Genomic DNA, 57671 nt, shown 5'->3' on the forward strand with positions numbered 1-57671 from the left:
AATGTGAAGTGGATTGCCGGCCCAGGTAATGCAACTTTAACTTATGCAGTACCCAACAATAATAATCTACTGTACGTAAAAGCTGTTTACACCCTGGCCTCAGGGCGCGTAATGGAAGTAAAGGCTTCTTATTACGGAAATACTTTAAAAGTGGAAGGTTTTGGAGATACAGAAGAACATGAAGTAAAACTTTATGCAGTTACAAGAAGTGAAATAGAGTCTGCTCCGGTAAGTGTAAAGGTAAAACCCCTCGAAAACCCGATTTGGGGAGTATTTAGAAGTATTAAAGCGCAGGCCGATTTTGGAGGATTAAGATTTACAGCAAAAAACATTGCTAAAGCAGATTTAGCGATAGAAATCTTAACAGAAGATAGTAAAGGCAAACTCGTGCCCACTTCTAAAAACATTTACACCTCAATTGTAGATATAGACCAGGCGATAAGAGGATATGATCCTATTGAACGCAAGTTTGCCATTACCATTAGAGATAGGTGGTTAAACTATAGTGACACCCTATACACTACATTAACACCACTTTATGAAGCTGTTATTCCAAAATCAGGTTATAAGGCCGTTACATTGCCAAGCGATGTGGCCTTGAACACCTCGACTTCAATTGCCGGTATGTGGGATGGAGATACAAATGGCTGGCCGAGGGTATTAATGACGAGTTCTGGAGTTTTAACCCCTCAATGGGTTACGTTTGATATTGGCAAATTATCTTCTTTAAGCCGTATTGTGATGTGGGATTATCCTGAGTATTTAAATGGTCGGACCTATTATTATGGTGGTAATTTGTTAGACTTTGAGGTATGGGGAACAGATAACCCACCATCAGATGGTAGTTTTACAAACTGGATCAAGTTAGGCACATTTAAATCTATAAAACCATCAGGTAGTGCCTATGGGGTAAATACGGCAGAAGATAATACTATCGGTGCTGCGGGTTTAAACTACACTTTCGATCCGGGTATCCCTAAAGTACGATATATCCGTATTAAGAGCTTAAAAAACTGGCAGGGAACAACATTTATGGCTATCGGAGAAATTCAGCTTTATGGTGATCCTAGATAATTGATAACGCTAAATAAAATTAAGATGAAACGAATTTCTAAAAAAATTAACATACAGCTATATCAATTAGGATTAGCACTTTTATTACTTGCTTCAATAACCGCCTGTACTAAAAAAGACGATTACAAAAAATTTATTGAAGGAGGTGAGATATCTTACACCGGAAAATTAGACTCTGTTAAAATCAATTCCGGTAAGTACCGGGTATTGGTAAACGGTTTGTTTATCGCCGATCCAAAAGTTAAAAAATGTGTTGTATATTGGAACAATAATGCGGATTCAGTGGTTATTCCGGTCACTCGAACACCGAATGTTGATACGCTTAAATTCATGATTAACAACATGAAGGAAGGGGTACAAAATTTCACCATCTATACTTATGATGGTGCTGGTAATAAATCTATTCCGGTATATAAAACGGGTAGGGTATATGGAGATCGATATCAGGTTACCCTTTCTAATAGAGCAATAAATTCTGCTTTTACAAATGAAAATGGAGTAACAACACTCGAGCTAGGAGGAATGGATAGGGTAAGTGGTGTGTTCGCTACAGAAGTGATTTATACAGATAATTCAAATGCTGACAAAACTGTGAGGATACCAATCAATACAAACAACTTTACCTTGGCAAATTTTAAAGAAAAGGGTACGATTAAATATCGCACGCTATTCTTGCCCGACACTTTAAGTGTTGATACATTTTATACCGATTATGCCAGTTTATATGTGCCAAAGTTTATTAAAGTAGACGTAACCTCAACCTATTTAAAAAATGTTGGTCCTAACGTAAGCTTCTCTTCTATTAACAGTGGCAACAGATGGGGTATCTTAAGTGATTGGATTACAAGTGCATCTGTAAAAAATGCAAGTGGTTTCGGTGGGTATGAGAAGAAAAGTAATATCGGTTACATATCACTCGAAGCAGGTTGGGGATTGCCTAATGTTACCGATGGTAAAATATATCAAACGGTTAATCTTCCGGTAGGCAATTATCGGTTTGAGATAGTAATGACTGATTTTAATGCTGGTGGATCGAGATACCTTACCGTTGCGGAGGGAACTACAATACCTAATGTGGCTAATATAACAAGCTCAAGTATTGCCTTTTCTAATTTAGAAAGTAAGACTCTTAATTTTGAATTGCTTCAGTCAAAACAGGTTTCTTTAGGTTTTGCAGCATCATTAACGGGTACAGGCAGTACAGGGCAATACGCAAAGATAACATCAGTTAAACTCTATAAAATCAATTACTTATAGTAAACGTTATAGTACATTAGCAATCTGAAGAATTAAAATTTAAAGATTGCTTCGTCGTTCCTCCTAGCAATGACAACCATTATATTGGAGCCTGTCGTTGATAGCGTAGTCGAAGCGCTGAAAAAAGTTCAGAATGATGGACTGCGCTCTAAATAAAAAGAGCCATGGAAATTAAACCATGGCTCTTTCTATTATATTTCTAAGTATTAATGTTGAACTTTTATTTCAGTTCTTCTGTTTACCATTCTACCTTCTTCACTATCGTTCGAGCTGATTGGTTCTTTTTCGCCATGACCAACAACAGTAAAATTACTGCCGTTTAAACCTGCGTTTATAAAGTACGATTTTACGGCATTTGCACGGTCGATAGAGAGTTGCATATTGTGATCGGGTGTACCCTCAGCAGATGAATGTCCGTTAAGTATAAATTTGGTGGTAGGCGATTTTTTCATTTCCGCCACTGCTTTATCCAGGATAGCGAATGATGATGTTTTAAGTACAAACGAATTAAACTCAAACTGGATATTGTCTAAGTTAAAATTGGGTTTTTCAGCTGGAGCCGGAGCTTCTTCTTTCTCTGGGGCAGGCGCTGGCTTTTTCTCTTCTACCGGTGGTGCAGGCTTTTCAACAGGTGCTGGAGCAGGTTTTGCTACCAGTTTTTTTGTTTTACAAGAGTACATTGTAAGGGTAAATAAAGCGAGGAGCGTAGTAAATAAAAGGTTTTTGGTAATGTTCATGTTTTAAGATTAATTTAAGTTTATTGTGTATTTGTTGCCCAAACATACTAATAAATGATTACAGCTATAACGATGTTTTTTTCAAGAAGTTATATTTAATGTGTTAATCCGTCTAATTTAACTTCAATTTTACGCAAACATATTTACGTCAATTTCCTTTATGTATTATAACATTTTACTATGGACCGTTTTGAAAACAAAATCGCTTTAATTACTGGAAGCAGTCAGGGAATTGGCGCTGCATGTGCCTTAAGGTTGGCCAAAGATGGCTGTGATATTATTTTAAATGGCCATAAATTTGATGAAAGGGGCGAAAAACTTATTGCAGAAATACAAGACATGGGTAGAAATGCAATTTTTTTGGAGGCCGATTTAAGTAAAGCCAAAGAAGCCACTAAATTGATAACCGATGCCGTAGCTGCATTTGGCCATTTAGATATTTTGGTAAATAATGCGGGCGTAGAAAAAAAGGCCAACTTTTGGGATGTTACTGAAGAAGATTACGACCTGATCATGAATACAAATTTAAAAGGTGTTTTTTTTAGCATCCAGTCGTTTGTAAACTACTGCAGAAAAAGTAAGGTAGCCGGAACTATTATCAACATGAGTTCGGTACACGAAGAAATCGCATTTCCACATTTTGCTGCATACTGTGCGAGTAAAGGAGGCTTAAAAATGTTAACCAGAAATCTCGCTTCAGAATTAGCCCAGTTTAATGTCAGGATCAACAACGTAGCGCCCGGAGCTGTTTCGACACCGATTAATCAAGATTTATTGAACAATAAGGAGCAGCTGGAAAAAGTACTTCAAAATATCCCCTTAAAACGAATGGGTAAGGTAGAAGATGTGGCAGCAGTAGTGGCTTTCCTTGCTTCTGATGATGCCGCTTATGTAACCGGATCAACTTATTTTGTTGATGGAGGATTAACCTATCATTATGAAGAACAATAGGCTAATCGTATAATGAAGTTTAATTTAAACCTTTAAATTTGGCATTAAGTTTAAGAAAGCCTGTGCATTGGCACTGTATTTTTTTTTATCTAGTTTAAAATAAAATGCACCTTTTTTTGATCCCGATTTATCTTTTTCGGCCAGCTTAATCAATAATCCGGTTGAGGTAATTTTACGGCTGAAATTTCTGGTATCGATTTTAGTATCATTCACTTCCTCAAAAAGTATATGCAGTTGCGGGATGGTGAATTTTTTAGGGAGCATTTCAAATAAAATAGGATGGAGGGCAGCCTTGTACCTTAATTTTTTTCGGGCATCGGCAACCATTTGGTTATGATCAAAAATAAGTTTGGGCCGATCGTTGATCAAAAACCATTCAGCTTCGTAATCATCATTTAACTGTGCCTCATATTTATGGATATCAATAAGGGCAAAATATCCAACAGAAAGTGTTCTTTCAATTGGGTCGCGGCCAGGTTCTCCATAAATCTGCATCTGCTCCAGGTAAACGCCTTCCAAACCCGTCATTTTTTTGAGTACCCTGTTCGCCGCATCGTCCGGACTTTCATTTGCACCCACAAAGCCACCCATTAAGCTCCACTTGTTTATTTCGGGTTCTAAACCCCGCTTAACCAATAGAATTTTAAGGTGTTCGCCGTCAAATCCAAACACGATGCAATCAACAGCAACCAGATAATGTGGCTGCCCAGAATATTCAATCATTTTTTATCCGAGATTTTAAAGGGCTTAATATGTTCAAATTTTCACGAAAATAAAAATTATTATTAAATGTCGTTTTGACAATTAATAATAATTTTATAATTTGGCGGCTTAGATAGACTGAGCTAAATGCTTTCTTTTCTCTAACCAATTGAAAATATAAAATGAACCAAACATTCGAACTCGATAGTAATCCACATACCAGGTTAAATATATTAACTGGCGAATGGGTTTTAGTTTCTCCACACCGTACTAAAAGGCCTTGGCAGGGTAAAGTTGAAGATGTAACGCCAGATAACCGCCCAGAATATGATCCTAAATGTTATTTATGTCCTGGTAACGGCAGGGCAGATGGCGATAGCAATCCAGAATATACCGAAAGCTTTGTTTTTAACAATGATTTTGCTGCGTTGCTTGTAGATACACCTGCTGGTAACATGAATGAAGATGACTTATTGGTAGCCAATAATCAGAGAGGACTTTGCAGGGTGATCAGTTTTAGTCCGAAACACAACCTCACACTTCCCGAAATGAGTGTCGAAGCCATAACTGCTGTGGTAAATGTTTGGCAAAATGAATTTAATAGCCTTGCCGAACATGATTGGATCAAATACATTCAGATTTTCGAAAATAAAGGCGAAATAATGGGCTGTAGTAATCCACATCCACATGGTCAGATCTGGTCGCAGAGCGATATTCCATTAGAAATTGCCAAAGAAACTGAACGTCAGAAAACATTCTACGCTATTCACAGAAGAAGTTTGCTTGGCGATTACTTAAAACTGGAGCAAAAGAAAAAAGAGCGTATTGTATTCGAAAACGATCATTTTGTGGTACTTGTACCCTTTTGGGCAGTTTGGCCTTACGAAACCATGATTATCAGTAAACGCCATGTAAATAGCATTAAATTGTTTACAGAAGCAGAGAAGAAATCGTTAGCTGAAGCCATTAAGGTACTAACAACCAAATATGATAACCTGTTCGAAACCTCTTTCCCATATTCTGCCGGTATGCATCAGACACCGGTAAACAACGGCTATTACCCTGAATGGCATTGGCATATGCATTTTTACCCGCCATTGTTGCGCTCGGCATCAGTTAAAAAGTTTATGGTCGGTTACGAAATGTTGGCTAACCCTCAACGCGATATTACCCCTGAATTTGCCGCTAACCGTTTAAAAGAGATGTCTGCAATCCACTATAAAATCAACAAAACTGAAGATTAAATATTAAATAATGAATGCACAGGATTTAAAAAATACATTTAAAAAACTTTTCAACGCTGAGCCTATTTTAGTGCGTTCGCCTGGAAGAATCAATATTATTGGCGAGCATACCGATTATAACGGCGGTTTTGTAATGCCTGCTGCTATTGATAAAGCCATTTATGTAGCTATCTCAAAAAGAGAAGATGATGAAATACATTTGTTTTCAGAGAGTTATCAGCAATTTGATATTTCATCGATCAAAAGCCTGAAAAAATCAGAGAACAGTTGGGCAAATTACATTTTAGGTGTTGCAGATCAGTTAAAAGAAAGAGGCCATCGATTTGGCGGATTTAATTTTTACATCGATGGCGACGTGCCTTTGGGTGCTGGTCTATCGTCGTCTGCTGCTGTAGAATGTGCTACCGGATTTGCGCTCGATCAACTTTTTTCGCTTTCTGTTCCGAAAATGGATATCGCATTGATTGCACAAAAGGCGGAACAGACTTTTGCTGGTGTTAACTGTGGTATTATGGATCAGTTTGCCTCTGTATTTGGCAAAAAAGACCAGGCCATTATGCTCGATTGCAGATCGATGAAACACATTTATATCCCATTAAAATTGGATGGATATAAACTTTTGCTTTTAAATACGAATGTAAAACACGCACTTGCAGATTCTGCCTACAACAAAAGGAGATCACAGTGCGAACAGGGTGTTGCCTGGGTAAAGGAGCATTATCCAAATGTAAATACCCTTCGTGATGTAGATTTAAGTATGTTAGAAACCCATGTTAAGCCAAAAGATCTGGAAGTTTACACCAAATGTAGTTTTGTAGTGAAAGAAATCGGCCGTTTATTAACTGCTGCCGAGCAACTGGAAAATGGTAATCTGCACGGTTTGGGTAAACTGATGTTCGAAACGCATGAAGGTTTAAGCAAAGATTACGAAGTAAGCTGTAAAGAACTAGATTTCCTTGTTGATGCGGTTAAACCTCTTGATTATGTGTTAGGCGCCAGGATGATGGGCGGTGGTTTTGGTGGTTGTACCATCAATATTGTTAAAGAAGAAAAAATTGCTGATTTAATTGAAGCGTTATCTTCAAAATATTTATTGCAGTTCGGACTCAAGCTTGGTTCCTACACTGTTCAAACTGATAACGGAACCAGCTTATACAGCTAAAATTTAAATAACCCAAGGTATACTAACCAAAATAAATCAATGAAAAATAACTTATTAGACACGAAGGATTACATTGTATTTGCAATTTACTTCGTTATTGTGGCGGCTTATGGGCTCTACATTTACAACAAGAAAAAGTCAGAATCTACAGGTTCTAAAGATTATTTTCTTGCTGAAGGCTCCTTAACCTGGTGGGCAATCGGCGCATCGTTAATTGCATCTAATATTTCTGCAGAGCAGTTTATTGGTATGAGCGGATCAGGTTTTAAAATGGGATTGGCCATTGCAACCTACGAATGGATGGGCGCATTAACCTTAGTGGTTGTTGCCGTATTCTTTATTCCGGTTTACCTGAAAAACAAAATCGCTACAATGCCACAATTTCTACATCAGCGTTATAACGGAACGGTAGCCATGATTATGGCTGTTTTCTGGTTATTACTTTATGTTGTAGTTAACTTAACCTCGATCCTCTATTTAGGTGCTTTAGCGGTAAGTAGTATTTCTGGTTTCGATTTAAGTTTCTGTATGTACGCTATTGCAGGTTTTGCCATTATTATTACGCTTGGCGGAATGAAAGTTATTGGATATACCGACGTTATCCAGGTGTTTTTCTTAATTCTGGGTGGTTTGGCCACTACTTATTTGGCTTTAAACTTAGTTTCTACCCACTATGGAACAACAGGTGTTTTTGAAGGCTATAGTTTAATGACTTCAAAAGCTTCTGAACATTTCCACATGATTTTAAAGCCAGATAACGAAAATTATATCGATTTACCTGGCTTAAGCGTGCTTGTAGGTGGTATGTGGATTGTGAACTTAAATTACTGGGGCTGTAACCAATACATTACTCAACGTGCTTTGGGTGCTAACCTGGAGACTGCCCGCGGAGGCATTCTTTTTGCTGCATTCTTAAAATTATTAATGCCAATTATTGTTGTGTTACCAGGTATTGCAGCTTATGTTTTATATAAAGATGGTGCCTTTCAAGCGGAAATGCTGCAAGATGGATCAGTAAATCCAGATCGTGCATATCCGGTATTGTTGAATTTACTACCTGCCGGATTAAAAGGGCTTTCTTTTGCTGCATTAACCGCTGCCGTGGTAGCCTCTTTGGCTGGTAAAGCAAATAGTATTGCAACTATTTTTACGCTGGATATTTACAAGAAAGTATTAAAAACCGATGCTACTGAGAAAAATTTGGTAACAACGGGTAAGATTTCGATTATTGTAGCGATGATTCTTGGTGTATTAATTGCACCACATTTAGGAATCGATAAAAAAGGTGGTTTCCAGTATATCCAGGAGTATACAGGTTTCGTTTCTCCAGGTATTTTTGCCATGTTTATTTTAGGTTTCTTTTGGAAAAGAACAACTTCAAGCGCAGCACTATTCGCTACCATAGGAGGTTTCGGCTTGTCGATTTTGCTTAAATTCTTACCTACAATTACCGATCTTTCATGGTTATCAGGAATGGGGTTCTCTGTTAAAAATGCAGCTGGAGTTTATGAAATTCCGTTCTTGGATCGTATGGGTTTTGTATTTGTATTCTGTATCCTTGGTATGGTGATCATCAGTTTAGCAAGCAACAAAGTTAAAGCAGAAGCTAAAGGACTGGCTATCGATGCTAAAATGTTCAAAACCTCTACCAGTTTTGCAGTAGGAGCTTTAATCATCATCGGATTATTGGTTGCACTTTATAGTGTATATTGGTAAAGGATAATGTATAAAACAGGAAAGGGATAAAGTCATTAGATTTTATCCCTTTTTTGTTTAATGCAGAAGTTAAGTTGGAAAGAAACCTTTGAATCATGTTAAAAGATCTCTCCGCTACGGTCGAGATGACGATGCCCCGAGGAAGCTAGTCTTCACTACTATACTTTTCTTAAGCTGAACCTTTCAGGAAGACCATTGATATTGATTTAGGTAGAAAAACTTACTGTCTTTCATTTCTTAATGTTAATGGTCACCTGAAGTGATTAGCGTCTGGCCTTTATCCTCTTCCGTAGCCAGTTTCTTTACCAACCATGGCAAGGTAAGGCCCTGTCCGATTAAAGTAAACAATACCACTACCACAGATATAAAGATTATAGCATTACGCTGCGGAAATGCGCTTCCATCGGATAAAGTAACTGGTAGCCCAATTGCAATGGCTAATGAAACAATACCCCGCATGCCCGACCAGCTGATGATCAAACTGTTCTTGAAATCAAGCAATGCGCCCTCTGTAATGCGGTGTTTCCCTTTCTGAAAGGCTTTTTGAAGATTGAATTTTTGAAGGAAAACACGTGCCATTCTTAATAACAACGCAACGATGGTAATTACCAGTGAATAACCTATGTAAGGTAAAATATCGGCACTGTTAATGTTTTTGTACACATATGGGAATTGTAGTCCAATCAGAATGAAAATCAGTCCATTCAATAAAAAGATAATGATGTCCCAAATGTTTTTTGATTGGTTTTTAAGTTGCTCAGGAAATACATTGTTGCTAAACCTAGAAATGCCCAATCCTAAAATAACAACAGCAATAACACCAGAAACATGTACTTGTTCAGCAATTAAATAGGTAACAAAAGGCATCAATAACATAAAACTAATGGTAGCCAGGCGGTTGCTGTGAATCTTTTTAATAATAAATGCCAGAATTTTAGACATCACCATACCAGTTAAGAACCCACCAGCCATTAAAAGGGCAAATTCAAGTGATGCTTTCCAAAATACAAAGGCTGTTCCTGTTACCGCGGCAACGGCAAAACGATACGCTACCAGTGCAGAAGCGTCGTTAACTAAACTTTCACCCTCCAAAATGGTATTGGTTTTGTGTGATAAACCCAATCCTTTGGTAATACTCATGGCAGCAACTGCGTCAGTAGCGGAAAGAATCGCACCTAATACAAAAGATACTGGCCAGCTCATCCCTGGGATCAGATAGTGTGCAACTACAGCAATACCAATAGCGGTGATAAAAACCAGCGTAATGGCCAATGTGAATATGGTGTTGATATTGGTTTTAAATTCCTTGAATGAGATATTAAAAGCAGCATCGTAAAGCAATGGTGGTAGGAATATCAAAAATATAATTTCAGGATTAATATCAATTGGTGGTAAAGATGGAACAAAACCCACTGCTATTCCGGCTATAATCAATAAAATAGGATAAGGGATTTTAATTCGATCGGCAATAGCAGAAAGGCCAATCATCACAGCTAAAATAAATATTACAATGGCATAATTTTCCATATCTGCAAAATGCGTTTATTAATAGAGATCGAAACTCTTACTTGCAAAATATAGGTTTAGAACTGAATTAAAAAGTTTCCGACCGAAATAATTTATCGATGGGAATGTCTAAAATTCTACTATGATAAATGAATATAAATTTGAAGAGAAAACCTTAATGTCTCCCAATTTTTAATGATACAATAAAAAAGAGAGCATGTAACATTGCTAAAACGGGATAATACCATTTTATAATACGGAAAAATACAGGGGAGGAATGAAAATATAGATTAAGAGTGAATTAGCGTTGTAGCCTGGGCCTTTTACTTTTAAAAGGCTGGTTGGTTTTTGGCTTTGCCGCTTGAACACCGCTTTCCTCTTCCGATATTTTAACTGTAATTACATTGCCTTTAAAAGTTTCTCCATTTAAGGTAGATACAATATTTTTAGCATCCGGTAAACTGTATATTTCTAAAAAAGCATAGCCTTTACACTTGCCAGTAGCTCTATCGCGAACAATTTTAATCGTTTCTACCCTACCATGAAGGCTAACCAATATTGCCAAATCCATCTCTTGGATATTGTCAGGAAGGCCACCTATAAAAATCTTAACCATTAATTCAGTAATTTGAGAGAACATCCGGTTAAATCAAACTTAATTCCAGAGTTGTTCTTTTAGACCTGCAAAATAAGCAAAATGATATTCTTACCCAAACTAATTATATGAATTTTGCCTCATTTTTATCATAAATTTGTGAAGAGCAGACATATATATTGATGTTGACAGACATAAAATGTACATTCGTTTTCTAATCATCAAAAAATAGGTTAAAATATGAGCATCTCTAAGTCAAAATCTATACTCATTATCGCATTATTCCTCTTCAGTTCGCTACTGGTTCAGTCGAAAATTTTATTGCCATCGGTATTTAGCGACAATATGGTTTTACAGCAAAAAACAAATGCGGCCATTTGGGGTAAAGCCACAGCTGGTAAAGCGGTTAAGATAACGGTTTCGTGGAATAAAATTAATTATGGGGCTATTGCCGATGCCAATGGCAATTGGAAAATTAAAGTGGCAACTCCAGGTTACGGCGGTCCATATTCCATCACCATTTCCGATGGGGAATTGTTGGTGCTAAACAATGTATTAATAGGGGATGTTTGGATTTGCTCAGGCCAGTCGAATATGGAAATGCCACTGGCAGGTTGGGGGAAAATTCTTAACAACGAAAAAGAAATTGCTGATGCAAAATATCCAAACATTCGTTTATTGCAGGCAGAACATGTTACCAGTAGTTTTCCGCTTAACGACGCCAAAGTGACTAATGGTGGTTGGCAGGAATGTAACCCAAAATATATTGCCGAATTTTCTTCTACCGCATATTTCTTCGCCCGCGAAGTGTATGAAAAAACCAAAATCCCTATAGGCCTGATCCATACCTCTTGGGGAGGAACAATTGCTGAAGCCTGGACAAGTGCCGAATCGCTTAAAAAAATGACCGATTTTTCTGCCGCAGTAGATAAGATCCAAAAATTAGCTAAAAATCCTTCGACAGTTTCTTATGAAGAAAAACTGCAGAATTGGGTTAAAATGACAACCGAGAAAGATTCGGGTTATCAGGCTGGAGAAACAAAATGGGCTTTGGCAGAAACTACAAACTGGAAAAGCATGACTTTGCCGACCTTATGGGAAGATGCAGCACTTAAAAATTTTGATGGCATTGTATGGTTTACGAAAAAGGTTAACATCCCCGAAAACTGGAAAACAAATGGTGCCAAGCTTAATTTAGGTACAATTGATGATAACGATATCACCTTCGTAAATGGAGTTAAAGTCGGTGAAACGATAGGGTATAATGTTGGTAGAACATACACAATACCTGTAAATCTGCTTAAAACAGGCGAGAATACCATTACCGTTAGGGTTTTTGATAGTGGTGGTGGCGGCGGCCTATATGGTGATGCCAAAGATTTGAGCTTAACAAATAATACGACGGAGAAAATTTCTTTAGCAGGCGACTGGAAATATAAAGTGGGCGTAGATTTTAAAAATATTGAAACTAAACCTTACGAAGAAAATGGCCCTAACAGACCAACCGTTTTGTACAATGCGATGATTCATCCTTACCTCCAATTCTCAATTAAAGGTGCCATATGGTATCAGGGAGAAAGTAATGCCGATAGGGCTTACCAATATCGCGAATTATTTCCAACGATGATTAAAGATTGGCGTCAGAAATGGGGGCAGGGAGATTTTCCATTCTATTTCGTTCAACTGGCCAATTTTATGCAGATTGATCATTCTCCTGTAGAATCTGCCTGGGCAGAGCTTAGAGAGGCCCAGCAAAAAACACTTTCACTACCAAACACAGGCATGGCTACCATTATTGATATTGGTGATGCAAAAGATATTCACCCTAAAAATAAACAAGAGGTGGGTAGAAGGTTAGCCTTAATTGCTCTGGCTAAAACGTATGGTCAGAAAATAAACTATTCTGGCCCCGTTTATCTATTCAATAAAGTAGAAGGAAAACAGATCCGTTTAACGTTTGGCAATACAGAAAATGGATTAAAAGCCTCTGATGGTGCCGCACTAACCGGTTTTGCCATCGCTGGAGCAGATAAGAAATTTTATTGGGCCAAAGCAAGCATCCAGGGGAATCAGATCATAGTAAGTAGCGATCAGGTGGCAAATCCCGTTGCGGTTCGCTATGCATGGGGAAATAATCCTTTGTGTAATCTTGTGAGTAACGATGGCTTGCCTGCATCTCCATTCAGAACAGATACCTGGCAAGGCCTTACCTTTGCCAAGAAATAACTGATAAAAATTTGTGTAATTTGTGTGGTTAAATCCGTGTAATGCAGACAATATTTAAAGTTGCGCTATTCTTTGTGGCTTACTTTATATTTTTACAGGCTAACCGGAAATTATGCCAAATACTTTATCAGACCAGGAAACCATTCTCCTGATTGCCGACCTGGAAGAAAAATTATTAGATGGGTTTAAAAGAACAGACCTGAACACACTCGATTTATTGTTTGCCGATGGCATGCTTTTTCATGATCAGTATGGTAATGTGTTGGATAAAGAAATGGATCTGGAAGCCTACCGGAGTGGTATGATCAAAATTAATAAAATCAACGTATCCAAACGGGAAATACGTGTTTTTGAATCTATTGTTATTGTTTCTGCAAGTCTTTTTATTAAGGGAAGTTATTCAAATATTTTACTTAACGGCAAATATCAATGGTTAAGGGTTTGGGGTAAAGTGAATGAAGATTGGAAAGTAATTTCTGCCAGTTGTACAAGCATTTCAGCATAAAATATTTGCTTAAAAATAAGAACGGGGAATAACCAATGGCTATCCCCCGATTCTAAATTAACGCTCTCTAGATCTAATATATAACTAATCTCAGTTTTCACCAAAAGCATGATGGGCAAACGAGGCAAATGCTTACCATAGCGAGTTAGAAATAGGTATATATCACAATTTGGTGTAAACCTCTGGCTTTGCAAACTGTATAATTTTTGATCTTTCAATTCATCATTTCGGCGTTTAGGTTTGCTTTAGCCAGCTTAACAGTGTTTTTTGAATTGTTTGAGTATATGCTTACTAAATCGTTTTAATATTCGCTCATATTTATTAGTTTTATAAAATATTATCTAACCAATAATCCCTTTATGAAAAGAATATTTACCTCAATCTATTTTCTGGTTTCCTGTCTATCTATTCATACTTCAAATGCCCAGAATTTAACTGAATTCAACAAAGCCCCCTTAAAACAGCATGTTTATGTGCAATTGCCCATAGGAAGTATTAAAGCCAAAGGATGGTTGTTAAAGCAACTGGAACAACAAAGAGATGGGGCAACGGGAATGGCAGAAGAGTTATACCCGGAGAAAGATAATCTGGGCAAAAACTCCGATTGGCTGGGAGGCGATGGAAATGGATGGGAACGGGTACCATATTATGTTAAAGGTTTAGTAGCATTGGCTTATACCTTAGATGATCCTATGCTAAAAGCGAAAGCACAAAAGTATATCGATTGGACTCTAAACAATCAACAAGCCAACGGATTATTCGGCCCGCCGAAAATGAAAGATTGGTGGCCACGTATGCCCATGATGTATGCTTTGCAAAGCTATTATGAAGCCACAAATGATAAAAGGGTAATTCCTTTTCTGTCAAAATATTTCAAATATGAACTGGCCAATCTTGATGGCGACCCATTAAAGGAGTGGGGTAAATCAAGAGCAGGCGATAATATGGAAATAGCCATTTGGCTTTACAATAAAACCGGCGATCAGTATTTATTACGACTAGTAGAAAAGTTAAAACAACAGGCATACCCTTGGATCGATATTTATAGCAACAACGGGTTTTACTTTTTTGGTGATGATTTTCAGCCAAAACATATGGTTAATGTAGCTCAAGCCTTAAAATTTCCAGTGCTTTATGCACAACTTCAAGATCGTCCTTCTAATCTTGAAGCACTTTCCAAAGGTATAGCGCATATTATGCACGACCATGGCCAGCCAGAAGGTTTAGGATCAGGAACTGAATTCCTGGCGGGTACAAGCAGTATAGAAGGAGTAGAAACCTGTACAGTGGTAGAATGGATGCAGAGTTTAGAAACTGCGGCAAAGGTTATTCATGATGCAAGAATTGGCGATCAATTGGAAAAAGTAGCTTTTAATGCTTTGCCAGCTCAGTTCAGCCGCGATTTTAAAAACCATTCATATTATACATTACCTAACCAGGTTCAAAGCATTCAGGGTGAGCATGGCTTTAATCAGGATTATGGTTCAGGCATTGTTTCTAGTCCATATTCAGGTTTTGGCTGCTGCCGCTATAATATGCACATGGGCTGGCCTTATTTTGTGAAAAGTAGTGTAGTGGCTACCCCTGATAAAGGTTTGGCAGTAATTACCTATGGCCCAATGGAAATAGAAACTGTAGTAGCCAACAATAAAAAAATAAAAATTACCGAAGAAACCAATTATCCCTTCGAAGAACAAATCAGATTAAAGGTTGGGCTTAGCACTTCTACATCCTTTCCATTGATTTTAAGAATCCCAGCATGGAGTGTAAAACCAAGCATAAAATTAAATGGAACGATATTGAAAGGAGTAAAAGCTGGTGAAATGTTTACCATTTCCCGCGAATGGAAAAATCAGGATCAATTAGAACTGAATTTCCCAATGCAAATTACTACTCAGGCTCAAGTAAACAATTCCATTAGTGTAGAACGTGGGCCTATTGTGTATGCATTAGAAATTAAGGCAGCAAATAAGGTAATCAAAACACATCCGGTTGCTGGCTTTACAGATTACGAAATTCATCCGGAATCGGCATGGAATTATGGCTTAGTATTAGATAAAGGTAATTTAAGCAACGTTAGCGTGGTGAACGCTGCTATGCCCGAAAATCCTTTTATTGCCGCGAATGCACCAGTTAAATTAAAGGTTCAGGCAAAAAAGATCCCTTTATGGACGCTGGGCTACAACAAAGTAGCTGCTTTTGATGTGCCTTTTAGTCCAATTTCCTCAACCGAAAAACAGGAAGAAGTTACCTTGGTACCTTATGGCTCTGAAAATATACGCCTAAGCTGTTTTCCTGTGATCGGTTTGCCCAAAAAAATAAATAAGGCTTTGGTCGAAAATTTTGATCATGGAATGGCCAATAATTGGGTTTTTTATGGCGGTGGCTGGTTTTGGAAAGATGGAGCGGTTAATTCTGCATCAAATGCAGGCTCTGGTGGTTATGGCATAAATGGATCCAAATATGTAGCTAATGGAACAGATTTTAAAGATTTTACCTATCAGGCAAATGTTAAAATCAATACAGCCGGCGATGCAGGTTTAATGTTCAGGGTTTCTAATCCGGCAATTGGTGCCGATGCTTACCAAGGGTATTATGTGGGTTTGGACCAGCTCAATGGAAAGGTACTGCTAGGGAAAGCTAACGGGCAAAAATGGACCGTTATAGGTTCAGGGAAATATCCTGTTGAAATGAACAAAATGTATACCTTAATGATAGTGGCGAAAGGAGATGAATTTAATGTTTTTATAAACGGGTCGGCAAAGCCCATTCTTTCTGCAACAGATAGTCAATATCAATCTGGTAGTATAGGATTAAGAGCGTATAAAGCTTTGGCTAGCTTCGATTCGGTAAAGATTAACGCTTTTTAACATCGGTTCAGGCCAGTATTGAACTTTGCGGCAAGGAATTTGTTAACCTATTATCAATAAATAAAAATAAGATTATGAAATTATACAAATCAATTCCCATAATGCTCTTTGCCATTGCGCTTGCAGCCGGTTGTGTAAGCAATAAGAAATATGCAGAACTTCAGGACACCTATTCAAAGTTGAGAGAAAGGAACCAGGAGTTAAGTAATAAATACCAGGATAGCCAACGCGAGCTTAGCGGCAGCACCAGCAGGGTTAAAAGTTTAGAAGAACAGATTGCCTCAGAAAAAGCCAATGTAACTGCATTGCAGGATGCTTTGAACAAATGTTTAAATTCTAGTAGCCAGGGCAATGTTAATATTTCGAAACTGGTTGATGAAATTAACAGTTCGAATAAATACATCAAACAACTGGTAAATGCTAAAAATAAAAGCGACTCACTTAATATGGTGTTGACTAATAATTTGACGAGATCATTAAGTAAAGAAGAATTGGGAGATGTTGATGTACAGGTGCTTAAAGGCGTAGTTTATATCTCTTTAGCCGATAATATGTTGTATAAATCAGGTAGTTACGAAGTTTCCGATAAAGCGGGGGAAACTTTAAACAAAATTGCTAAAATCATTAAAGATTACGATACCTATGATGTTTTGATTGAAGGTAATACCGATAATGTACCTATTGCGCAGACTAATATCCGCAACAATTGGGATTTGAGTGCCTTGCGTGCTTCGTCAGTGGTTCAGGTATTGCAGACTAAATATGCTGTAGATCCTAAGCGTTTAACAGCAGGCGGACGTGGTGAGTTTAATCCAATTGCTGATAATACAACAGCAGGAGGGAAAGCGAAAAACAGACGTACACAGATCATTATTACACCTAAGTTAGATCAGTTTATGGATCTGATTGGAAAAGCGCCTGAACAGTCTCAAAAATAAAATCACAAATAATAATCATTTAAAGGGTTGAAATTAATTTTTCAGCCCTTTTTTATTTGTAAAGCTTTCTCTTTTCCCTTTTATATTTTGCTAATTTTGCACGCGCTCCAGTACAGGTTATGAGAAAACGGATAAGAAAGCACCTTCGCACAGCAAAATACATCGTTTACAAAGAAACTTTAATCGATTTTAAAGAACACTTTTGGACATTTATAGGCGCTTTTGTAGGGGTTGGTATTATTGGGTTACTTAATTCTAAATACTTTACCGCGAACGATAATTTATTTCTAATCGGTTCTTTTGGGGCTTCATCTGTACTCATTTATGGTATTATCAATAGTCCGCTTGCACAACCGAGAAATTTGGTCGGCGGCCACCTGGTTTGTGCCATAGTAGGTGTTACCGTTCATAAGCTTATTCCAGGCGAAGTTTGGTTGGCCGCTGCATTATCTGTTTCACTATCTATCGTATTAATGCAGATCACGAAGACCCTGCATCCCCCAGGGGGAGCAACTGCGCTAATTGCCAATATAGGGTCTGCCAAAATTCAGTCTTTGGGTTATTTATACGTGCTAAGTCCAGTATTATCAGGTGCTTGTATCCTTTTAATGGTGGCCATTATTGTCAACAACAGAACCTCGCACCGTAGTTATCCCAATAACAAAAAATGGTATAGGGTTTGGCACAGATACCGCAGGTAAACAGTTACCTATAACTCTATTCTTATAACGCATTTAGCTATTTAAATAAATGTATATTTGATTATGTGAGTAATTAAATAATCTAATTACATTGCTTTCTTTCGCTGATGTAAATCAGGAAATGATTATTTTTTTCTTTTGCTGGTTTAAATAAGCTATAATTTGATTTAACATAATGCTTCTTGTTGCCCTCACTGCTGATTTCAAAGCTTCTGAACTTACGCCTAAACGGTTAGCCCAATAATTTCGATCTGTTTCTTCAGATAATAAGATGATTTCTTCTTTAATGCTTGGAGTTTGGATGAGATTTTTCATGTTGGGATGATTAATTCAGTTAATAACACGCACAAGCTCGATTTGGTTCAATAAAAATAGGTTTTTTTATTTGTAATAACAATTTGTAAAACAGTTGTTTAAATAAAAATAAGTGACATTTTAATCATAACTAAAATTAAGTCGAAATTGCCCACTTTTCTTCTATTAATTCGTTTTAGTAATAATAAAAGGTATATGCTATAACTAATAATTATACAAAAAATAATTTTATGTATTTTTAATTATACGTAAAATGACTATAATTGCCTATTATTTATAAAAAAATATTCTGTAATGGGTGATATGAGGAAGGGAGACGTTACTCAGATTGACTTTGAATATGGACATGGAATCATTATTGACGAAAATGGCCAGGATATTCACTTTCAATTAGATAATTTATCTGATCAAATTAATATAAATTCGAAAATAATTTTTGAAATAGAATTACGTAAACATGGTTTGGTAGCGGTTAACGTTAAATTAGAAATGGAAGAAATAAGAGGTTAGTTCACATACCCAAGCAAATTAACATTACATATTATTGTTGGTCATTTGTAGTAGGTAGGCTGAAATAAAATGTAGAACCTTTACCCAATTTGCTTTCTGCCCAAATTTTACCCTGATGCCTTTCAATTACTTCGGCACAGATATACAGGCCAACTCCAAATCCTGCAATTGTTTTAGTATCAGGGCTGTCTACGCGGTAAAAACGGTCGAAAAGTTTGGGTATATCATTTTCCCTAATGCCAATGCCTTCATCTTCCACACTTACAATTACTTGGCCCTTTTGTGTTTCGCATTTTATTGCAATTAAAGAGTTCTTTTTTGAGTATTTCGCTGCATTTCCAATCAGGTTAGTAATCACATTGCCAATTTTCTCCATATCGGCATTTATAATTATTTCTTCCGTACCAATCACCTGGATGAAATGGCTTGGTAAAACAATTCTATATTCTTCAGCTATGGTTTTAATCAAATCAATAAGGCTAAAATTTGTTTTGTTCAATAAAATTTTGCCAGCTTCTAATAAGGATACATTTAAAAAGCCATCAATCATTAACGACATTCTTTTTAATTGAACATTTACCTTATCAAGTATCTGAATGGTGAAGTCGTTATCAGTTTCTTTAAATTTATGCTGTAAAAGTTGTATATAAGCACTTAACGATGTCAATGGAGTTTTAAGCTCGTGACTTACCATACCTATAAAGTCGTTTTTTCTAATTTCGTCCTGTTTATGTTCTGTAATATCCAAAACTGCTCCAGCAATATAAACGGCTTTTCCTTGTTCATTATAATAGGCTTTTCCTGCTGTTCTTAACCATTTTCTTTTAGCGCCTATGCCATTCAAATTAATTTGATATTCGATGTTAAAAGCGTTTCGGTGATGTAATGCGCGTCTGATGCCACTGGTAAGGTGCCCGATGTCTTCCGTACTTATCAGTGATTTAGCTTCTTCTATATCCAACCTGTTATTTTCCAGTTCGTAAATTTGTTGTGCCCTTTCAGATAAAAGTATCTGTTTGCTTTCCAGATCGATATTCCATGAACCCATTTCTGATGCATCCATGGCTATTTTTAAAATGTCTTTAGCTTTAAGTAGTTCTTTTTTAAAATTTACCTGCTCCGTAATATCTTTAATAATAACTAGAATCCTGTTTACTTCATTTTTATCATTTTTTAACGGCTCGTAAAAAGCTATAAAATAACCATCTGAAATAGGAGTCGAAATTTTTAATTCATTGATTGTTAAGGGTTGGCCGTTTTTAAAAATATCTTTTACATGCGCTACAAGTGCTTGCTGTTTTTCGAGTTCTGGTCGTGCCTTTTCTTGCGCAACTCCGATTACTTCTTTCCTGGTTTTGCCCCAAAGTTTTAATATGTTATCGTTTGCATATTCTGTAATAAGCTCTGGACCTTTTAATACGCACATGCCCAGAGGGGCCTGCTCGAAAAATCCTCTAAAACGTGCTTCACTTTCTGAAAGTTCAAATAAAATATGTTCAAGGTCATTTTCATCCAGCGGAATTTCCCTTAATGAACAGATGATATATTCAACCGGGCGATCGTTTTGTAATACCGGCGAAAATTCTAATTCCCATTTTACGTTTGGTGAGTTAGAATAAATGGGATGAATAACCAATGTACTTTTTGCCTTAAGCTCGCTTACTTTCTGAACTGTTTTAATCAGATGCACTTTTTCAGCAGCAGAAAGGAGGTTTGGAACAATGTTAATATCATAGAATTTTAATTTTCCTCCCACACGCTCTGTTAAAGCTTGATAAGCATCGTTATGCTCTACCACCACCAATATCGGTTTTACTTTAAAAATGATTATAGGATTCTTAGAATGTTTTAACAGTGCTTTTAAGAAAGGAGAGGCTAAATCTATCATAAATTTAAGTTGACACTTTCCCAAATATAATCGTTAAGTAGTTAATCACCAACCGATTTGTACGGATGATATAATATTTATCATACAGAATAGTATAAATTGTAAGTGTTTTGTTTTTCTGGGTTGTTGTAAATAATTGTAGGTCAGTATTTAATGCTCTTACTTGGTGTCATGGTTAAACATTCATGATATGGGGGCTATAAATGGTAAATAATATTTCGTTTGCGCTTCGGTTACTAAGGACACTCATTCAGGGAGCATAAGTTATAAAATCGCCTTAATATTTTTATGCAATCGAATTTGTTTTATGTTATATCAAAATCAACAAATTGTAAAGTAAATGTGTAAAAATAGATAGCCTAACGGTAAAATAAGTATTTATCTAGATATTATGACTGATTTGTAAGACAATATTAAACGGTATTTTATTAAAAATGGTGTCTTTTTAAGTAGAAAAAAAGTTTTTATGTGTTTTTGTGTAAAATTATTTATTTGGTAATCAGATAGTTATATTTTGTTTTCGAATTAAATGTTTGATTTAAGCGATTTAACATTTCTCACTTACATTTTTTTAAAAATTTATATATATTTGTTCTTACCCTTTCGAGGGTATGTTTTTCATAGGTAGATGTAGGGTCAGAACAATGTTCTGGCCCTTTTTTGTTTTAATAGATTTAGAAAAACTATTTTTGTGTTATGATTAAAAAGAAAGTGATTGTTGCGGTTACAGGAGCCAGCGGTTCTATTTATTCAAAAGTTTTATTTGACCGGTTATTAACATTAAGAGATCAGATCGAGGCTGTTGGTGTAGTGATGAGCGACAATGCAAAAGCGGTTTGGCAATTCGAACTGGGAAACCAGGATTATAACCATTTTAAAGACTTTACCTTTTATAACAAAAATGATTTTAACGCCCCTTTTGCTTCAGGGTCGGCAAAGTACGATACCATGATTATCGTTCCTTGTTCTATGGGAACTTTGGGTAGGGTAGCACATGGAATATCGAACGATTTGATTTCGAGGGCAGCAGACGTTGTGTTAAAAGAACGCAGGAAATTAATAGCTGTAGTAAGAGATACCCCGTTCAGTTTAATCCATATCAACAATATGAAAACTGTAACTGAAGCAGGTGGAATCATCTGTCCCGCTAATCCATCTTTTTACAGTTTGCCTCAAACAATAGAAGAGGTTGCTGGCACGGTAATTAGCCGGGTGTTAGATCTGGCAGGTTTTGAGCAGGAAAGTTATCGGTGGCAGGAGCAGTAATTGGTATTTTGCCGAATTTTAAATATTTTTAGTCGATTTAAATCAAACTCATGAAACTATTTTTACGCTCTATCTTATGCTGCGCAGTGTTATGCCCTTTTTTTTCTCAGGTTAAGGCTCAGCAGGATTTTCTGATTAATTCAAAAAACGACACTTTAAAAGGTGAAATAAAAAAACAATTTATTGGTTTTTATCGGTTCAAGCCAGAGGGAGGTACCAGTTTTAATAAAATTCCAATCCGCGAAACCAAAGAATTTTATAAAGTAGAAAAAGAGATAAATTATCTTGTTAAAGTACGCCCGGATAAAAGGAGCCCGGACTTTTTACAAAGATTGGTTAAAGGCAAAATTGATTTGTTCGAATATTACAGACAAAGTGGTAATAATCAGGTTGATATTGTTTGGTATGCCAGTAAAGAAAATGGAAAGCTGTTTGAGGTAAAAAGCAACCATATCTTCGGTTCTCGCAATGATCGCAAGGATAGGTTATACAGTTTAATAAGCGACAAACCCGAACTGTTAGAAAAATTTAAAAAAGATGATAGTTACAGCTTTGAAGCTGTGAAGGAATGCATTAAATTATATAACTCAAACTAAATAGCCGATACTCATGCCAAAATTAAGCTTTATTGTAGTTGTTTTGTTCGTTTCAGGTATCTGTTTATCTGGCTGTGAAAAAAAAGCCTGCCCAGAAGGAATGCACGAGTTGCGTTTAAAGGATGGTACTACTATATGCGTTCCAAATAATTTATAGTCTGTAATTTGTCAGTTCTCAAAACTCAAAACCGACAAGTCCGAACAAATTTCCTATCTTTGCAGCCTCAATGAAAAAGGTCGCATTTTATACATTAGGTTGTAAACTCAATTTCTCCGAAACATCAACTATCGGTCGTTTATTTACCGATGCGGGTTATGCCGTAGTAGAATTTCAGGATCAGGCAGATGTTTATGTGATCAATACCTGCTCTGTTACTGAGCATGCCGATAAAAAATGCCGTAAAGTTGTTAAAGAAGCTTTAAAATATTCCCCGAATGCCTTTGTAACCATTGTAGGTTGCTATGCGCAGTTAAAACCACAGGAAATTGCCGAAATAGAAGGTGTTGATATGGTTTTAGGCGCTGCAGAAAAGTTCAGGATAGTAGAATATATTACCGATTTAACCAAACAACCAAAAACCCTTATTCATCAGCAAAATATTGAGAAAGTAAACCATAATTTTATTGCCTCTTATTCGATTGGTGATAGAACGCGTACTTTTTTGAAAGTACAGGATGGTTGCGATTATCCTTGTACATACTGCACCATTCCTTTAGCACGCGGTGCAAGCCGGAGCGATACCATTGAAAATGTAGTGAATCGTGCAAAAATGATTGCAGATAGCGGTGTTAAAGAAATTGTTTTAACCGGTGTAAATCTTGGCGATTTCGGAATTAGAAACGGCCAGCGTGAAGATAAATTTTTTGATCTTGTTAAAGCTTTAGATGAGGTAGAAGGAATTGAAAGAATCCGCATTTCGTCTATTGAACCGAATCTTTTGAGCAATGAGATCATTCAGTTTGTATCGACTTCTAAAAGGTTTGTTCCGCATTTTCACATTCCCCTGCAATCGGGTTCTGATAAAATTTTAGGTTTAATGCGCCGTCGTTACCGTACAGATTTGTATGTAGAGCGTGTTGCCAAAATTAAGGAAGTAATGCCTCATTGCTGTATTGGTGTTGATGTGATTGTTGGTTTTCCTGGAGAAACGAAAGAAGATTTCTTGGACACCTATCAATTCTTAAATCAGCTTGATATTTCTTATTTACACGTATTTACTTATTCTGAGCGCGAATTAACAGCTGCAGCCGAAATGAAAGGCGTTGTGGCGGGCAGTGAGCGTAATGAGCGTAGTAAAATGCTCCATATTTTATCTGATAAAAAAAGGAGAGCTTTCTACGAATCTCAAATTGGTACCGAAGCTGAAGTGCTTTTCGAGGCAGATCAGAAATCAGGTTACATGCATGGTTTTACTAAAAACTATGTAAAAGTACGTGCAAAATACGATCCGGTTATGGTAAATGAATTGAAAGCGGTTAAGCTTTTAGAAATTACTGCCGATGGAGAAGTAGAAGTAGCCGAATTGGAAACGATTCACGCGCATCATTAGTTTAGTCCGAAGTCATAAGTCTTCAGTTCAAATACCCTTTACTGTCATTCTGAACGCAGTGAAGAATCTTTTACTTATGAAAAGTTAAACCGCTGAAAGCGCTTAGCTGATAAAATATTTTGCCGTTACAAGATAGATCCTTCACTGCGTTCAGGATGACAAATGAACGGAGAAGGAAGACTTGTTTTTGGAATCAGTCTTTAATACCTAATACCCCATAAGAACTACTACAATCAGTTAACTAAACCTGATCGCAGCGAACACGAATCCCGATTTTTTTCAATCGGTTGAGTAAAGCGCAGAGCAGGGCTGTACTAACCGATGAAATACAGAACCATTCTTTTCCAAAAAAAATAGATTTTTATACGCTTTTTCGGCCTTTCAACCAAGAGCTTTGGTCTTTCTCCTTTAGTCTTTAAGCTTTCCGCTTTAATCTTTCAGCTTTGGTCTTTCTTTCCTATCTTCGCAACAAATTATTTGTATGTTTCCTACCGTTTCACATTTTTTAGAATACTTGTTCGGCATTAATTTACCGCTTCCATTTAATACTTTCGGTGTTTTTGTAGCACTGGCGTTTGTTGCTGGTTACTGGGCTTTCACCAAAGAGCTTAAGCGTAAGGAAGCATTAGGCATACTCCACCCAATTAAAAAAACAATTGTGGTTGGCAAACCTGCTACTACATCAGAGCTGATCATGAATGGTCTTTTTGGCTTTGTTATTGGTTATAAATTGGTTTATGCGTTGTTAAACTACAAACTTTTTGTAAATGATGCACAGTCGATTTTAATGTCGACCAAAGGAAATATAATTGGTGGTTTGTTTTTTGCAGGGCTGTTTGCTTATTGGGATTACACCGAAAAGAATAAACACAAGCTTGATAAACCAAAAGAAACACAGGTAACCGTCCACCCATACCAAACCATGAGTAACCTGATTGTTTGGGCGGCTATCTGGGGTTTTTTAGGTGCAAAGTTTTTCGATAACCTAGAGTATTGGGATGATTTTGTTCAACATCCCATCGAGCGCTTATTATCGTTTAGTGGTTTAACTTTTTATGGTGGTTTAATTTGCGGTGGTGCAGCGGTGTTGATTATAGCAAAAAGAAATGGCATCAAACCTTTACACATGCTTGATGTTGGCGGCCCTGGGATGATGCTGGCTTACGCTGTAGGGCGTATTGGTTGCCACTTAGCTGGCGATGGTGACTGGGGTATCCCAAATCATAATCCAAAGCCATTTTCCTGGTTGCCAGATTGGTTGTGGTCTTACAAATATCCGAATAATGTAGTAGGAGATGGCATTCCAATTCCTGGTTGTAGCGGTAAATTCTGCAACGAACTGGCACAAGGCGTATATCCAACACCGATTTATGAAGTAATTATCTGTTTAATTCTTTTTGCTTTCTTATGGAAGATTAGAGATAAAATAAAAGCACCAGGTTTAATGTTTGGTATTTATATGATCTTGAACGGTATGGAGCGTTTCTGCATCGAATTAATCCGTGTAAACTCAAAATACCATGTTTTTGGTTTGTATTTTACCCAGGCAGAAATGATTTCTACCTTTCTTGTTGTTGGTGGTATTGCACTAAGTGCTTATGCTTTAAGGAACAGAAATCAACTGGCTTAAATATCTATAAGTTTATTCATCATCCAATAAACATCTCGTTTTACTGTTAAATAGTTATGAATTACGAATTACTGTGCACAAAAGTAATATCGATTGTAAGGCTTACGGGAAATTTTATCCGCAAAGAAGCAATACAATTCGATGCCCAGAAAATTGAATACAAAGGGTTAAATGATATGGTTTCTTATGTTGATAAAACAGCAGAGCAGAAACTGGTTCAAAACCTCGAAAAGTTAATTCCCGGCGCCGGTTTTATTACTGAAGAGAAAACCATCAATAGAACAGGTAAAACTTATACCTGGATAATCGATCCCTTGGATGGTACTACTAATTTTATCCACGGCATTCCGACTTACGGTATAAGCGTGGCGCTTTATGAAGATGGATTACCTGTAATTGGTGTAGTTTACGAATTAAATAGGGGAGAGATGTTCTATTCGTATAAAGGCGGACTTGCTTTTATGAATAAGAAAGAAATTAAGGTTTCTATAAATCCTAATCTGGGCTCAAGTTTGTTGGCAACAGGTTTTCCGTATTACCAGTTTGATAAACAACCTCAGTATATAAAACTATTGACTGAGATGATGCAGAAAAGCCACGGTGTACGTCGAATTGGCGCTGCGGCAATAGATCTGGTATATACAGCCTGTGGACGTTTCGATGCCTTTTTTGAATACAATCTACAGCAATGGGATTTTGCAGCTGGATGTTTTATTGTGCAGCAGGCAGGAGGAGAAGTGTACGATTTCTCAGGTGGAAATGATTACTTTGAAAAAAGGGAGATATTGGCTACCAATGGAAAACTTACTGCCGAAATGTTAACCGCGATTAAACAGTATTTTTAAGCTATTCGTCATGCTGAATTTATTTCAGCATCTTAACGACCCTGACCTGTAGCGAAGCGGAAAGCTACGCAGTAAAATAAATTCAGGGCGACGGATCGGTTAAATAAAAAAAAAAGGTCCCGATTCTCATCGGGACCTTTTCACTATATGTACTATGAAAAATGCACAATTTTAAAGCGCTTCAGAAACAACTTCTGTAACTTCCGGCACCATTCTCTGCAATAAGTTTTGGATCCCAGATTTAAGTGTAATGGTAGAAGATGGGCAACCGCTACAAGAACCACGTAATTCTACTGTAACCACGCCTTCATCGAAAGATTTGTACGTAATTGCACCACCATCCTGTTCAACAGCCGGGCGTACATAATCGTGCAGAATCTGCTGAATTTTAATTTCGGTTTCTGTACCCTCAAAAGCAGGGGCTTCTTCGGTAGTTGCTTCTTTAATTTTTAATTCAGATTCTACAGCTCCCTTTACAAATTCTTTTAAAATGGCTTCAATATCAGCCCATTCTGCATCATCTGTTTTGGTAATGGTAACAAAATTGCTGGCGAAAAAAACACCAGAAACAAAGTTGAACTTAAATAACTCTTTAGCAAAAGGCGAATGTTCTGCACTTTCTTTAGTTGCAAAATCCTCACTGCCATTTATTAACAGCTTGTTTACCATGAATTTCATGGTAGCTGGATTTGGAGTCTGTTCTGTATATACGTTAATCGTCATGTCTTAATCAATTTGAATAAACAAAATTAACAATTACTCACTAATAAAACCTTTTCAAGCTGTCTGCTTAACGTCAATTTAATTTGACTAGAAAATACCAGTATAATTAAAGGGTGTAATCGTTCTCAATTGCACTTTAACAGCTTCAGAAACTGCTAAACCTTCAATAAACTCAGCAATACTTGCAGCATTGATTTTTGAATTTGTTCTGGTTAATTCTTTCAAGGCTTCGTAAGGGTTAGGGTAATTCTCTCTTCTTAAGACCGTTTGAATAGCCTCGGCAACAACTGCCCAGTTTTCGTCCAAATCGGCATGTAGAGCAGTTTCATTTAATAAAATCTTGTTTAATCCACGTAGCGTGGAATTAATAGCAATTAAGGTATGTCCAAAAGGAACGCCTACGTTTCTTAAAACAGTAGAGTCAGTTAAGTCTCTTTGTAAGCGTGAGATTGGCAATTTAGCAGCGAAAAACTCGAACAAAGCATTGGCAATGCCTGCATTTCCTTCAGCGTTTTCGAAATCGATTGGGTTAACCTTATGTGGCATAGCCGATGAACCAATTTCTCCGGCTTTAATTTTCTGTTTAAAATAGTTTTTAGAAATATACGTCCAGATATCTCTGTCTAAATCTATAATAATGTTGTTTATGCGTTTCAAAGCATCGCATTGAGCTGCAAATTGATCGTAATGTTCAATTTGTGTGGTATGCTGTGCACGTGTTAAGCCCAAAGTCTCGTTAACAAACTGGTTAGAAAAATTAACCCAGTTTACTGTAGGGTAAGCAATATGGTGTGCGTTAAAGTTTCCAGTTGCACCACCAAATTTTGCACTATTGGGGATATTTTTTAAGTTTTCTACCTGGATGGCCAAGCGTTCGGCGAAAACCAAAAATTCTTTGCCTAATTTGGTAGGAGAGGCTGGCTGGCCATGTGTATGTGCCAACATTGGAATGTCTTTCCACTCTGTAGCCAGCGCATTTATCTTTTCGATCAGCGTATTAATTGCCGGATAATAACTTTCATTCAAAGCTAATTTAATAGAATAAGGAATGGCAGTATTATTAATGTCCTGAGAGGTTAATCCGAAGTGGATAAACTCTTTATAGTGCTGAAGTGATAACGCATCGAATTTACTTTTGATAAAATATTCAACAGCTTTAACATCGTGGTTGGTTACTTTTTCAGTTTCCTTAATTTCTAAGGCATCAACTTCTGAGAAGTTTTCGTGGATTTTGCGTAATTGGGCATAAAGATTTTTATCAAAATTTTCTAAGCCAGGCAAGTTGATTTCGCAAAGTGCGATAAAATATTCGATTTCTACAAAAACACGGTATTTGATTAAGGCTTCTTCAGAAAAGTAAGCAGCTAAACTTTCGGTTGTTTTTCTGTAACGGCCATCAACTGGTGAAATAGCTTGTAGTGATGTTAAATTCATTATGCGGATTATATTTTTGCCGCAAATTTACTACAATTGATGGATTTTAAGGTCTTGATTCCTAGAAATTAATATAAAATAAAAAAGACCTTAGAATTTCCAAGGCCTTTTGCAGTAATAGCTAAAACTATTTTTTAGTGGTGTCTTTTACTGTAGTGTCTTTAACTGTTGTATCTTTTACTGTAGTATCTTTTACAGTTGTATCTACAACTGTAGAATCAACTTTAGATGAATCAGTTGTGCCATCTTTTTTTTCTGATTTACAAGCAACAACGGATAGGGATAAAGCTAGAGCTAAAAAGCCCATTTTGAATGCATTTTTCATTTTTTTTAATTTGTTTGGTTCTAAAGATTAATTAATTACTAATTTATACAAAAAACTTAAGAAAGTAACCCATTAAAGTGAAATAAAAAAGGTCACGATGTGAAAATCGTGACCTTTTTTGTGTAAATAGTTAAAATAAACTAGTGTTTTACTTCTTCTGTGGTTGTTGTAGCTTTTACAGAGGTATCTTTTACTGTAGAATCCTTTACAGTGGTGTCAACTTTAGTTGTATCAGTAATAATCGTTGATGAATCTGTAACTGTTGTATCAGTACCGTCAGCTTTTTTACCTGATTCGCCGCAAGCAGCAACTGTTAAAGATAGAGCTAGGGCTAAAAAGCCTAATTTGAATGCATTTTTCATTTTGATATCTGTTTTAGGGTTACTATTTACTATTAATGCCTAAAATGTTAAAAGGTAACCCGTTTTTTCTGATAAAATAAAAAAGCCTTTGAAAATTCATTTTTCAAAGGCTTTTCTTATAAGTAAGTTAGACTAGTGTTTAACTTCAGTTTTTTCTGTAGTAGTTTTTACAGTTGTATCTTTTACTGTAGAATCTTTTACTGTAGTATCTTTTGCAGTAGTATCAGTAACGATAGTTGAAGAATCTGTAGCTGTTGTATCAGTACCTTCTGCTTTTTTTTCTGAGTTACAAGCAACAACTGATAAAGATAAAGCTAGAGCTAAAAAGCCTAATTTGAATGCATTTTTCATTTTTGAGTATTTTAAGTAATTAATTAATTTACCTGTTAATACCACTTATTTAAAAAGGTAACCCGAAAAAATAAAAAAAAAGTAAAAAAAAATAAAAAAGGCTCCCGATTTTGCATCAGGAGCCTTTTTTTATGAGTAAAGTTAGACTAGTGTTTAACTTCTTCTGTAGTAGTTGTAGTAGCTTTTACAGTTGTATCTTTCACTGTAGAATCTTTTACTGTAGTATCTTTTGCAGTAGTATCAGTAACGATAGTAGAAGAATCAGTTAAAGTAGTATCAGCACCTTCAGCTTTTTTTTCTGAGTTACAAGCAACAACTGATAAAGATAAAGCTAAAGCTAAAAAGCCTAATTTGAATGCATTTTTCATTTTTGAATTTTTTAAGTAATTAATTTCTTATTAATGCCGCAAAGGTAAAAAGGTAACCCGATAATTTACAAAAATTGAAAATATTTTTTTTTTGAGGTTTGGGTTACCGTTTGCTTTAAGTTTGTATTAAGCAATTATAGTAGCTATAAATATTTTTTTGTCTAATATTGGGTTACTATTTATAGAAAAATGTATTAACTAGTGAATAACAGTTTAAAGAGTTCAGTTCCAACAGATAGAGAGGTTATTTTAGGTATTCTAAATAACTCAGAAGATACACTTAACAAGTTATACAAGGCTTATTATGCGATGGTTTTGCAGTTTATCCTGAATAATAACGGTGATGAAGATGATGCAAAAGATGTTTATCAGGAAGGTATAATAATTTTATATAACAAAATTAAGGAAGGCAATTTTGAGCTGAGCAGCAAACTCAAAACCTATATTTATTCGGTTTGCCGGCGCATTTGGCTAAAGAAACTTAGCCTAAACAGTAAAAAAGCCGGTAATATTACTGATTATGAGGATGTCTTTGCTGTTGAGGAAGATGTAGAGCACCATGAAGAAAAAGATGCTGCTTTTGTGAAAATGCAATCAGCACTCGATCATCTGGGCGAACCTTGTAAAACTATTATTCAGGATTTTTATATCCACAATTTATCCATGCAGGATATCTGCGAAAAATTTGGTTATACCAATACCGACAATGCAAAAACGCAGAAATATAAATGCCTGCAAAGGTTAAAGAAAATATTTTTTCAACCATAATTTGAAATGAGAAACGATTTGGAGTTAGATGCAATTATTGAAGATTACCTTTTAGGTAAACTTAATACACAGGAAACTGAAGCTTTTGAACAGTTACGTCGTAATGATGCCACAGTAGATCATAAAGTAGTTTCGCATAAGTTCTTTTTAGAATCTATGGGAACATTTGCTGAACAGTTGCGCTTAAAGGAACAGTTAAATCATATTCATTCAGAAATTGATGTAGAGAATTTGGCTTCTGCCTTAAGGCCACATCCATCTAAAGTTGTTCAGTTATGGCGTAAGCATAGATCGGCAATTGCGGTTGCTGCATCTTTTTTAGTGTTATCGTTGGTTTCTGTATATTCTATCCAGCATAATACTAAGCAGGATATTCGCTACAATCAAATGAGCAGGGAGTTATCTAAAGTTAAAACTTCTACAAAAGATTTAATCAGAACAATACAATCTACAGCACCGGGTGATACACAAAACAAAAATGTAAATCCAGGAAATTTTGGAGGCACAGGTTTTGCTATTTCTGCCAATGGTTACATATTAACTAATTTCCATGTAATTAAAGGCGCAGATTCGTTATTTGTTCAAAATAGTAAAGGTGAGTCATTTAAGGTTAAAGCAACTTATACTGATCCTCAAAATGATATTGCGATCTTAAAAATAAGCGACAAAAGTTTTAGTAATCTTTCTGCGATTCCTTATACAATTAAGAGGAATACCAGCAGCATAGGAGAAATCGTGTATACATTAGGCTATCCTAAAGATGATGCGGTTTTGGGGGAAGGTTATGTAAGCTCTAAGAATGGCTTTATTGGAGATACTACACAATATCAGGTGTCTATTCCAGTAAATCCAGGAAATAGTGGTGGGCCATTACTTGATAACAATGGAAACTTGGTTGGTATTATTAGTGGTAAGCCTGATCAAACTGAAGGTGCGGCCTTTGCTATCAAATCAAAATATATCCTAGAGGCGATGAGGGCTATTCCACAAGATTCTTTAGGGAAAAACAAGCTCTCTGCTAACAAGAAAAGTACTTTATCAGGTTTGAAGCGTACAAAACAAATTGAAAAACTACAAGATTATGTCTTCATGATCAAAGCCTATAATTAATACCCCAAACAAATTAATATTCTTAAACCCTGTAGATTAAATTCTTCAGGGTTTTTTTATTGGAATTGTAATTTAGAGGTCTTAAATTAATATTAAATCTATGTATTTGGTATAGTATTGTTTAAATTTGTTTTCATCAACTTAAAAATAATACCATTATGAGCATAAGATTAGGCGATACCGCACCGAATTTCAAAGCCAACACATCCATTGGCGAAATAGATTTTTACGATTATTTAGGCGATAGCTGGGGAGTATTGTTTTCTCACCCTGCCGATTATACCCCTGTTTGTACTACAGAATTGGGTAGAACTGCAGCTTTAAAAGGTGAATTTGAAAAAAGAAACGTTAAGGTTTTGGCTTTAAGTGTTGATTCTGCCGAGTCTCACAAAGGATGGATTAATGATATTAACGAAACTCAAAATACTTCTGTCGAATTTCCGATTATTGCCGATCCTGATAAAACTGTGGCAAATCTATACGATATGATCCACCCAAATGCTTCAGAAACTTTAACAGTTCGCTCGTTGTTCGTAATCAGTCCCGATAAGAAAGTGAAATTAATCATTACTTATCCCGCATCAACAGGAAGAAATTTTAATGAGGTGTTACGTGTGATTGATTCTTTACAGCTTACAGCCAATTATAGCGTAGCTACGCCTGCCGATTGGAAAGATGGAGAAGATGTAATTGTGGTAAATAGCATTAAAACGGAAGATATTCCAGCCAAATTTCCTAAAGGACACCAAGTAATTAAACCATATTTACGTACTACACCTCAGCCAAATAAATAATTCGAAAATTTTTTTTAATAACGCAACATTCTTGTTTAATGGCCAGAAATGGCTTGCATTATATTCGTAATTTATTATATTTGATAGTTTTGTTTCAATATTAGCGCTTAAACTGGTTGTTTTATTCATGTTTATACTCAATTGGTTAAATGAAATGCTGATCAAGGCGTAAAAGGTTTATTTATTTTATACAATTTTTTATTTTTTTATGGCAACCGGAAAAGTTAAATGGTTTAACACTCAAAAAGGCTTTGGATTTATTGTGCAAGAAGACAATAAAGACTTATTTGTACATTTTAAAGATGTTTTAGGTGGAATCGAAAGCTTGAAAGAAAACGACACAGTAGAATTTGAAGTAGCTGAAGGCAGAAAAGGTTTACAGGCAGTAAACGTTAAGAAAGTTTAAGCAATAATATTAAGATTATTTCTTTACCACTACAAAAAGCTTTTCGATTGAAAGGCTTTTTGTATTATTTAGCTTTGTCATTGTGACCGAAATCGTCATCTCGATCCGATAGCTATCGATGAAGCATAGCGGAACGAAGAGATTTATAAAGTCGTTACGCTATTGTAGATTTCTCCTCCAAAGGAGTTCCTTTGGAACACTGCGGTCAAAATGACGATCTCACTATAAGAGGATATGGACAGGAGAAGGCAATTGTACGTCACTCATATTGATTTAAACAATTAATTAACCCTCAGAATGACAACCTAATAGTATTGAATAATGGATGCTTTAATAACCATATTTTCTCCATTGCCCACCTTGGTGAAAATTAAAAACTGATTTTGATCTGCTTTTATTTTATATTTCTTAACCAAATCTTCAGGCTTTGCCGGATAGTTCCGCACAATCACATTTCCCTTTAAATTTTCTTGTTTCTTAAGTGTTGCGGTGCTGAGTACGGCTTCAATTTTAAATATCCTGCCTGGGAAATCTTTATTTACAATAGCCGAACTAAACAGCTGTGTTTGAGGATGTAGTTTTAAAAGATTGTAAGTGGTGCCAATTAAATTAAAAGCACCCGATTTTAGTAAAGCAGCATCTGGTTCGTACAAGTAATCACCAGTGTTTAAATCGTCAATAAACTGGATTGAACCATTTGAGGCTGATCTGTAAAAGGAAAAATCTTTTTCAATCTCATTATTTAAGGTTACAGCTATAATTTTCGTATCACCATTGTAATCTTTATCGATGATCCATAAGAGTTCTTTACACTCATTTTTTACACTTACAATATGGATCTCGCTAACGTATTTCAATTCTGATAACCCTGCTGAGATATCGAGTAAAGGAGCAGTTTTGACAATTATTCTAGAAGATTTTTCTATTAAGGCATCCAGGTTGCCTGCAATGTCGGGTGTACAGTCTTTTAACATAAAAACTTTACCTTTTTCGGCCCTTCGGGCAGGATCTACATAAATGGTATCAAATGATGTATCGCTAGTCATGACGTAAGCAATGCCATCTTCGGCTTTAAAATTAATATTTGTCGCCTGTAAAGCCTGTGCATTATGTCTGGCTATTACAGATAGTTCAGGGCTAATTTCGCAATGTGTAACCGCTTTTACCTTTTTCGAAAAGTAGTGGCTATCAATTCCGAAACCTCCGGTAATATCAATTAAAGTATTGCCTTTCGCTAGCATGGATTTGTATTTCGCAGTAATTTCAGAAGAAGTTTGCTCAATGGATAATACAGGGGGGTAATAAATATCTGGGGTATTAAACCAGGTTGGTAATTTTTTTTCAGATTTTTTTTTTGCGGTAATTTGTATGGCCAGTTCGGCTGCACTAATACCCTCGAACGGACTTTTTGCTAAAGCAATCTGATTTACATCAGCATTTAAATTTGCGTTGATATAGTCTTGTACGGCTTTTGCTAAAAGTTTATTGTTCATTTTTTAGTTATGTCATTTCAAAAGAGGCCGTCATTTCGACTAGAGCGCAACAAAATGGAGAAATCTAATTTAGATAGGTTTCTCCTCCGAAGGAGTTCCCTTTGGAACACTGCGGTCGAAATGACGAACGCAGTTAATCTTCAATGACCAAATTTATACGGTTCGATTCTTCATCACCATCTGGCAAGTATGACGGCTTTTAACTTCCAATAAAATATCCTTATCAACCGTTACACGATCAATAGTTTGTTGATTATAATAGCGGATGGTTACCAGTTCAAGTCCCTTATTGTATTTTACTGTAAATTCTTGAGAAAGGTCTTTGATCAGTTTTTCAATTTGAGTAGGATGATCATCAACACTTACCGAAAAGCTGATAGCAGAATTGAGCATGGTATTGATTTTGATCCGGTGTGTATGGAAAAGCTCAAAAATATTGCTCAGGTTTTCTTCGATAATAAAAGAATAATCTTTTGGGAAAATAGAAATCAACGCCTGGTTAACCTTAAAAATAAAAGAGGGGATAGGTAATGGGTTGTTTTCTTTGGTAATAGCCGTTCCTGAGCCTTCTGGCTGAATAAATGACCTCACAAAAAGCGGAATTCCTTTGTTTTGAAGTGGTTTTATTGTTTTTGGATGGATTACCGTTGCACCATAATAAGTAAGTTCTATTGCATCGTGATAAGAAAGCTGGGCAATTTTTTCTGTTTCATCAAACCATTTCGGATCTGCATTTAATACCCCAGGAACATCCTTCCAGATGGTTAGTGCAGCAGCATCCAAACAGGAAGCAAATATGGCTGCCGAATAATCAGAACCTTCACGGCCTAAAGTTGTGGTGTAGTTTTCGCTGGTGCCGCCAATAAATCCTTGTGTTACAATAATGTTGTCGGTTAAGAGTGGTAATAGGTCTTTTTGTATAATCTGATTGGTTTTTGCCCAATCTACTTTTCCTTCGCGGTAGGTATTGTCAGTTTGGATGTAATTCCGTGCATCAGCCCAAAGAGTCTTATTACCTGATTCATTTAACCAGGCTGCCACAATTTTTGTAGAAACCACTTCACCGATGGATACAATCTGATCGTAAATATAATCAGGGTTGTTATCTGGTTCGTCTTCAATCAGCCAGTCAATTTCAACAAATGTATTGGCCACATCATCATAAACCTGATTGGCTTCGCCTTGAAACAGCTCATCTATAATGCTGAAATGGAAATGTTTAATCTCATCAAAAATTGCATGCGCTTCATCACTTTGTGATAAGAACGCCTGCGTTAACTTTTCCAGTTTATCAGTAATCTTACCCATCGCCGAAATTACAATCAGAAGGTTTCCTTTTTTGTAATCGCGGACAATATTGGCCAGGTTTTTTACTCCATCTGCATCTTTTACCGAGGCACCACCAAACTTAAAAATATCCATATTAAAATGCCTTGATTTGTTCTTTAGAGAAAGCTGCGTTTAACCAGCCACTTTCTAAATGTGCTTTATATTTATTGTAGAAGTTTATTGCTGGTTCGTTCCAGTCTAATACTTGCCAAACCATGCCACTATAATTGCCATTTTTAGCCTCTTCTATCACTTTTTCGAATAATACTTTACCCAGGCCTTTTCCTCTAAATTCTTCTGTCACGATAAAATCTTCGAGATATAACCTGCATCCTTTCCATGTAGAGTAGCGTGTATAGTATAATGCGAAGCCCACTATTGTATTATTTACTTCGGCTACATAAGCTTTCCATACCGGGTTTTTGCCAAAACCAGCATCGATAAAGTGATCTAAAGTAACCGTTACTTCTTCAGGGGCACGCTCATAAATGGCGAGCTCATTAATTAATTCCAATATTCTTGGACAATCTTCTGCAGTCGCAAATCTGATGTTAAAATCCATATTAATTGGCTGTAATGTCGTTTTTGAAATGTTTAATTACCCTTTTTCCGAAAATACTGCTACCAATGCGTACCATTGTACTTCCTTCTTCAATTGCAATTTTATAATCTGCACTCATTCCGGTCGATATTTCTTTAAAAGCATTGTCTTTACGGAAAAAACTCACTTTAATGCCATCAAAAAATACTTTTAGTTCGTGAAACTCGATCGTAATCTGCTTTTCGTTCTTAGTATTGGTGGCAATTCCCATTAAACCTACAATACGGATGTTTTTCAGTTCGGCCAATTCTTCTGCCCGTAGTAATTCGATTACTTCATCAAAACCAAGTCCGAATTTAGTGTCTTCATCTGCAATGTAAACCTGTAATAAACAATCAATTATGCGTTTGTTTTTTACTGCTTGTTTATTGATTTCCTGTAGCAGTTTCAAACTGTCTACCCCATGAATAAGTCTAACAAAAGGGGCAATGTATTTTACCTTATTGCTTTGTAAATGGCCGATAAGATGCCATTCGATATCGTTTGGAAGTTGCGCCTGTTTATCTACCATTTCCTGTACATGGTTTTCTCCAAAAATGCGCTGCCCGGCGTTGTAGGCTTCTAAAATTGATTCTACTGTTTGTGTTTTTGAAACCGCAATTAGTTTAACCCCGCCTGATTCAACTTCGCTTTTATATTGTTTAAGATTATCAGCTATGCTCATTTATAACTATTTTTGGTAAAATTAATAACCTTGCCGCAATTTGGGCAAAAAATAATATTTAAATTAAGCATGAAGAGATTAATATGGGTTTTAATGACAGCTATATTATGGTTTGGATGCAAGCCAGGAATACCTGATGGCATTATTAAGCCTGATAAAATGGAAAAGATTTTATACGATATGCACATTGTAGATGGCTACCTTTCAAGTATTTATGTTGTAGATTCAGCAAAGAAGGTGGCAGCAGCTTATTATAAAGGGATTTACAAAAAATTTGGTACAGATTCTGCCGAATATAACAGGAGTTTAATTTGGTATAATACTAACCCTAAAGAATTAGAGGCAATGTATAAAAACATACAAAAATTGTTAGTTAAGCAAAAAAAAGGAACAGCATTAGCTGATCTGATAATCAAGAAAAAGGCATTTAAAGCCGACTCGTTAGTGATAGCAAAGAAATTTAAGGCCGATTCTCTTGCGATCAGAAAAAAAATGAAACCAGATTCTTTATCGAAGGTTAAAGCAATTGCTGAAATTGCAAAGAAGAAAAAACAGGCCGATTCATTAATTAATATAAAAAAAGCTGGTGTATCGGAAGTAGTTCCAAGTCCAGCCATAGTACAATAATATGTTATATCCCGAAAACTGTTTAGAACGTTTAGGTTTTGTTGAGATCAGGCAACTGATTAGCAAACATTGTTTAAGTCCGATGGGGCAAACAATGGTAAAGAAGATGCAGGTGATGAACCGTTTTGATCAGATTGATAAGTTTTTACGTCAAACAAACGAATTTAAAAGTATCCTGCAAAATCAGGAACCACTACAGATTAATACCTTTTTTGATATTAAGTCGCTGGTTGAAAAAATCAGGGTTGAAGGCACTTATCTATTAGAAGATGAGTGGTTTCAGGTATATACTTCGTTGCATACTGTTTTCTCTGTACTCCGTTTTTTTGAAGAACGTGCAGAAGTATATCCTACACTAGAAGCTTTATTTGAGCATCTGCCTATTGAAAAAACAATTCTTCGTAAGATAGAAACCGTTATAGATGCCAAAGGAAAGATCAAACCCAATGCATCAAAAGAACTGCAGGAGATTACCTCTGCCATTTCGAAAGCCGAACAAGATGTACGCAAGCGCATGGATTCGATCTACAAGCAGGCCATTGCCAATAATTGGGTTGCAGATGGTAGTTTAACCATTCGCGATGGCAGAATGTGTATCCCAGTTCTGGCTGAAAACAAGCGCAAACTCAAAGGCTTTATACACGATGAATCGGCAACAGGGCAGACCGTTTATATTGAACCTGAAGAAGTATTTACTTTAAATAATAAGCTGCGCGATTTAGAATTTGATAAACGTCGTGAAATTATTAAGATATTAATTTCCTTAACTGATGATCTGCGGCCATACTCGCCGTTACTGCTTTCTTATCATGGTTTTCTTACCAAGCTGGATTTTGTGCGTGCAAAGGCTTTATTTGCAATGGATATTGAAGCTGAAATGCCAGGTTTGTTAAAAGAACCTAAAACAAAGTTGATTAATGCGAGGCATCCTTTGTTATCGATCTCATTTGCCACCGAAAAGAAAACGGTTACGCCTTTAAATATCCATATAGATGCTGAAACACGGATAGTATTGGTATCCGGGCCAAATGCAGGTGGTAAATCGGTTTGTATGAAAACCGTTGGCCTTTTGCAGATTATGTTGCAAACAGGTTTGTTAATTCCGGTTGATGCGAATAGTGAAGTAGGTATTTTTGAAAATATTTTTGCCGATATCGGTGATGACCAATCAATAGAAAGTGATTTAAGTACTTACAGTGCACACCTGAAAAAGATGCGTTATTTTGTAGAGCATGCTTCGCCAAAAACGATGGTGCTTATTGATGAGTTTGGTACCGGAACCGATCCGCAGTTTGGGGGACCAATGGCTGAAGCTGTTTTAGAAGTATTGAACAATAAAAAGGTTAGGGGAGTAATTACTACCCACTATTCTAATTTAAAGCTTTTTGCAGGTAATACACCTGGTTTGGAAAATGCATCGATGCTTTTCGATAATGCCAAAATGAAACCACTATACATTTTGGAAATGGGTAAACCTGGTAGTTCTTATGCATTCGAAATCGCTCAGAACATTGGTTTGCCAAAAGAGGTAATTCAGCTGGCTAAAGAAAAAACTGGCTCTAACCAGAATAGGGTAGATACTATGCTTGTAGATCTGGAGCGGGAAAAGAAAAATGTTTACGATGCCAAAGTAAGTTTAGCCAATCAGCAGAATAAAGCTAAGAACCTGGTTGCCGAAAATGAAAAGTTGAAAAGCTTTTTGGAGGAGAATAGAAAGGTACTGATTAAAGAGGCGAAACAAGAGGCGCAGAATATTATTAAAAATGCCAATAAACTGGTTGAAAATACCATTGCCGAGATTAAAGAAAAGCAAGCGGATAAGGAAATAACTAAAGAACTCCGCCAGAATTTGCAAAAAGAGCTGGTTAAAAATACCATTCCGAAAGAGCGCCCTAAACCAGTACAGGTAGTTGTTGGCGGTGAAATTGAAATTGGTGATTTAGTGAAATTTACGGATAGTGAAACCATTGGTCAGGTTTTAGAAATTAACCGCAATGAATTGGTTTTGGCTATTGGCGATTTACGCTCGAATGTTAAAAAGAACCGCGTTCAAAAGGTGAGTAACCGTGAAGCTAAAAAAGTAGTTCAAAGCAGTGCAAATTCGTTTGCTGGGCGGATGAATGATGCCGTATCTGGTTTCAGGGCCGAACTTGATCTTCGTGGAAAACGAACTGAAGACGCCCTCTTTGAAGTAGAGAAATATTTAGATAAAGCCATTATGCTCGGCTTTCCGTCCATTAAGCTGATCCATGGTAAAGGTGATGGCATTTTGCGTAAAATGATCAGAGAATACTTGCGTAAGTATAGTCAGGTAAATCGGATGGAAGATGAACATGCTGATAGAGGCGGGGATGGGATTACTTATGTGTATTTGAATTGATCGTGGTGAGATAAGAGATGTGAGACATGAGATTTGAGTTGCCTAGGCGTCATCTCGACTGAAGCAAAGCGGAATAGTTGTGGTGTCGGATGTTACCATCCGACACTAAGTCATTTTTTTGAAAATCTGTCAGATGGTAACATCTGACAGTAATCTAAAAGCTAATTATATAAAGATTTTGCTGCGCAGAGCACTTCGTGGTTCTTGGCTGCCCTGTGCTTCGCTCGAAATGACGTCCGCCCAATAAAAACAAAACTTTATAACGGTAATGTTGTTATTTCTAAAACGTTACGGTTATGAGGGCAATACTACTCTGCTTATTTGTAATGCTATTCGTTACAAATTGCAAAAAGAATGGTGATGATAATGACGATCCAGGTGCCTTACCTGATGTAGAATTAAAATCAAAAGTAGTTGTATCCGGACTGAGCCTCCCCTGGGAAATGGTTTATGGACCTGATAATTTTATCTGGTTTACCGAAAAAGCAGGTAAAATTAGTCGTTTAAATCCTGCAAATGGTCAAGTAACGCCTTTACTTACCATAACCGAAGTACGTACCAATGGCGAAGGTGGCTTGCTCGGGATGACGCTACATCCCGATTTTACCAGTAACCCTTACGTTTATGTAATTTATGGCTATGGAAGTACCTATAAGGCTAAAGTTGTACGTTATACTTACAGCGGAGGAAATTTAACGAGTCCGCAGGTATTATTGGATCAAATTCCTGCTGCTTCAATCCACAATGGTTCGCGTTTGCTGATCAGTGGTGGTAAACTATTTATCAGTACCGGCGATGCTGCTGATACAGGAAATCCCCAAAATGTTAATTCTTTAGCAGGGAAAATTTTAAGGATAAATTTAGATGGCTCGATCCCCGGTGATAATCCTGATCCAAATAACCCGGTTTGGTCTTTAGGGCATCGAAATGCACAAGGATTGACCCAGGTAGGCAATAAAATCTTTTCTTCAGAGCACGGTCCGGATTCTGATGATGAGATTAATATTATCGAAAAGGGAAGAAACTATGGATGGCCAAATATTAAAGGTTTTTGTAATGAAAGTGGAGAACAATCGTTTTGCAGTTCGAACAATGTGGCAGAGCCATTAATCAATTGGACGCCAACCATTGCGCCTAGTGGTTTAACTTATTACAATTCAGATTATATTCCGCAGTTTAAAAATTCGTTGCTGTTGGCTATATTAAAAGGAACTAAATTGATGCAACTTAAATTAGACGATGCTCAAACAAAAATTACGGGAACGAAAGATTTTTATGTAAACACTTATGGTAGGATAAGGGCTGTTTGCCAATCGCCAGAAGGGAAAATTTATATCTGTACCAGTAATGGGAACGATGATAAAATTGTGGAAATTGCGAAATAGGTTTATTTCTTTTTATTGCCAGGGCACTTTTTACAGCGTTTACCTTTTTTGAATTTCTCACAACATTTTTTGTGCTCAGCCGTACAGCTGAAAATAAAACCCATGCCTTTTTGAAATTCAGGATCGGTGGGTAATATGAATAGATTTTCTTCTCTCTCGTAAATCATTGCAGCACAAAGGTAACAGTTATTTAGATTAATTCCAATTAATTAATATTCCGGAAAGATTTAAAGATTATAAATGCTACATTTTTGAAGGCAATTTGTAATTTAGCGAACTAACCAAAAAATTCATAAGATGATAAATAAAGTGGTATCTGGAGCTGAAGAGGCTATCAAGGATATATCAGATGGTGCTACCCTGATGCTCGGCGGTTTCGGGCTTTGTGGTATTCCAGAAAATTGCATTAATGCTTTGGTAAACAAACAGGTAAAAAATTTAACCTGTATCTCTAATAATGCTGGTGTTGATGATTTTGGTATCGGTTTAATGCTGAAACAACGTCAGGTTAAAAAAATGATTTCTTCGTATGTAGGTGAAAATGCCGAATTTGAAAGGCAATTGCTAAGTGGCGAACTCGAAGTAGACCTTATTCCACAAGGTACTTTAGCTACGCGTTGTCTGGCTGCCGGATACGGTATGCCTGCAATTTTTACACCAGCAGGCGTGGGTACCGAAGTGGCAGAAGGCAAAGAAGTGCGAAATTTTGATGGCAAGGATTATTTAATGGAATATGCTTTTGATGCCGATTTCGCTATTGTTAAAGCCTGGAAAGGCGATACCGCTGGGAATTTAATCTTCAGATCTACCAGCCGCAATTTTAATCCAGTAATGGCTATGGCAGGTAAAGTAACCATTGCTGAGGTAGAAGAGTTGGTAGAGGCGGGCGAACTTGATCCGGATTATATCCATACACCTGGTATTTATGTCCATCGGATTTTTCAGGGGAAAGATTATGAGAAAAGAATCGAGCAGCGAACAGTGAGGAAGTCCGAGGTCTAAAGTCGGGAGTCCGAAGTCGAATAGCAAATCTGATCATTCACTCATTCTATCCATTCAAAACTCATTCATTTACATTTATTTATGTTTTCAAAAGAAGAAATCGCACAGCGTATTGCTAAAGAAATAAAAGACGGCTACTATGTTAACCTTGGTATTGGCATACCTACTTTGGTCGCCAATTATATTCCAAAAGGAATTAATGTCGTGTTACAGTCTGAAAACGGCTTATTGGGTATGGGGCCATTTCCATTAGAAGGAGAGGAAGATGCCGATTTAATTAATGCGGGGAAACAAACCATTACTACTTTGCCAGGATCGTCTATTTTTGATTCGGCTATGAGCTTTGGGATGATTCGTGCACAAAAAGTAGATCTCACTATCCTCGGAGCCATGGAGGTATCAGAAAATGGAGATATTGCCAACTGGAAAATCCCCGGTAAAATGGTAAAGGGCATGGGAGGGGCTATGGATTTAGTAGCATCAGCCAAAAATATTATTGTGGCGATGCAGCATATAAATAAAGCTGGAGAAAGTAAATTATTACCTAAATGTACTTTGCCTTTAACCGGTGTAAAATGCATCAAAAAAATTGTAACCGAATTGGCGGTTTTAGATATTCTGCCTGAAGGTGGTTTTAAGCTTTTGGAGCGTGCACCAGGCGTAAGTATCGAATTTATACAACAATCTACGGCTGGAAGATTGGTAATAGAAGGAGAGATTCCTGAAATGAGATTGGATTAATTGGTGATTGATTCTAAAGAACGGTCGTCATTCCCGCGCAGGCGGGAATTTAATGCACCCTGTAAACCCTATCAAGATATTACGATTCCTCGCACAAAAAAAAAGTCAAGCTTTTCAAAAGCTTGACTTTTTTGATTTTATTGTATATCTACTAAAATACTATTCCTTAAATCGTTGGAGATATCTTCTGTGATACCGATAATTTCTTCGGGTTCGTTGGTATTGTTCATTATTACCTTATTACACTGTTCGCGATAAGGCAATAAATATTCTTTATAGGCCGGCACTACATGGTTGTGCCATTTGTACAATACATCGTCTTCAGGGTAACCACGTTCTAAACCATCACGTTTTATACGGCGATCTAAAGCTACCTCTTCATCTGCATCAACAAAAATGGTATGATCCAGCAGTGCGGCAATTTCTTTAAAGTGGAGAATAAAAAGGCCTTCAACAATAATAATAGGTGCCGATTTAATCTCCAAAATTTTAACAACGGCGAGTGGATTATTGAAGTTGTATTCTTTTTTATAAACAACCTCGCCACTCATTAACTGTTTAATATCTCTTAAAAACTGTTCGCTATCAATGGTAGAAGGGAGGTCAAAGTTGTATAACTTGTTTTCTTCCTGTGTCATCTCGCCCGCTGGGATATAATAGTCATCTTGCGATACGAGTGTTACTTCATCCTGTTTAAAATGGTGAAGAAAACAGTTTAAGAAAAATGTTTTACCCGATCCGCTACCACCGGCAATACCAATTATAAATGGCTTTTTGTTCAAACTCATTGAGCACTATATGTTAAATTGCAGAAAAAACGTTTGTCTAAAGCGCCCAATGAATCGGCTACAGCTTTAGTCATTACAATTATAACATCTTTTGTGGATTCGTTCTCCGTAAATTTACCAACAACTTTGGCAAAGGTAGTTCTGTTGGTCATTGGGTTGGTAATCTTAATTACCCTGCCCACTGGTGCGGTACGGTGTAAAACCAACATTTTTGTTCCGTCCAGGTCCTGGTCTGCAATCCAAACTGCCGTTCCTTTTTCTTCGATCTGACTTAAACCATATACGCTTGGGTCACGGCGAAGTTTAGGGTCTTTAACCATGGTACTATCTGGTTCGTTTTCCTGCTCTTCTTTCGATAAATCATTTACTGATTTAGGTTGTGGCGGTTTAGGAATAATCAGTTTCTGATCAACTTTAATTGCATTATCCTCCAGTTTATTTGCTGTTCTGATCTGATAAGCAGTTAAATTGTATTTTTTTGCAATAGTAAAAATGTTTTCTCCAGTAGCTACGGTATGAATAAAACTTTCTTCTTTTGTTGCTTGTGCTTCTTTAACTTTGGCTTCTACCTCTTTAACTTTTGCTTCAGCTTGTTTTTCTTTTGGTACCTGAACATCTGTAATAATGCCTCCAGGCACTTTTAAAACCTGCCCAATGGTAATGGCGTTATCAGGCAAATCGTTCAGTTTTCTAATCTGATAAGCGGTAATGCCATATTGTTTAGCGATGGTGAAAATAGTTTCGTTCCTTAAAACAGTATGTGTGCCGGCTGCATCTGTAGATTTGTTCTCCTGTACAGGTTTTTCTTCGGCAGCAACTACCTTATTTTCTTCGATGTTTTTAGTTGCCGGAATTTTAAGTTTCTGACCGATACGTAAATTATTCCCCGAAAGATTGTTTGCTTTTTTTACTTCTTCAACGGTAGTGCCGTATTTCTCGGCTATTTTGCCTAAAAACTCCTTAGGTGCAACAGTATGCTCGATCATGGTTTGATCAGCAGATGCAGTATTGGTTTGAGGCGTTTCTGTATTATTTTTCGCAGGTGGCGTTACCGGAGCAGCTGTTGCAGTTTGTTCTCCATTTTTAACAGGGATTCTTAAAACCTGACCGATGCTTAAATTGCTGCTGCTAAGGTTGTTTAAAGCTTTAATTTCATTAATGGTTGTGCCGTATTTTTCGGCGAGCATGTTTAAGTTTTCTTTTGGCTTGATGGTATGCTCTATTATATTGCCGGTAGAAGCGCTTTGATTTTGCGTGCTGTTAGCTGATCCCGTTGCGGTAAAAGGAATATTTGTTGGTACTTTAACGATTACTCCAACCTGAAGGTATTTATTATCATTAAAGGTCATAATTTCTTTAGGGGAAACATTATACCTTCTTCCTATTGAATAATAAGTGTCTTTTGCTACAGTTTGGTGAACGATCAGTTTTTTGCCTTTATTATTTTCTACACCGATAGAGTCTCTTGCTGTGTTGGCTTTGGCATTTGCAATGTTTAAGGCAAATAACACTACAGCAGATAAATATATTTTATGCATTTATTTTATGTAAATTTCTAAGTCAAAGGGAGCAATTATACGAATAATATTATTAACCAGTCTATGTTCAGCTATTCGTTTTTAAGTAAAAATAAGATGACTTTAATATCTTAATACCGATATGCCATTCATTAACAAATGTTTGTAAAATTGTTGTTCCCTGTAATATTGAATATTAAACGATCTAATAAATAACGTATTGCTCAAAAGACAAAATTGAGGAAAACTTTTATAAATTTGGGTTGTTACGTAGACATCAAAAACATCATAAATAATAAAAAAAAATGGACGCTAAAGAAATAAGCTTAAACGAAAAAGAAGTTAAACCAGTTGTAGATCTTTTAAACGATTATTTGGCTAATTATCATATTCATTATCAAAAACTAAGAGGTTGCCATTGGAATATTAAAGGTCAGAACTTTTTTACTTTACATGTTAAGTTTGAAGAATTATATACCAATGCACAATTAACCATTGATGAGATAGCCGAGCGTGTATTAACCTTGGGTAAAGCACCGCATAGCCGTTTTGCCGATTATATTAAAGAATCTCAAATTAAAGAGATTGATACCATTGGTTTAAAAGACCTTGATATGGTTGATGCCATTTTAGATGATATGGCTTCATTGATCGAATTGGAAAGAGAACTTTTAGAAGCTACAGATGCGGCCGGAGACGATGGTTCTAACGATATGGTTAACCGTTTTATGCAGTTCAAAGAGAAAAATACCTGGATGTTGCGCGCTTTCGCAGGAAAGAAATAATATAATTTAGGTGAGTTAATAGCCTCATGTAAGTAGCTTTATTGTAAAATCTGCTTATATGAGGCTTTTTTGTTTCTGAGAAAATCTAATTATTTATCTTTGGGCATGGCATACAAAAGTTTAGCAGAATGTGTATCCGACCTTGAAAAACACGGTCATTTAATCAGAATAAAAGAAGAAGTAGATCCCTATTTAGAAATGGCAGCCATCCATTTAAGGGTTTACGAAAATAAAGGACCAGCTATTTTATTTGAAAAAGTTAAGGGAAGTCCTTTTCCAGCAGTTTCAAACTTGTTTGGGACTTTAGAACGATCGAAGTTTATTTTTAGAGATACCTTACCAAAGGTACAACAGCTCGTTTCATTAAGGAATGATCCCATAAAAGCATTAAAAAATCCATTTAAATATGCGGGTTCTGCAATGTCGGCTCTATCGGCCTTGCCACTTAAAACACCTTCGGCAAAAAGCAAATTTTTAAAAACAAGCATTAGTCAGTTACCACAAATTGTAAACTGGCCAATGGATGGTGGCCCTTTTGTTACTATGCCACAGGTTTATACTGAAGATATAGATAAACCGGGTGTTTTAAATGCAAATCTGGGCATGTACCGCATCCAGTTGGGTGGGAACGATTATATTCAAGATAAGGAAATCGGGCTGCACTATCAGATCCATAGGGGGATTGGCGTACACCAATCTAAAGCCAATGCATTAGGCCAACCCTTAAAAGTGAGCATTTTTGTCGGCGGACCTCCATCACATCCTTTAGCAGCAGTTATGCCTTTACCAGAAGGATTATCGGAAATGACATTTGCAGGTGCATTGGGCGATAGGCGTTTCCGTTATTTTTATGATGATGAAGGTTTTTGCATCTCTGCAGATGCCGATTTTATTATTACCGGAACGGTTTATCCAAACGAAAATAAACCAGAAGGGCCTTTCGGTGATCACCTGGGTTACTACAGCTTAACACATCCTTTTCCTTTGATGAAGGTGCATAACGTGTATCATAAAAAGGGTGCCATTTGGTCGTTTACGGTTGTTGGCCGTCCGCCACAGGAAGATACCAGTTTTGGGGCTTTAATACATGAAATTACAGGCTCGGCCATACCACAGGAAATTCATGGTTTAAAAGAAGTTCATGCAGTTGATGCGGCTGGTGTTCACCCTTTGCTTTTTGCTATCGGTAGTGAGCGTTATACGCCTTATTTAAAAGCGCGCAGACCTCAGGAAATATTAACCATAGCAAATCATATACTGGGGAAAAATCAATTGAGTTTGGCTAAATATCTGTTTATTGCAGCCAAAGAAGATGATCAGCATTTAAGCACACACCATATTGAAGCATTTCTTACGCATATTTTAGAACGGATCGATTTAACGAGGGATGTTCATTTTTATACCAATACTACAATTGATACACTTGATTATAGTGGTGATGGATTAAATAGTGGATCGAAGGTAGTAATTGCGGCAGCAGGAGATAAGCAGCGTGAACTTTGGAATAAAATTCCAGAAGGACTGAAATTGAGCGATGGGTTTTATCAACCGAAAGTAGCTATTCCAGGGGTTTTGGTTTTAGAAAGCAACAAATACTTAAACCCAGAGAAAACAGCCGCAGAAATTGCCTTATTGAATATGGCTTTAATGGATCAGGATTTATCAGGCTTACCTTTAATTATATTGGCTGATGATGCAGAATTTACCGCTGAAACAATTGATAACCTGGTTTGGGTGGCCTTTACCAGGAGCAACCCGGCGGCAGATGTATATGGCATTAACGATTTTACCATTAATAAACACTGGGGATGTAAAGGCTCGTTGATTATTGACGCAAGGAAAAAGCCCCACCACGCACCTGAATTGATCAAAGATGAAGCGGTAGAGGCTAAGATTAATGAAATGGGTAGAGAGGGTGGTGCGTTATTTAGGGTGATCTAATTATAGTTACCTGTTATTCTACAATTAAAAAGCCGTACAGGATTGGCTTTATACGCTGTGAAACATGGTATAGTTAAAATTTAAGCAAAACTTCAATGGCACCTGCTTATTTTAATTCTGACCTAAAAAATCAATCTTATAAGTAATGGCATAAAAGCTCAAAAGTTTTTATGTGTTAATTAATTGAAAATTTGGATTAAAATTTTGATTTTTAGGTATATTATTCCAAATATGCTTTCAAAATTTTATGTTGTTCTTAGCTGTGCCTTCCTTTTTTTAGTAAACGTAAAGGCTCAGGATAAAAAGTTAGATAGCATTGCATTAAATATCAATCACTATGCGTTAAAAAATGCTGAATCAAGTCTGTTTGTGCATTTTGATAAGAACGTATACACCAATAATGATCAAGTGTGGTTTACTGGATATTTACTTAAGACTATAACCAATTTAGAACAATATCATACGCTTTATCTATCCCTGATTAACAATAAAGATAGTAGTGTAGTTCTTCAGGATAAATTTTTAATCGATAAAGGCTTTGTTTTTGGGGCTTTAACACTTCCTGATTCTATACCGAGTGGTTCATATCGTTTTGTAGCGAATACCAACATTAAGAAAAATAATCGACCCGATGGAGAGTTTATCCAAGCCATTACCATTAAATCTACAACTCTAAACCCATTAACGGCCAACATTTCTATTTTTAAAACATTCGATGAGCAAACCAAAAATGGGACAGCTTTATTAAAAGTTTTATCAAGCGATAACCGTTTTGTGGAGGGTGCTGAGATACAATATCAGATTGGTAAGGGTAATCAAATTTTGCAGTCCATCACTGCTAAAAGTAGCGTAATCGGTGAATTGATGATTAATTATCCCGCTAAAAAAATCACGCCAGACAATAATCTTCTTAGTATTACGGTTAAGAAAGGTAAAGATATCAGGTATGTGAAGTTTGAACTTCCGGTTATGAATCGTTCAAATTACCACATTCAGTTTTATCCAGAAGGTGGTTATCTAGTTAATAATCTATTGTCTAAAGTTGGCTTTGAAGTAAAAAACGATCAAGGTACCCCAATTAAAGCAAGAAGCGTTTTATATGAAAATGATTTCGCGATCGATACCATTCAAACTAACTCTATTGGAATTGGTTCATTTTCAATTCGCCCACAATCATCCAAAAAATACTTTGTAAAGCTTTTAACAGATGATCAATTTGTTATTAAATACAATCTGCCTGCTATACTAAAAAGTGGAACGGTTTTAACTGCAGGCTCTGCCATTGCGAATAATGATTTTAGAATCCACCTTGAAAGTAATGCCAATACTAAAGTTCACATTTTGGTCCACAACTTTTCGAATATTTTACTTCGCACGGTATTAACTTTAGATGCAAATAAAATTCAAAATATCAGGTTTAAACTAGATTCTGTGCCCATGGGTTTACATACCGTTACCGTTTTAGATAGCAATTATAAACCGATTGCTGAACGGATTTTCTTTGCACATTACGATCAGCTTAATCAAACAGAACTAATTACAGATAAAAATGAATACAGTACGAGAGATCAGGTTAATTTAAAATTGAGTGTATTCGATAAAGATAAAACACGGCTTCCGGCCTTGGTTTCTATTTCCTGTATTCAGTCTAATAGGCTTTCGGCTAACAACAACCAGAATATTGTTGATTACTTCTATTTAGGGCGGTACTTACACGGGCTTCCACATAACCCAATGGGTTTAAAATACCTTGATGACGACTATCTTAATGATGTGTTGTTAGTTAAAACATGGAGTAGATATAAGTGGCCTGAAACAGAAATAGTCGGTAAAAAAGAAATGCTTTCCAGTTTCGAATACAAAGGTAACATCACAAGGAAAAAAAAGTCATTAACTGTTCCAATGGGTTTAACAACGATAGCGGGAGAAAATCTTAAATTTCTTGATACCGATAGTGCCGGACAGTTTAATATTCCGTTTTCTAATCTGATCATCAAACGAGCAAAGCTGCCCGTTTGGTTGAGTATGGCCACAGCTAAATATGATCAGTACGATCTTAAAATAAATGAACCATTAGATGAGTTGAAGAAATATTTAGTCCAGCAAAATTTTGAACAGATAAATACAAAAGCTGATGTTTTAAATGAAAGTACTCAAAGTATAACATCTTTTGCTGGTATTAGATTGAAAGAAGTAGTGATTACAAAAACAAAGGATGAAAGAACCGATTTTGCCAAAAATTCTTTTGCCAATAGGTGTGGAGACTATGTTTGCAGGTATAATATTTTAAATTGTCCAAATCATGGTGCCGATTTTGGGAATACCAGCCCAATTAGAGGTAAAGCCTATGCTAACGGAAGAGGAGGTACAACTATTTATCAAGGATGTACAGAACAAGAACCTAAACCTAACATTACCATTTTAAAGGGAATAAATCTTCCTAAAGAGTTTTATGTGTCTGATATAAGCAATAAAAATGAGCCTATAAATTTTGCTACTGTTTATTGGAATTATCAGGCGCTGGTTAATGATGAAACACCGATTTCATTTAATACCGGAGATTTAACGGGGCAATTTAAAATCATTGTGCAGGGCGTAACTGATGGGGGTGTGGTTTACGGCGAAAGAGAGATTACGGTAAAGCATAAATAAAAAGGCCACGAACTACAGTCGCGGCCTTTTTAGATTTAGTGTAATAATGCTTAAAATCTTACCCCAAAAGTTAAAAATACATTGTTTCTATTGCTTTTAACATCTGCAACAGGCTCACTGTAATCGTCTAATAAATATGGACTTGAACTGAAGTTTGTTTTGTAGTTCTGATACGCCAAATCGAAATAATAGTTATCTATGCGGTATCCAATTCCACCAGTGTAGTATTGACCCTGATAAAATTTATTATCGCCACCTTTAACACCATTTCCGTTTACTCCGTAACCAGCTCTTAAGCTAAACTCGTTAGTCACTTTTACTTCCGCACCAACTCTATAGTTAACCGCTTCTTTATAAGATTCTTTAATAAAAGCATTGTTGCTATTGATTGTTGAAAGATCAGAACCATTAGAATCAGAAAAACGCATAGAGGCATAATCTACATAATCAACATCGGCTGAGATTAATGCTGTACCAGCAATTACATAACTGATACCTGCAGATGCTTTTAACGGTGTACGTAAGTTATAGCTGAAAGTATAATACTTTGTTGAGTTATTTGAACTAGAAGGCGCATTTGTTGCATTTCCTGCCAAATTTGCCTGTAAAGTTTCAGCAGTATTGTCTTCAATATTCATCCAGGTTGGAGTTTGGAAATTTATACCAATTCTTAGTTCATTAACTGGTCTGAAAATCATACCCAGTTTTAGATTGAATCCACCACCTTTGGTTTCCTGGTTTCTGAAATGTGTTAAGTTGTAGTTTTCGTTTCCGGTATATGCAGGAATTGGTAAGCCATCATCAAAAGAGTTTACTATACCCGATTCAGTAAAAGTGGCATCGCTAATGTATTTAACATTTACAAAACTAGCGGTTGCGCCAATGTATACCTTATTGCCAAAATTAAGGGCACCCGCTACGTTAAATTCTGATGTTGATCCTAATCTGGATTCATCCCAATTTTGTTTGAAACTCGCATTGTTATAAGGTTCTGCTGAATATCCATTTGGGAAATTGGGTGCATTTTTATTAATTAAATAGCTACTGTAGGCATCTCCAGCTATCGAATTATCAATTCCACCACCATTGGCCTGATCTACATATGAATCTCTTATTGAACTATTGTTATTTGTTCCATTGTAGCTGATGTTATTTAAGAAATCATTATTTCTCGTATAGCTTAAGCCGAATACAGTACTTACCAATCCTTTATTTACATCAGCTCCCTTCATTCTTGCTGCAGGACTGTAAAATACAACGCCAATGTTATTCAGGTTAATCTGGTTTTTATCAGCTTTTGTATTGTTGCCCAGGTATGCGCTATTGTTTGATACAGAATTAAATTCAGGGGTTAAACTAAACTCAGATTTGGTAAATAAACCCAATCCGGCAGGATTAGCGTTAATTGAACCTATATCTCCTCCAACTCCGATTTGTGCACCGCCCATTCCTTTAAATCGGGCAGAACTACCATAATTGGTTTGAGAAAATCGGAACGCATCAGGCGCATAACTTTGGGCGTACGTTGTTCCCATAGCAGCTACTGTAGCTACTAGTGAAGCTAAAATATATTTTTTCATGTTGTGTGTTTAAATTTAAGTTAACCTCTTCCTGCTCTTGATGGTCTTGAACCACCACCACCACCGCCACCGGTTGAACCACCGCCGCCACCATTTGATGGAGGAGGAGAGTAGCTAGGTCTGCTCTCAGTTCTGGTAGGTGGAGTGTAGTTTTCGTTTCTGGTAGGTCTGCTGCTTTGTGTTCCTTGAGGACTATAGTTGTCATTTCTGGTAGGTCTACCAGCTTGTGAGCCCTGAGGTTGTGCATAGCTGCCATTACCTTGGTTCCTGCTTGGTCTTCCAGCATTAATATTTGGAGCATAACCTACACCATTTGGATTTGTAACACCTGATCTGCTTGGTCTGCCCGCATTTCCGGCATTGCCGTTTCCATATCTTGGCGTGCCTCTATCATTGCTTCCTGGTCTTGGTCTGTAAGAACCACCTCTGTTGGCGAAACCACCGCCACCATAGTATCCGCCGCCGATACCCCAGCCTCCGCCGTAATATCCGCCGCCCCAACCATAACGATCGTAATAAGAATTAGGTCCCCATGAGTTCCAGCCCCAAGGATTATTCCATCCGTAGCCAAAATTACCGTAATAGAAGGGATTGCTCCAGATGCTGCCATAACCAAAGCTACCGCCCCAGCCACCTAAACCGTATCCGCTGTTCCAACCCAGGCCATAACCCAGGTAGTTTGAAGGGCCATAACTGCTTCCGTAGTAATAGTTATCAAAATAAGGGTCGTAATAGCCTTGAAAGCTGTAACCATTGTAAAAACGGTTTATTCTAGATGAGTAATCCATATCGTAATAAGGATTACTGGTTCCGTAATATTCATCATATTCTTCCTGTCCCTGGGCCTGGTATTGCTGGCCTTGTCGGTTCTGAGGTTGAGGTGCTATTTCAACCTCCCGGGCTTTCGCCACAGAATTATAAACATCATCAGCTGGCTTAGTTTGAGCCAGTTTTGATGTAGCGCATGATGCCACCAACCCTGCAGCGGCAATCATAACAATGGGTAAAAATTTAATTGGTTTCATTGTGTTTATATTTAGTTGTGTGTGTTCACGAATGTAATAAACAAGTTTCAAAAATAGTTAATTTCTAACTATTTACTTAGTCTAAAAATGTTAAATCACAATTGATATTAATTGTTGATCGTTTGTAGGCATAAATTTATAAATTTGCCATCGGATTTTACACTTTTTAACATACAAATTACGTTCCAAATACATAAGATGAGCAAAGAAATTACAAGTAGAGAAGCAGATTATTCCCAGTGGTATAATGATATTGTGTTAAAAGCAGATTTAGCAGAGCACTCTGCTGTGCGTGGTTGTATGGTTATAAAGCCAAATGGCTATGCTATATGGGAAAAAATGCAGGCTGTTTTAGATAAAATGTTTAAGGATACAGGCCATCAAAATGCCTATTTTCCATTATTCATCCCAAAGTCATTTTTCTCGAAGGAAGCTTCTCACGTTGAGGGCTTTGCGACAGAATGTGCAGTAGTAACACATTACCGGTTAAAAAATGACGGTAACGGAAATATTGTTGTAGATGAAACAGCTAAATTAGAAGAGGAATTAATTGTTCGTCCTACATCCGAAACCATTATTTGGAATACTTATAAAGGATGGATCCAATCGTACCGTGATTTACCAATATTGATCAATCAATGGGCGAATGTGGTAAGATGGGAAATGCGCACCAGATTGTTTCTGCGTACAGCCGAATTTTTGTGGCAAGAGGGTCATACCGCACATGCTACGGCAGAAGAGGCGATTGAGGAAACAGAGCGTATGCTGCATATCTACGCCGATTTTGCCGAAAATTGGTTGGCAGTTCCGGTAATCAGAGGGCGTAAATCGCCGAATGAGCGCTTTGCAGGGGCTTTAGATACTTATTGCATTGAGGCCTTAATGCAGGATGGTAAAGCTTTACAAGCAGGTACATCTCACTTTTTAGGGCAGAATTTTGCTAAAGCTTTTGATGTTAAGTTTACTGGTAAAGATGGAAAATTAGACCACGTATGGGCTAGTTCATGGGGTGTTTCTACACGTTTAATGGGTGCTTTGATTATGGCGCACAGTGATGATTCTGGATTGATTATTCCACCAAAATTAGCACCGATACAAGTGGTAATCGTTCCTATTTATAAAGGTGAGGAGGATTTGGTGAGAATTTCTTCATACGTTAATGAATTAACCATGCGTTTAAAAGGTTTAGGCGTTTCGGTGAAATATGATGACAGGGATACACAGCGTCCTGGATTTAAGTTCGCTGATTATGAGTTAAAAGGCGTGCCGATCCGTATTGCTATTGGTGGCCGCGATTTAGAGAATAAAACAGTTGAAATTGCCCGTAGAGATACCAAGGTGAAACAAACTGTACCTCAGGAAGGATTGGATATTTACATCATCAAGTTATTGGAAGATATTCAGCAAAGTATGTTCAACAAAGCCCTGGCTTATCGCGATGAGCATATTACAGAGGCCAATAGTTACGAAGAGTTTCAGGAATTGTTAGATACCAAGGCTGGTTTTATTTCGGCACATTGGGATGGAACACCGGAAACTGAGCAAAAGATAAAAGAAGAAACAAAAGCAACCATTCGTTGTATTCCTTTAGATAATAAATTAGAAGATGGTGTTTGTATTTATTCAGGAAAACCATCTATCCAAAGGGTACTGTTTGCAAGAGCATATTAATTAGACGTGAGATATGAGACATGAGATGTGAGAGGGAATATAAATCTCACATCTCATGTCTAGTGTCTCACATCTCAAATCTCAAAAAAAAATGAAATTCGCAACTAAAGCTATACATGCAGGTCAAGAGCCTGATCCAACTACAGGTGCTGTAATGACACCGATATATCAAACCTCTACTTATTGGCAGAAATCTCCTGGCGACAATAAAGGCTACGAGTATTCGAGAGGAACAAACCCAACGCGTAAAGCTTTGGAAGATTGTTTAGCTGCTTTAGAAAATGCCAAATATGGTCTGGCTTTCTCGAGCGGAATGGGGGCAACAGACGCCGTACTGAAATTATTGCAGCCAGGCGATGAAGTAATTACCGGAAATGATCTGTATGGTGGTTCATACCGGATCTTTACCAAAATATACACTAAATACGGAATCAAATTTCACTTTCTGGATCTATCAAAGCCGGAGAATATATTGCCCTATATCAATGATAAGACCAAACTGGTTTGGATAGAAACACCTACTAATCCTACCATGCAGATTATCGATATTGAGGAGGTGGCAAAAATCACAAAAGAGAAAAATTTAATCCTTACCGTTGATAATACATTTGCATCGCCTTATTTACAAAACCCGATTGATCTGGGCGCTGATATTGTGATGCACTCTGTAACCAAATACATTGGTGGCCACTCTGATGTGGTAATGGGTGCTTTGGTAACAAATGATGAACAATTGTATAAAGACCTTTGGTTCATTTACAATGCCTGTGGTGCAACACCGGGTCCGCAAGATGCTTTTTTAGTATTGAGGGGTATAAAAACGCTTCACCTTCGGATGAAAGCGCATTGCGAAAATGGAGCGCGTATTGCACATTATTTAAAAACACATCCAAAGGTTGATAAAATTTATTGGCCGGGTTTTGAAGATCACCCTAATCATGATGTAGCTAAAAAACAAATGCGTGGATTTGGCGGTATGATTTCGATTACCTTAAAAGATGCTGATCTGGAAGAAACTTTTAGAATCTCTTCTAATTTTAAAGTATTCACATTGGCTGAATCATTAGGAGGGGTAGAATCACTAATTAATCACCCTGCAACGATGACACATGGCTCTATTCCGAAAGAAGAAAGAGAGAAGGTAGGTGTTACCGATAACTTGCTCCGTTTAAGCGTTGGGGTAGAGGATATAGACGATCTTTTAGAGGATCTGGCAAATGCACTAGCATAATATTTCGAGCGGGCAGATAAAATATTTGCCCGTTTTTTGTAAAGCAAGTCCTATTCTAAAATTAACGGTAGCCCGGCTTTACACTAAATCTTTTTTGTTTAGGTATCTGCTTTATTAAATTAGTGAAAACAAAAAAGGATACCGTTTCAATCCGGTTTAAATGGCAGCAATTGTGCTGCTATTTACGTCTAAAAAAGCTAACGATGCAATTTCTTGAGTTAAAGAATTTTCTGGATAGTAAAGTAGAACAATACAATCAGCCAAATTTTATAGCAAACGACCCAGTTTGTATTCCGCATCTTTTCGAAAAAAAACAGGATATAGAAATTGCGGGCTTTTTTGCTGCGGTTTTAGCCTGGGGCCAGCGGAAAACAATTATTAATAAATGTAAGGAACTGTTGGTCCGTATGGATAATGCGCCTTATGATTTTGTTGTTAATCATACAGATAACGATTTAAAACGCTTGCTGAACTTTAAACACCGCACATTTAACGATACCGACTTACTCTATTTTATTTCGTTTTTTAAGCAGCATTATCAAAACTTCGATAGTTTAGAGCAGGCATTTGTACCAAGGCAAGATGTTTTTCGGGTTGATTATTTAGAAGTTTCATCTGTAAAACCGGAGATAGCCTATGCCTCGGAAGTGTGTTATGCTGCTGAACTTAACTTTTCAATAGAGCAGGCATTGAACCATTTCAGGCAGTATTTTTTCTCTTTAGAAGATTTTCCCCACCGCACGAAGAAACATATCTCCTCGCCAAAGCAAAAATCTACCTGTAAACGTTTAAATATGTTTTTGCGGTGGATGGTTAGGGTAGATCAAAAAGGTG

At 36.7% G+C, this 57671-nt stretch carries 52 protein-coding genes (2 of these 52 running past the window's edge); 32 read left to right on the forward strand and 20 right to left on the reverse strand.

Features of this window, described 5'->3' with window-relative positions; genetic code table 11:
• Both ACTJKN_RS08920 and ACTJKN_RS08925 read left to right on the forward strand, forming a co-directional pair.
• Positions 1–1074 carry the 3' portion of a DUF5000 domain-containing lipoprotein gene (locus ACTJKN_RS08920; protein ID WP_440824212.1) on the forward strand. It extends 114 nt beyond the left edge of the window, so only the last 1074 of its 1188 coding nucleotides appear in the window; its start codon lies off the left edge, out of view; its stop codon occupies positions 1072–1074.
• 24 nt (positions 1075–1098) lie between these two features.
• The gene (locus ACTJKN_RS08925) at positions 1099–2331 is read left to right on the forward strand and encodes a DUF4998 domain-containing protein (RefSeq protein ID WP_440824214.1); all 1233 of its coding nucleotides are present in this window, start codon (positions 1099–1101) and stop codon (positions 2329–2331) included.
• Positions 2332–2537: 206 nt separating this feature from the next.
• Here the strand turns inward: ACTJKN_RS08925 and ACTJKN_RS08930 are convergent, their stop codons facing one another.
• The gene (locus tag ACTJKN_RS08930; RefSeq protein ID WP_440824216.1) at positions 2538–3068 is read right to left on the reverse strand and encodes an OmpA family protein; all 531 of its coding nucleotides are present in this window, start codon (positions 3066–3068) and stop codon (positions 2538–2540) included.
• A gap of 180 nt (positions 3069–3248) precedes the next feature.
• On the opposite strand from ACTJKN_RS08930, the gene ACTJKN_RS08935 reads away from it, so the two are divergent.
• On the forward strand, positions 3249–4019 hold the full coding sequence (locus tag ACTJKN_RS08935; RefSeq protein WP_440824218.1) for an SDR family NAD(P)-dependent oxidoreductase: 771 nt from the start codon (positions 3249–3251) through the stop codon (positions 4017–4019).
• 24 nt (positions 4020–4043) lie between these two features.
• Here the strand turns inward: ACTJKN_RS08935 and ACTJKN_RS08940 are convergent, their stop codons facing one another.
• Entirely contained in the window at positions 4044–4742 is a 699-nt protein-coding gene (locus ACTJKN_RS08940; RefSeq protein WP_440824219.1) for an NUDIX hydrolase, read from the reverse strand.
• Between the two features lie 161 nt (positions 4743–4903).
• Between ACTJKN_RS08940 and ACTJKN_RS08945 the strand changes: the two genes are divergently transcribed.
• From ACTJKN_RS08945 to ACTJKN_RS08955, 3 genes are read left to right on the forward strand one after another with little or no spacing between them, the layout of a single operon-like run.
• Positions 4904–5965, forward strand: coding sequence for a UDP-glucose--hexose-1-phosphate uridylyltransferase (locus ACTJKN_RS08945; protein ID WP_440824220.1), 1062 nt, complete (start codon positions 4904–4906; stop codon positions 5963–5965).
• A 10-nt stretch (positions 5966–5975) separates the two neighbouring features.
• On the forward strand, positions 5976–7127 hold the full coding sequence (locus ACTJKN_RS08950; protein ID WP_440824221.1) for a galactokinase: 1152 nt from the start codon (positions 5976–5978) through the stop codon (positions 7125–7127).
• 39 nt (positions 7128–7166) lie between these two features.
• Positions 7167–8843 (forward strand): sodium/sugar symporter, encoded by a 1677-nt coding sequence (locus ACTJKN_RS08955; RefSeq protein ID WP_440824223.1) that lies wholly within the window; start codon positions 7167–7169, stop codon positions 8841–8843.
• Between the two features lie 243 nt (positions 8844–9086).
• Here ACTJKN_RS08955 and ACTJKN_RS08960 read toward each other — a convergent pair whose 3' ends face one another.
• Both ACTJKN_RS08960 and ACTJKN_RS08965 read right to left on the reverse strand, forming a co-directional pair.
• Positions 9087–10370, reverse strand: coding sequence for a Na+/H+ antiporter (locus ACTJKN_RS08960; RefSeq protein WP_440824225.1), 1284 nt, complete (start codon positions 10368–10370; stop codon positions 9087–9089).
• A gap of 280 nt (positions 10371–10650) precedes the next feature.
• Positions 10651–10965, reverse strand: coding sequence for an RNA recognition motif domain-containing protein (locus ACTJKN_RS08965; protein WP_057934255.1), 315 nt, complete (start codon positions 10963–10965; stop codon positions 10651–10653).
• A 219-nt stretch (positions 10966–11184) separates the two neighbouring features.
• Between ACTJKN_RS08965 and ACTJKN_RS08970 the strand changes: the two genes are divergently transcribed.
• The 5 genes from ACTJKN_RS08970 (at position 11185) to ACTJKN_RS08990 (ending at position 18184) form a co-directional block, all read left to right on the forward strand.
• Positions 11185–13170 carry a sialate O-acetylesterase gene (locus ACTJKN_RS08970; protein ID WP_440824228.1) on the forward strand — a complete coding sequence of 662 codons (1986 nt, stop codon included), beginning with the start codon at positions 11185–11187 and terminating at the stop codon, positions 13168–13170.
• A gap of 112 nt (positions 13171–13282) precedes the next feature.
• The gene (locus ACTJKN_RS08975; protein ID WP_440824230.1) at positions 13283–13675 is read left to right on the forward strand and encodes a nuclear transport factor 2 family protein; all 393 of its coding nucleotides are present in this window, start codon (positions 13283–13285) and stop codon (positions 13673–13675) included.
• 359 nt (positions 13676–14034) lie between these two features.
• The gene (locus tag ACTJKN_RS08980) at positions 14035–16545 is read left to right on the forward strand and encodes a beta-L-arabinofuranosidase domain-containing protein (protein ID WP_440824232.1); all 2511 of its coding nucleotides are present in this window, start codon (positions 14035–14037) and stop codon (positions 16543–16545) included.
• 74 nt (positions 16546–16619) lie between these two features.
• A complete protein-coding gene (locus tag ACTJKN_RS08985) occupies positions 16620–17483 on the forward strand; it encodes an OmpA family protein (RefSeq protein ID WP_215128017.1) in 864 nt (287 codons plus the stop codon).
• Positions 17484–17602: 119 nt separating this feature from the next.
• Positions 17603–18184, forward strand: a complete 582-nt coding sequence (locus ACTJKN_RS08990; protein WP_440824235.1) for an HPP family protein — start codon at positions 17603–17605, stop codon at positions 18182–18184.
• Positions 18185–18298: 114 nt separating this feature from the next.
• Here ACTJKN_RS08990 and ACTJKN_RS08995 read toward each other — a convergent pair whose 3' ends face one another.
• The gene (locus ACTJKN_RS08995; RefSeq protein ID WP_440824237.1) at positions 18299–18499 is read right to left on the reverse strand and encodes a DUF3606 domain-containing protein; all 201 of its coding nucleotides are present in this window, start codon (positions 18497–18499) and stop codon (positions 18299–18301) included.
• A 294-nt stretch (positions 18500–18793) separates the two neighbouring features.
• Here ACTJKN_RS08995 and ACTJKN_RS09000 point away from each other — a divergent pair, with 294 nt between their 5' ends.
• Positions 18794–19009, forward strand: a complete 216-nt coding sequence (locus tag ACTJKN_RS09000; RefSeq protein WP_440824239.1) for a cold-shock protein — start codon at positions 18794–18796, stop codon at positions 19007–19009.
• 31 nt (positions 19010–19040) lie between these two features.
• Here ACTJKN_RS09000 and ACTJKN_RS09005 read toward each other — a convergent pair whose 3' ends face one another.
• A complete protein-coding gene (locus ACTJKN_RS09005) occupies positions 19041–20897 on the reverse strand; it encodes an ATP-binding protein (protein WP_440824241.1) in 1857 nt (618 codons plus the stop codon).
• Positions 20898–21593: 696 nt separating this feature from the next.
• Here ACTJKN_RS09005 and ACTJKN_RS09010 point away from each other — a divergent pair.
• From ACTJKN_RS09010 to ACTJKN_RS09030, 5 genes are all read left to right on the forward strand, one after another.
• Entirely contained in the window at positions 21594–22163 is a 570-nt protein-coding gene (locus tag ACTJKN_RS09010; protein WP_440824243.1) for a UbiX family flavin prenyltransferase, read from the forward strand.
• 50 nt (positions 22164–22213) lie between these two features.
• Complete coding sequence (locus ACTJKN_RS09015) at positions 22214–22759, forward strand: hypothetical protein (protein WP_440824245.1); 546 nt, start codon at positions 22214–22216, stop codon at positions 22757–22759.
• Positions 22760–22986: 227 nt separating this feature from the next.
• Positions 22987–24309, forward strand: coding sequence for a tRNA (N(6)-L-threonylcarbamoyladenosine(37)-C(2))-methylthiotransferase MtaB (gene mtaB, locus ACTJKN_RS09020; protein ID WP_440824247.1), 1323 nt, complete (start codon positions 22987–22989; stop codon positions 24307–24309).
• Between the two features lie 481 nt (positions 24310–24790).
• The gene (locus tag ACTJKN_RS09025) at positions 24791–25939 is read left to right on the forward strand and encodes a prolipoprotein diacylglyceryl transferase (RefSeq protein ID WP_440824249.1); all 1149 of its coding nucleotides are present in this window, start codon (positions 24791–24793) and stop codon (positions 25937–25939) included.
• A gap of 56 nt (positions 25940–25995) precedes the next feature.
• The gene (locus tag ACTJKN_RS09030) at positions 25996–26784 is read left to right on the forward strand and encodes an inositol monophosphatase family protein (protein WP_440824251.1); all 789 of its coding nucleotides are present in this window, start codon (positions 25996–25998) and stop codon (positions 26782–26784) included.
• 171 nt (positions 26785–26955) lie between these two features.
• Here the strand turns inward: ACTJKN_RS09030 and ACTJKN_RS09035 are convergent, their stop codons facing one another.
• The 6 genes from ACTJKN_RS09035 to ACTJKN_RS09060 form a co-directional block, all read right to left on the reverse strand.
• A complete protein-coding gene (locus ACTJKN_RS09035; RefSeq protein WP_057934267.1) occupies positions 26956–27507 on the reverse strand; it encodes a NifU family protein in 552 nt (183 codons plus the stop codon).
• 87 nt (positions 27508–27594) lie between these two features.
• The gene (gene purB, locus ACTJKN_RS09040) at positions 27595–28941 is read right to left on the reverse strand and encodes an adenylosuccinate lyase (RefSeq protein WP_440824253.1); all 1347 of its coding nucleotides are present in this window, start codon (positions 28939–28941) and stop codon (positions 27595–27597) included.
• Between the two features lie 127 nt (positions 28942–29068).
• Positions 29069–29266, reverse strand: a complete 198-nt coding sequence (locus ACTJKN_RS09045) for a hypothetical protein (RefSeq protein ID WP_440824255.1) — start codon at positions 29264–29266, stop codon at positions 29069–29071.
• A 140-nt stretch (positions 29267–29406) separates the two neighbouring features.
• Complete coding sequence (locus ACTJKN_RS09050; RefSeq protein ID WP_440824257.1) at positions 29407–29628, reverse strand: hypothetical protein; 222 nt, start codon at positions 29626–29628, stop codon at positions 29407–29409.
• A 132-nt stretch (positions 29629–29760) separates the two neighbouring features.
• The gene (locus tag ACTJKN_RS09055) at positions 29761–29979 is read right to left on the reverse strand and encodes a hypothetical protein (RefSeq protein WP_057934271.1); all 219 of its coding nucleotides are present in this window, start codon (positions 29977–29979) and stop codon (positions 29761–29763) included.
• 146 nt (positions 29980–30125) lie between these two features.
• Positions 30126–30347 (reverse strand): hypothetical protein, encoded by a 222-nt coding sequence (locus ACTJKN_RS09060; RefSeq protein ID WP_055911571.1) that lies wholly within the window; start codon positions 30345–30347, stop codon positions 30126–30128.
• Between the two features lie 201 nt (positions 30348–30548).
• On the opposite strand from ACTJKN_RS09060, the gene ACTJKN_RS09065 reads away from it, so the two are divergent.
• The 4 genes from ACTJKN_RS09065 to ACTJKN_RS09080 all read left to right on the forward strand — a co-directional run bounded on the left by ACTJKN_RS09065 (position 30549) and on the right by ACTJKN_RS09080 (position 33425).
• Positions 30549–31115, forward strand: a complete 567-nt coding sequence (locus tag ACTJKN_RS09065) for an RNA polymerase sigma factor (RefSeq protein ID WP_215127989.1) — start codon at positions 30549–30551, stop codon at positions 31113–31115.
• Positions 31116–31121: 6 nt separating this feature from the next.
• Positions 31122–32225 (forward strand): S1C family serine protease, encoded by a 1104-nt coding sequence (locus tag ACTJKN_RS09070; RefSeq protein WP_440824260.1) that lies wholly within the window; start codon positions 31122–31124, stop codon positions 32223–32225.
• Between the two features lie 158 nt (positions 32226–32383).
• Positions 32384–33019, forward strand: coding sequence for a peroxiredoxin (locus tag ACTJKN_RS09075; RefSeq protein ID WP_215127985.1), 636 nt, complete (start codon positions 32384–32386; stop codon positions 33017–33019).
• A gap of 208 nt (positions 33020–33227) precedes the next feature.
• A complete protein-coding gene (locus ACTJKN_RS09080) occupies positions 33228–33425 on the forward strand; it encodes a cold-shock protein (protein ID WP_029276380.1) in 198 nt (65 codons plus the stop codon).
• Positions 33426–33730: 305 nt separating this feature from the next.
• Here ACTJKN_RS09080 and ACTJKN_RS09085 read toward each other — a convergent pair whose 3' ends face one another.
• The 4 genes from ACTJKN_RS09085 to ACTJKN_RS09100 form a co-directional block, all read right to left on the reverse strand.
• Positions 33731–34918 carry a class I SAM-dependent methyltransferase gene (locus ACTJKN_RS09085; RefSeq protein ID WP_440824262.1) on the reverse strand — a complete coding sequence of 396 codons (1188 nt, stop codon included), beginning with the start codon at positions 34916–34918 and terminating at the stop codon, positions 33731–33733.
• Positions 34919–35071: 153 nt separating this feature from the next.
• Positions 35072–36340, reverse strand: a complete 1269-nt coding sequence (locus ACTJKN_RS09090) for an aspartate kinase (RefSeq protein WP_440824263.1) — start codon at positions 36338–36340, stop codon at positions 35072–35074.
• Position 36341: 1 nt separating this feature from the next.
• Positions 36342–36809 carry an N-acetyltransferase family protein gene (locus ACTJKN_RS09095; protein WP_440824265.1) on the reverse strand — a complete coding sequence of 156 codons (468 nt, stop codon included), beginning with the start codon at positions 36807–36809 and terminating at the stop codon, positions 36342–36344.
• A gap of 1 nt (position 36810) precedes the next feature.
• Positions 36811–37512 (reverse strand): YggS family pyridoxal phosphate-dependent enzyme, encoded by a 702-nt coding sequence (locus ACTJKN_RS09100; protein WP_440824267.1) that lies wholly within the window; start codon positions 37510–37512, stop codon positions 36811–36813.
• Positions 37513–37581: 69 nt separating this feature from the next.
• On the opposite strand from ACTJKN_RS09100, the gene ACTJKN_RS09105 reads away from it, so the two are divergent.
• The 5 genes from ACTJKN_RS09105 to ACTJKN_RS09125 all read left to right on the forward strand — a co-directional run bounded on the left by ACTJKN_RS09105 (position 37582) and on the right by ACTJKN_RS09125 (position 43647).
• Positions 37582–38139, forward strand: coding sequence for a DUF4296 domain-containing protein (locus ACTJKN_RS09105; protein ID WP_440824269.1), 558 nt, complete (start codon positions 37582–37584; stop codon positions 38137–38139).
• 1 nt (position 38140) lies between these two features.
• Entirely contained in the window at positions 38141–40519 is a 2379-nt protein-coding gene (locus ACTJKN_RS09110; RefSeq protein WP_440824271.1) for an endonuclease MutS2, read from the forward strand.
• Positions 40520–40815: 296 nt separating this feature from the next.
• Positions 40816–41904, forward strand: a complete 1089-nt coding sequence (locus ACTJKN_RS09115) for a PQQ-dependent sugar dehydrogenase (RefSeq protein ID WP_440824273.1) — start codon at positions 40816–40818, stop codon at positions 41902–41904.
• Between the two features lie 297 nt (positions 41905–42201).
• The gene (locus ACTJKN_RS09120) at positions 42202–42906 is read left to right on the forward strand and encodes a CoA transferase subunit A (protein WP_440824275.1); all 705 of its coding nucleotides are present in this window, start codon (positions 42202–42204) and stop codon (positions 42904–42906) included.
• Positions 42907–42987: 81 nt separating this feature from the next.
• Complete coding sequence (locus ACTJKN_RS09125) at positions 42988–43647, forward strand: CoA transferase subunit B (RefSeq protein WP_440824277.1); 660 nt, start codon at positions 42988–42990, stop codon at positions 43645–43647.
• Between the two features lie 137 nt (positions 43648–43784).
• Here ACTJKN_RS09125 and ACTJKN_RS09130 read toward each other — a convergent pair whose 3' ends face one another.
• Both ACTJKN_RS09130 and ACTJKN_RS09135 read right to left on the reverse strand, forming a co-directional pair.
• Positions 43785–44429 (reverse strand): uridine kinase family protein, encoded by a 645-nt coding sequence (locus ACTJKN_RS09130; protein WP_440824958.1) that lies wholly within the window; start codon positions 44427–44429, stop codon positions 43785–43787.
• 2 nt (positions 44430–44431) lie between these two features.
• A complete protein-coding gene (locus tag ACTJKN_RS09135; RefSeq protein WP_440824279.1) occupies positions 44432–45973 on the reverse strand; it encodes a LysM peptidoglycan-binding domain-containing protein in 1542 nt (513 codons plus the stop codon).
• A 284-nt stretch (positions 45974–46257) separates the two neighbouring features.
• On the opposite strand from ACTJKN_RS09135, the gene ACTJKN_RS09140 reads away from it, so the two are divergent.
• The 3 genes from ACTJKN_RS09140 (at position 46258) to ACTJKN_RS09150 (ending at position 51330) form a co-directional block, all read left to right on the forward strand.
• On the forward strand, positions 46258–46737 hold the full coding sequence (locus ACTJKN_RS09140; RefSeq protein ID WP_440824281.1) for a Dps family protein: 480 nt from the start codon (positions 46258–46260) through the stop codon (positions 46735–46737).
• Between the two features lie 105 nt (positions 46738–46842).
• Positions 46843–48678, forward strand: a complete 1836-nt coding sequence (locus ACTJKN_RS09145) for a UbiD family decarboxylase (RefSeq protein ID WP_440824283.1) — start codon at positions 46843–46845, stop codon at positions 48676–48678.
• Positions 48679–48909: 231 nt separating this feature from the next.
• The gene (locus ACTJKN_RS09150; protein ID WP_440824285.1) at positions 48910–51330 is read left to right on the forward strand and encodes a hypothetical protein; all 2421 of its coding nucleotides are present in this window, start codon (positions 48910–48912) and stop codon (positions 51328–51330) included.
• Positions 51331–51380: 50 nt separating this feature from the next.
• Here the strand turns inward: ACTJKN_RS09150 and ACTJKN_RS09155 are convergent, their stop codons facing one another.
• Positions 51381–52910, reverse strand: coding sequence for an OmpP1/FadL family transporter (locus tag ACTJKN_RS09155; protein WP_440824287.1), 1530 nt, complete (start codon positions 52908–52910; stop codon positions 51381–51383).
• 20 nt (positions 52911–52930) lie between these two features.
• A complete protein-coding gene (locus tag ACTJKN_RS09160) occupies positions 52931–53935 on the reverse strand; it encodes a hypothetical protein (RefSeq protein WP_440824289.1) in 1005 nt (334 codons plus the stop codon).
• Between the two features lie 198 nt (positions 53936–54133).
• On the opposite strand from ACTJKN_RS09160, the gene proS reads away from it, so the two are divergent.
• From proS to ACTJKN_RS09175, 3 genes are all read left to right on the forward strand, one after another.
• Positions 54134–55606: a proline--tRNA ligase gene (proS, locus tag ACTJKN_RS09165; protein WP_440824291.1), complete on the forward strand. Its 1473-nt coding sequence runs from the start codon at positions 54134–54136 to the stop codon at positions 55604–55606.
• A gap of 55 nt (positions 55607–55661) precedes the next feature.
• Positions 55662–56837 carry a cystathionine gamma-synthase gene (locus ACTJKN_RS09170; RefSeq protein WP_440824293.1) on the forward strand — a complete coding sequence of 392 codons (1176 nt, stop codon included), beginning with the start codon at positions 55662–55664 and terminating at the stop codon, positions 56835–56837.
• A gap of 203 nt (positions 56838–57040) precedes the next feature.
• Positions 57041–57671, forward strand: the 5' portion of a protein-coding gene (locus ACTJKN_RS09175) for a TIGR02757 family protein (protein WP_440824295.1). 221 nt of this gene lie beyond the right edge of the window; only the first 631 of its 852 coding nucleotides appear in the window; the start codon lies at positions 57041–57043; its stop codon lies beyond the right edge, outside the window.

The organism is Pedobacter sp. 22163, from assembly GCF_052045595.1.
Taxonomy (GTDB): domain Bacteria; phylum Bacteroidota; class Bacteroidia; order Sphingobacteriales; family Sphingobacteriaceae; genus Pedobacter.

Excerpts from the sequence above, each read along its gene's own strand:
- ACTJKN_RS08925 (WP_440824214.1), top strand. The coding sequence starts at position 1,099 with ATGAAACGAATTTCTAAAAAAATTAACATACAGCTATATCAATTAGGA.
- ACTJKN_RS08930 (WP_440824216.1), bottom strand. The coding sequence starts at position 3,068 with ATGAACATTACCAAAAACCTTTTATTTACTACGCTCCTCGCTTTATTT.
- ACTJKN_RS08935 (WP_440824218.1), top strand. The coding sequence starts at position 3,249 with ATGGACCGTTTTGAAAACAAAATCGCTTTAATTACTGGAAGCAGTCAG.
- ACTJKN_RS08940 (WP_440824219.1), bottom strand. The coding sequence starts at position 4,742 with ATGATTGAATATTCTGGGCAGCCACATTATCTGGTTGCTGTTGATTGC.
- ACTJKN_RS08945 (WP_440824220.1), top strand. The coding sequence starts at position 4,904 with ATGAACCAAACATTCGAACTCGATAGTAATCCACATACCAGGTTAAAT.
- ACTJKN_RS08950 (WP_440824221.1), top strand. The coding sequence starts at position 5,976 with ATGAATGCACAGGATTTAAAAAATACATTTAAAAAACTTTTCAACGCT.
- ACTJKN_RS08955 (WP_440824223.1), top strand. The coding sequence starts at position 7,167 with ATGAAAAATAACTTATTAGACACGAAGGATTACATTGTATTTGCAATT.
- ACTJKN_RS08960 (WP_440824225.1), bottom strand. The coding sequence starts at position 10,370 with ATGGAAAATTATGCCATTGTAATATTTATTTTAGCTGTGATGATTGGC.
- ACTJKN_RS08965 (WP_057934255.1), bottom strand. The coding sequence starts at position 10,965 with ATGGTTAAGATTTTTATAGGTGGCCTTCCTGACAATATCCAAGAGATG.
- ACTJKN_RS08970 (WP_440824228.1), top strand. The coding sequence starts at position 11,185 with ATGAGCATCTCTAAGTCAAAATCTATACTCATTATCGCATTATTCCTC.
- ACTJKN_RS08975 (WP_440824230.1), top strand. The coding sequence starts at position 13,283 with ATGCCAAATACTTTATCAGACCAGGAAACCATTCTCCTGATTGCCGAC.
- ACTJKN_RS08980 (WP_440824232.1), top strand. The coding sequence starts at position 14,035 with ATGAAAAGAATATTTACCTCAATCTATTTTCTGGTTTCCTGTCTATCT.
- ACTJKN_RS08985 (WP_215128017.1), top strand. The coding sequence starts at position 16,620 with ATGAAATTATACAAATCAATTCCCATAATGCTCTTTGCCATTGCGCTT.
- ACTJKN_RS08990 (WP_440824235.1), top strand. The coding sequence starts at position 17,603 with ATGAGAAAACGGATAAGAAAGCACCTTCGCACAGCAAAATACATCGTT.
- ACTJKN_RS08995 (WP_440824237.1), bottom strand. The coding sequence starts at position 18,499 with ATGAAAAATCTCATCCAAACTCCAAGCATTAAAGAAGAAATCATCTTA.
- ACTJKN_RS09000 (WP_440824239.1), top strand. The coding sequence starts at position 18,794 with ATGGGTGATATGAGGAAGGGAGACGTTACTCAGATTGACTTTGAATAT.
- ACTJKN_RS09005 (WP_440824241.1), bottom strand. The coding sequence starts at position 20,897 with ATGATAGATTTAGCCTCTCCTTTCTTAAAAGCACTGTTAAAACATTCT.
- ACTJKN_RS09010 (WP_440824243.1), top strand. The coding sequence starts at position 21,594 with ATGATTAAAAAGAAAGTGATTGTTGCGGTTACAGGAGCCAGCGGTTCT.
- ACTJKN_RS09015 (WP_440824245.1), top strand. The coding sequence starts at position 22,214 with ATGAAACTATTTTTACGCTCTATCTTATGCTGCGCAGTGTTATGCCCT.
- mtaB (WP_440824247.1), top strand. The coding sequence starts at position 22,987 with ATGAAAAAGGTCGCATTTTATACATTAGGTTGTAAACTCAATTTCTCC.
- ACTJKN_RS09025 (WP_440824249.1), top strand. The coding sequence starts at position 24,791 with ATGTTTCCTACCGTTTCACATTTTTTAGAATACTTGTTCGGCATTAAT.
- ACTJKN_RS09030 (WP_440824251.1), top strand. The coding sequence starts at position 25,996 with ATGAATTACGAATTACTGTGCACAAAAGTAATATCGATTGTAAGGCTT.
- ACTJKN_RS09035 (WP_057934267.1), bottom strand. The coding sequence starts at position 27,507 with ATGACGATTAACGTATATACAGAACAGACTCCAAATCCAGCTACCATG.
- purB (WP_440824253.1), bottom strand. The coding sequence starts at position 28,941 with ATGAATTTAACATCACTACAAGCTATTTCACCAGTTGATGGCCGTTAC.
- ACTJKN_RS09045 (WP_440824255.1), bottom strand. The coding sequence starts at position 29,266 with ATGAAAAATGCATTCAAAATGGGCTTTTTAGCTCTAGCTTTATCCCTA.
- ACTJKN_RS09050 (WP_440824257.1), bottom strand. The coding sequence starts at position 29,628 with ATGAAAAATGCATTCAAATTAGGCTTTTTAGCCCTAGCTCTATCTTTA.
- ACTJKN_RS09055 (WP_057934271.1), bottom strand. The coding sequence starts at position 29,979 with ATGAAAAATGCATTCAAATTAGGCTTTTTAGCTCTAGCTTTATCTTTA.
- ACTJKN_RS09060 (WP_055911571.1), bottom strand. The coding sequence starts at position 30,347 with ATGAAAAATGCATTCAAATTAGGCTTTTTAGCTTTAGCTTTATCTTTA.
- ACTJKN_RS09070 (WP_440824260.1), top strand. The coding sequence starts at position 31,122 with ATGAGAAACGATTTGGAGTTAGATGCAATTATTGAAGATTACCTTTTA.
- ACTJKN_RS09075 (WP_215127985.1), top strand. The coding sequence starts at position 32,384 with ATGAGCATAAGATTAGGCGATACCGCACCGAATTTCAAAGCCAACACA.
- ACTJKN_RS09080 (WP_029276380.1), top strand. The coding sequence starts at position 33,228 with ATGGCAACCGGAAAAGTTAAATGGTTTAACACTCAAAAAGGCTTTGGA.
- ACTJKN_RS09085 (WP_440824262.1), bottom strand. The coding sequence starts at position 34,918 with ATGAACAATAAACTTTTAGCAAAAGCCGTACAAGACTATATCAACGCA.
- ACTJKN_RS09090 (WP_440824263.1), bottom strand. The coding sequence starts at position 36,340 with ATGGATATTTTTAAGTTTGGTGGTGCCTCGGTAAAAGATGCAGATGGA.
- ACTJKN_RS09095 (WP_440824265.1), bottom strand. The coding sequence starts at position 36,809 with ATGGATTTTAACATCAGATTTGCGACTGCAGAAGATTGTCCAAGAATA.
- ACTJKN_RS09100 (WP_440824267.1), bottom strand. The coding sequence starts at position 37,512 with ATGAGCATAGCTGATAATCTTAAACAATATAAAAGCGAAGTTGAATCA.
- ACTJKN_RS09105 (WP_440824269.1), top strand. The coding sequence starts at position 37,582 with ATGAAGAGATTAATATGGGTTTTAATGACAGCTATATTATGGTTTGGA.
- ACTJKN_RS09110 (WP_440824271.1), top strand. The coding sequence starts at position 38,141 with ATGTTATATCCCGAAAACTGTTTAGAACGTTTAGGTTTTGTTGAGATC.
- ACTJKN_RS09115 (WP_440824273.1), top strand. The coding sequence starts at position 40,816 with ATGAGGGCAATACTACTCTGCTTATTTGTAATGCTATTCGTTACAAAT.
- ACTJKN_RS09120 (WP_440824275.1), top strand. The coding sequence starts at position 42,202 with ATGATAAATAAAGTGGTATCTGGAGCTGAAGAGGCTATCAAGGATATA.
- ACTJKN_RS09125 (WP_440824277.1), top strand. The coding sequence starts at position 42,988 with ATGTTTTCAAAAGAAGAAATCGCACAGCGTATTGCTAAAGAAATAAAA.
- ACTJKN_RS09135 (WP_440824279.1), bottom strand. The coding sequence starts at position 45,973 with ATGCATAAAATATATTTATCTGCTGTAGTGTTATTTGCCTTAAACATT.
- ACTJKN_RS09140 (WP_440824281.1), top strand. The coding sequence starts at position 46,258 with ATGGACGCTAAAGAAATAAGCTTAAACGAAAAAGAAGTTAAACCAGTT.
- ACTJKN_RS09145 (WP_440824283.1), top strand. The coding sequence starts at position 46,843 with ATGGCATACAAAAGTTTAGCAGAATGTGTATCCGACCTTGAAAAACAC.
- ACTJKN_RS09150 (WP_440824285.1), top strand. The coding sequence starts at position 48,910 with ATGCTTTCAAAATTTTATGTTGTTCTTAGCTGTGCCTTCCTTTTTTTA.
- ACTJKN_RS09155 (WP_440824287.1), bottom strand. The coding sequence starts at position 52,910 with ATGAAAAAATATATTTTAGCTTCACTAGTAGCTACAGTAGCTGCTATG.
- ACTJKN_RS09160 (WP_440824289.1), bottom strand. The coding sequence starts at position 53,935 with ATGAAACCAATTAAATTTTTACCCATTGTTATGATTGCCGCTGCAGGG.
- proS (WP_440824291.1), top strand. The coding sequence starts at position 54,134 with ATGAGCAAAGAAATTACAAGTAGAGAAGCAGATTATTCCCAGTGGTAT.
- ACTJKN_RS09170 (WP_440824293.1), top strand. The coding sequence starts at position 55,662 with ATGTCTAGTGTCTCACATCTCAAATCTCAAAAAAAAATGAAATTCGCA.